The sequence below is a fragment of the Deltaproteobacteria bacterium genome (genome assembly GCA_015233135.1).
In the GTDB taxonomy this organism is placed as follows: domain Bacteria; phylum UBA10199; class UBA10199; order JADFYH01; family JADFYH01; genus JADFYH01.
Genome location: JADFYH010000006.1, coordinates 1 through 57,671 on the forward strand (window position 1 = coordinate 1; position 57,671 = coordinate 57,671).

General features: G+C 45.5%; 41 protein-coding genes, 1 tRNA gene and 1 other RNA gene (1 of these 43 running past the window's edge). 33 read left to right on the plus strand and 10 right to left on the minus strand.

From position 1 onward, the window contains the following. The 3 genes from HQM15_02845 to HQM15_02855 form a co-directional block, all read left to right on the plus strand. The coding region (locus tag HQM15_02845; protein ID MBF0491697.1) for a HEAT repeat domain-containing protein at window positions 1-7,531 on the plus strand (7,531 nt) is incomplete at its 5' end. A 62-nt stretch (window positions 7,532-7,593) separates the two neighbouring features. After that, complete coding sequence (locus tag HQM15_02850) at window positions 7,594-10,041, plus strand: MMPL family transporter (GenBank protein MBF0491698.1); 2,448 nt, start codon at window positions 7,594-7,596, stop codon at window positions 10,039-10,041. 3 nt (window positions 10,042-10,044) lie between these two features. Beyond that, a complete protein-coding gene (locus HQM15_02855) occupies window positions 10,045-10,596 on the plus strand; it encodes an elongation factor P (protein ID MBF0491699.1) in 552 nt (183 codons plus the stop codon). A 139-nt stretch (window positions 10,597-10,735) separates the two neighbouring features. Here the strand turns inward: HQM15_02855 and HQM15_02860 are convergent, their stop codons facing one another. Beyond that, window positions 10,736-11,533 carry a protein DA1 gene (locus HQM15_02860; protein MBF0491700.1) on the minus strand — a complete coding sequence of 266 codons (798 nt, stop codon included), beginning with the start codon at window positions 11,531-11,533 and terminating at the stop codon, window positions 10,736-10,738. 109 nt (window positions 11,534-11,642) lie between these two features. Between HQM15_02860 and HQM15_02865 the strand changes: the two genes are divergently transcribed. Both HQM15_02865 and HQM15_02870 read left to right on the plus strand, forming a co-directional pair. After that, complete coding sequence (locus HQM15_02865) at window positions 11,643-11,942, plus strand: hypothetical protein (GenBank protein ID MBF0491701.1); 300 nt, start codon at window positions 11,643-11,645, stop codon at window positions 11,940-11,942. Further along, window positions 11,939-12,226 carry a hypothetical protein gene (locus HQM15_02870; protein MBF0491702.1) on the plus strand — a complete coding sequence of 96 codons (288 nt, stop codon included), beginning with the start codon at window positions 11,939-11,941 and terminating at the stop codon, window positions 12,224-12,226. Before HQM15_02865 ends, HQM15_02870 begins: the two co-directional genes overlap by 4 nt. 10 nt (window positions 12,227-12,236) lie before the next feature. Here the strand turns inward: HQM15_02870 and kdpC are convergent, their stop codons facing one another. From kdpC to HQM15_02890, 4 genes are all read right to left on the minus strand, one after another. Then, the gene (kdpC, locus tag HQM15_02875; GenBank protein MBF0491703.1) at window positions 12,237-12,815 is read right to left on the minus strand and encodes a potassium-transporting ATPase subunit KdpC; all 579 of its coding nucleotides are present in this window, start codon (window positions 12,813-12,815) and stop codon (window positions 12,237-12,239) included. A gap of 10 nt (window positions 12,816-12,825) precedes the next feature. After that, complete coding sequence (gene kdpB, locus HQM15_02880) at window positions 12,826-14,862, minus strand: potassium-transporting ATPase subunit KdpB (GenBank protein MBF0491704.1); 2,037 nt, start codon at window positions 14,860-14,862, stop codon at window positions 12,826-12,828. A 115-nt stretch (window positions 14,863-14,977) separates the two neighbouring features. Continuing rightward, window positions 14,978-16,684 carry a potassium-transporting ATPase subunit KdpA gene (kdpA, locus tag HQM15_02885; GenBank protein ID MBF0491705.1) on the minus strand — a complete coding sequence of 569 codons (1,707 nt, stop codon included), beginning with the start codon at window positions 16,682-16,684 and terminating at the stop codon, window positions 14,978-14,980. Window positions 16,685-16,698: 14 nt separating this feature from the next. Next, window positions 16,699-16,917, minus strand: a complete 219-nt coding sequence (locus HQM15_02890; GenBank protein MBF0491706.1) for a hypothetical protein — start codon at window positions 16,915-16,917, stop codon at window positions 16,699-16,701. 280 nt (window positions 16,918-17,197) lie between these two features. Between HQM15_02890 and HQM15_02895 the strand changes: the two genes are divergently transcribed. From HQM15_02895 to HQM15_02915, 5 genes are read left to right on the plus strand one after another with little or no spacing between them, the layout of a single operon-like run. Continuing rightward, window positions 17,198-18,319 (plus strand): universal stress protein, encoded by a 1,122-nt coding sequence (locus tag HQM15_02895; GenBank protein MBF0491707.1) that lies wholly within the window; start codon window positions 17,198-17,200, stop codon window positions 18,317-18,319. Further along, window positions 18,309-20,096 carry a PAS domain S-box protein gene (locus HQM15_02900; GenBank protein ID MBF0491708.1) on the plus strand — a complete coding sequence of 596 codons (1,788 nt, stop codon included), beginning with the start codon at window positions 18,309-18,311 and terminating at the stop codon, window positions 20,094-20,096. Before HQM15_02895 ends, HQM15_02900 begins: the two co-directional genes overlap by 11 nt. A gap of 13 nt (window positions 20,097-20,109) precedes the next feature. Beyond that, window positions 20,110-21,456 carry a sigma-54-dependent Fis family transcriptional regulator gene (locus tag HQM15_02905; protein MBF0491709.1) on the plus strand — a complete coding sequence of 449 codons (1,347 nt, stop codon included), beginning with the start codon at window positions 20,110-20,112 and terminating at the stop codon, window positions 21,454-21,456. Window positions 21,457-21,509: 53 nt separating this feature from the next. Then, window positions 21,510-21,776, plus strand: coding sequence for a GIY-YIG nuclease family protein (locus HQM15_02910; protein ID MBF0491710.1), 267 nt, complete (start codon window positions 21,510-21,512; stop codon window positions 21,774-21,776). Beyond that, window positions 21,766-22,095, plus strand: coding sequence for a pentapeptide repeat-containing protein (locus HQM15_02915; protein ID MBF0491711.1), 330 nt, complete (start codon window positions 21,766-21,768; stop codon window positions 22,093-22,095). The genes HQM15_02910 and HQM15_02915 overlap by 11 nt, the downstream gene beginning before the upstream one ends. 66 nt (window positions 22,096-22,161) lie before the next feature. On the opposite strand, the gene HQM15_02920 is transcribed toward HQM15_02915, so the two are convergent. Then, window positions 22,162-22,425, minus strand: a complete 264-nt coding sequence (locus HQM15_02920; GenBank protein ID MBF0491712.1) for a hypothetical protein — start codon at window positions 22,423-22,425, stop codon at window positions 22,162-22,164. Between the two features lie 276 nt (window positions 22,426-22,701). Here HQM15_02920 and HQM15_02925 point away from each other — a divergent pair, with 276 nt between their 5' ends. The 14 genes from HQM15_02925 to HQM15_02990 all read left to right on the plus strand — a co-directional run bounded on the left by HQM15_02925 (window position 22,702) and on the right by HQM15_02990 (window position 33,897). Then, the gene (locus HQM15_02925; GenBank protein MBF0491713.1) at window positions 22,702-24,141 is read left to right on the plus strand and encodes a hypothetical protein; all 1,440 of its coding nucleotides are present in this window, start codon (window positions 22,702-22,704) and stop codon (window positions 24,139-24,141) included. A 105-nt stretch (window positions 24,142-24,246) separates the two neighbouring features. Continuing rightward, window positions 24,247-24,714, plus strand: a complete 468-nt coding sequence (locus HQM15_02930; protein ID MBF0491714.1) for a peptidylprolyl isomerase — start codon at window positions 24,247-24,249, stop codon at window positions 24,712-24,714. Between the two features lie 38 nt (window positions 24,715-24,752). Next, a complete protein-coding gene (locus tag HQM15_02935; GenBank protein ID MBF0491715.1) occupies window positions 24,753-24,956 on the plus strand; it encodes a hypothetical protein in 204 nt (67 codons plus the stop codon). 7 nt (window positions 24,957-24,963) lie between these two features. Then, on the plus strand, window positions 24,964-26,178 hold the full coding sequence (locus tag HQM15_02940) for an MFS transporter (GenBank protein ID MBF0491716.1): 1,215 nt from the start codon (window positions 24,964-24,966) through the stop codon (window positions 26,176-26,178). Further along, window positions 26,156-26,812, plus strand: coding sequence for a leucyl/phenylalanyl-tRNA--protein transferase (locus tag HQM15_02945; GenBank protein ID MBF0491717.1), 657 nt, complete (start codon window positions 26,156-26,158; stop codon window positions 26,810-26,812). The genes HQM15_02940 and HQM15_02945 overlap by 23 nt, the downstream gene beginning before the upstream one ends. A gap of 30 nt (window positions 26,813-26,842) precedes the next feature. After that, on the plus strand, window positions 26,843-27,238 hold the full coding sequence (gene hisI / locus HQM15_02950) for a phosphoribosyl-AMP cyclohydrolase (protein MBF0491718.1): 396 nt from the start codon (window positions 26,843-26,845) through the stop codon (window positions 27,236-27,238). 148 nt (window positions 27,239-27,386) lie between these two features. Continuing rightward, complete coding sequence (locus tag HQM15_02955) at window positions 27,387-27,731, plus strand: histidine triad nucleotide-binding protein (protein MBF0491719.1); 345 nt, start codon at window positions 27,387-27,389, stop codon at window positions 27,729-27,731. A 129-nt stretch (window positions 27,732-27,860) separates the two neighbouring features. After that, window positions 27,861-28,055, plus strand: coding sequence for a 30S ribosomal protein S21 (locus tag HQM15_02960; protein MBF0491720.1), 195 nt, complete (start codon window positions 27,861-27,863; stop codon window positions 28,053-28,055). A 96-nt stretch (window positions 28,056-28,151) separates the two neighbouring features. Continuing rightward, entirely contained in the window at window positions 28,152-28,457 is a 306-nt protein-coding gene (locus tag HQM15_02965; protein ID MBF0491721.1) for a hypothetical protein, read from the plus strand. Further along, on the plus strand, window positions 28,414-29,091 hold the full coding sequence (locus HQM15_02970; protein MBF0491722.1) for a nucleotidyl transferase AbiEii/AbiGii toxin family protein: 678 nt from the start codon (window positions 28,414-28,416) through the stop codon (window positions 29,089-29,091). Before HQM15_02965 ends, HQM15_02970 begins: the two co-directional genes overlap by 44 nt. Before the next feature lie 77 nt (window positions 29,092-29,168). Next, on the plus strand, window positions 29,169-30,938 hold the full coding sequence (locus HQM15_02975) for a DNA primase (protein MBF0491723.1): 1,770 nt from the start codon (window positions 29,169-29,171) through the stop codon (window positions 30,936-30,938). Between the two features lie 84 nt (window positions 30,939-31,022). Beyond that, the gene (gene rpoD / locus HQM15_02980) at window positions 31,023-32,855 is read left to right on the plus strand and encodes an RNA polymerase sigma factor RpoD (protein ID MBF0491724.1); all 1,833 of its coding nucleotides are present in this window, start codon (window positions 31,023-31,025) and stop codon (window positions 32,853-32,855) included. A 208-nt stretch (window positions 32,856-33,063) separates the two neighbouring features. Continuing rightward, a tRNA-Ile gene (locus tag HQM15_02985) sits at window positions 33,064-33,137 on the plus strand. A 34-nt stretch (window positions 33,138-33,171) separates the two neighbouring features. After that, entirely contained in the window at window positions 33,172-33,897 is a 726-nt protein-coding gene (locus HQM15_02990; protein ID MBF0491725.1) for a hypothetical protein, read from the plus strand. A gap of 39 nt (window positions 33,898-33,936) precedes the next feature. Here the strand turns inward: HQM15_02990 and rnpB are convergent. Continuing rightward, window positions 33,937-34,324, minus strand: an RNA gene (rnpB, locus tag HQM15_02995) — RNase P RNA component class A. A 44-nt stretch (window positions 34,325-34,368) separates the two neighbouring features. Then, window positions 34,369-35,052 (minus strand): hypothetical protein, encoded by a 684-nt coding sequence (locus HQM15_03000; GenBank protein ID MBF0491726.1) that lies wholly within the window; start codon window positions 35,050-35,052, stop codon window positions 34,369-34,371. A 210-nt stretch (window positions 35,053-35,262) separates the two neighbouring features. Between HQM15_03000 and mtnA the strand changes: the two genes are divergently transcribed. From mtnA to HQM15_03025, 5 genes are read left to right on the plus strand one after another with little or no spacing between them, the layout of a single operon-like run. Further along, window positions 35,263-36,303 (plus strand): S-methyl-5-thioribose-1-phosphate isomerase, encoded by a 1,041-nt coding sequence (gene mtnA, locus HQM15_03005; protein MBF0491727.1) that lies wholly within the window; start codon window positions 35,263-35,265, stop codon window positions 36,301-36,303. A 10-nt stretch (window positions 36,304-36,313) separates the two neighbouring features. Then, on the plus strand, window positions 36,314-36,517 hold the full coding sequence (locus HQM15_03010; GenBank protein MBF0491728.1) for a type II toxin-antitoxin system HicB family antitoxin: 204 nt from the start codon (window positions 36,314-36,316) through the stop codon (window positions 36,515-36,517). Further along, complete coding sequence (locus HQM15_03015; protein ID MBF0491729.1) at window positions 36,514-36,741, plus strand: type II toxin-antitoxin system HicA family toxin; 228 nt, start codon at window positions 36,514-36,516, stop codon at window positions 36,739-36,741. The genes HQM15_03010 and HQM15_03015 overlap by 4 nt, the downstream gene beginning before the upstream one ends. 25 nt (window positions 36,742-36,766) lie before the next feature. Next, window positions 36,767-37,690: a branched-chain-amino-acid transaminase gene (gene ilvE, locus HQM15_03020; protein ID MBF0491730.1), complete on the plus strand. Its 924-nt coding sequence runs from the start codon at window positions 36,767-36,769 to the stop codon at window positions 37,688-37,690. Between the two features lie 31 nt (window positions 37,691-37,721). After that, window positions 37,722-38,582 carry a 50S ribosomal protein L11 methyltransferase gene (locus tag HQM15_03025; GenBank protein ID MBF0491731.1) on the plus strand — a complete coding sequence of 287 codons (861 nt, stop codon included), beginning with the start codon at window positions 37,722-37,724 and terminating at the stop codon, window positions 38,580-38,582. Window positions 38,583-38,594: 12 nt separating this feature from the next. Here HQM15_03025 and HQM15_03030 read toward each other — a convergent pair whose 3' ends face one another. Continuing rightward, window positions 38,595-38,936 carry a hypothetical protein gene (locus tag HQM15_03030; GenBank protein MBF0491732.1) on the minus strand — a complete coding sequence of 114 codons (342 nt, stop codon included), beginning with the start codon at window positions 38,934-38,936 and terminating at the stop codon, window positions 38,595-38,597. Between the two features lie 291 nt (window positions 38,937-39,227). Here HQM15_03030 and HQM15_03035 point away from each other — a divergent pair, with 291 nt between their 5' ends. Beyond that, on the plus strand, window positions 39,228-40,559 hold the full coding sequence (locus HQM15_03035; GenBank protein MBF0491733.1) for an ATP-binding protein: 1,332 nt from the start codon (window positions 39,228-39,230) through the stop codon (window positions 40,557-40,559). On the opposite strand, the gene uvrC is transcribed toward HQM15_03035, so the two are convergent. Next, on the minus strand, window positions 40,520-42,445 hold the full coding sequence (gene uvrC, locus HQM15_03040; protein MBF0491734.1) for an excinuclease ABC subunit UvrC: 1,926 nt from the start codon (window positions 42,443-42,445) through the stop codon (window positions 40,520-40,522). The two genes, HQM15_03035 and uvrC, sit on opposite strands and share 40 nt — an antisense overlap. A 168-nt stretch (window positions 42,446-42,613) precedes the next feature. On the opposite strand from uvrC, the gene HQM15_03045 reads away from it, so the two are divergent. The 3 genes from HQM15_03045 to HQM15_03055 all read left to right on the plus strand — a co-directional run. Next, on the plus strand, window positions 42,614-44,083 hold the full coding sequence (locus tag HQM15_03045; protein ID MBF0491735.1) for an AAA family ATPase: 1,470 nt from the start codon (window positions 42,614-42,616) through the stop codon (window positions 44,081-44,083). Between the two features lie 30 nt (window positions 44,084-44,113). Continuing rightward, window positions 44,114-45,367, plus strand: coding sequence for an ATP-binding protein (locus HQM15_03050; GenBank protein MBF0491736.1), 1,254 nt, complete (start codon window positions 44,114-44,116; stop codon window positions 45,365-45,367). A 180-nt stretch (window positions 45,368-45,547) separates the two neighbouring features. Then, window positions 45,548-57,671: the 5' portion of a DUF1729 domain-containing protein gene (locus tag HQM15_03055; GenBank protein MBF0491737.1), read on the plus strand. It continues 4,835 nt past the right edge of the window; the window shows 12,124 of its 16,959 coding nt (coding positions 1-12,124); it begins with the start codon at window positions 45,548-45,550; its stop codon lies off the right edge, out of view.

Below are 57,671 nucleotides of genomic sequence, written 5' to 3' on the forward strand. Positions count from 1 at the left end.
TGCCCATCAACAGGCCCAGGCGCAAGCGGCCTTAACTGAGGCCCAGCGTCAGGCGGTGGAGGCTGCCACTCGAAATTTCCAAAATGGGCCCCTGCCCCAAGGCAAATCTAAGCATCGGCGTACAAGGGAAGCAGTAGAGCTGGACCGGATTCGCAAAATATTTACCGAAGCCATCGCTCAGGACAAAGAAGAGGTGGTACGTGTTATGGCAGGTCGTCCGATGCGGAAATTGATTGAAAAAATCATAGACACAACCGGAGTGCGAATTGGAGAAGATTTACAGCTGCTGTTGATCCAACAAATTTTAGATCACTCAAAAACCGGCCAAGAAGCCTGGGACCTGGCACAGAGATATCTGCGTTTTGCACAAGGCTTGACTACAGAAGGAAAAACAAGCTTGGCGCTGTATGCACTTGTGAACCGCCCCCACGACTCGGATCTAAGAGAACGGATTTTCCTGGAATTATTCACAGGAACAACAACGGTTCGCGAGGCTATTAAAGAAATAGCCTCGCGTGCCCCTACAGATATCGAATTTGAGGATGTCCCAACGGGAGCTGCAAAGAAGGGTGTTCGGGAAAACCGGTCGCAGCTAGATGTAGCGGCTCTCATGAAGTCTCCGAGGAGGATATGTAACATCACTTCTGATCCTTTGGAGAAAGAACCAATTGAAGTCTTGAATAAAGTCGCTAGAATTTTTCTGGCCGCGTATGAAGAGAGAGAAGGTCAATTTAGGGCTCAGGAATTGCTGGGAAGCGAGCGTTCAATAGCCGCAATGTTTTTAACTTGGCGCGGCAGAGACTTGGATGTTCAGGTGAGAAATCGCCTGGTGAAATTTGTTACCACACATGTAGATGTTTCTGACCGGGTTGCAGTTTTGCAGCATTGCAGTGACTGGCTGGATTTGCAGCAAAGGCTAGACTTAGCGAGACAGTACCTTTTAGGAGGAGCCGAAATAGGAGGATGGTTTGCATCAAGTTCGTTAAGCAACGAAAAGGTATTTGCTGCTGATTTGGTGCATGCCTTGATAGAGGGATTGGAATCTGGAAACTCGCCCTTGCCCTTGATGTTGGGATTACCTGGTCTTGAGACCGCACAACGCAGTTTATTAATTAACAAATTGTTGACGCATGGAAGGCAGGCGAAAGCTGAAGGAGTTGAATCCGAGGCATGGACAACTTTTTTGGAGCAGATGGAACTTGCCGACAAGGGAGACCTCCTCAATGAAGAGGATGTTCAAGAACTGCTGCAACTCGCGTTTGCGGAAGAACCCACCCACGTTCGAGGCGAACTAGACAAGCAAACGGCCACTGCCCGTGATGCCCAAACCGCTAGAGAAAAAGATGTGTTAGAGATGCCTGCTGCACCCAATGTGACTACGACAGTTCGGGAGGAGTCTAACGAAAGGGCTAACACCCCCGGTCCAAGAGCGCGGGTTTTTTCAAGTCGTCTAAATGACGTCGATAATCCCTTTGGCTATCAACATGAGGGTATGTTGCCGGGGCGGCTCGAAGCAGAGATGAACGGAGCTGGTGCGGCAAACCCCTTTGATCCACATCCAAGGGGAGGGTTGGTGGCTCCAAGTGATTTTGGGCTTATGGGGTTTATGGGTGAAGACAGATTCTCACAACCACCTTCTGCCCCCTCAGATAGATCTACTGTTCACAGAAAACTTCCCACTTGGGGTGACCTCAACACTGCAGCACCTACCTCAGATACACGTAACAACGTTGAGGCTCGAGAAAATTTTGTCAAGCGCTATGCTTGGGCAGTGCCTACCCAAAAGGCGATTGAAGCTATTGCAAAATTTGTAGGGAAAGAAGAGATGCTTGAGGTTGGTGCTGGAAGAGGACTTTGGGCAGCTTTACTAAAAAAACAAGATGCCCGTGTTATTGCTACCGATGGTTTTCGAACCCATGATGTTCGGCGTATTTTACCCTCTGAAAGGGCAGCGCAAACCTATACAGATGTTGAACCATTATCACATTGGAGAGCCCTGGAGACCCATCCTGAGACCAAAGTACTCCTGATGATTTGGCCCCCGAAAGATGAGATGGCATTCGAGGCATTGGGTGCTTTCCAAGTACAGGGTGGAGAGAAATTTATTTTTGTTGGGGAAGCCCAGAGGGGGGGAGCCAACGGTGACGATCGATTTTTTAAAATACTGGATGAGGACTGGGAGGTGGTTGAAGAGGTCGATATTCCTAATTGGCTGGACACACGAGACCATGTGGTTTTTTACCGCAGAAAAAGAGCCACAACTTCTGACCCTCACCCTCAAGATTTAGCCCATACGCCTGGCAAAGTGGCCTTTGCATCTTCTGACATCGCTTCTGATCCGACACTTCACCCACAGGATTCAGTAGATCCCACACCTGGCTTTCTGAATCGATTGGAAGGCCAAACAGGTTTGGCGTCGATTGATAATGGGCAAGGAGAGGGAGGCGGTAAAACTGTAGGGGCAATTCACGAATCGCCCGCACGAGAAGGCGAAAATGCGGAAACCCCGCCCCTACAAAGCAAAGAAACCACCGGACCTCACAGAGAATTAGAGGCTCCCGCCCGAATGCCCCAAATGCCCTGGATGCAAAAAAGTCTGGCCTTCTTTTACGGGCACACCCATTTTGTCACCGAATTTCTAACAAACTACGGTCCTCAATTACCCCATCTTGTCTCAAGCCTTCTGAATCTCTCAGCGGGAACGGCCTTGTCCATGGCAGCTAAGCCTCCGGGCGAGGTTGGGGGCAAAGAACCTGCATCACCCGAACATTCCGTTGAAGGGGCAGTTGATCCTAAAGTAACAGCAAATATTGCTGCCTTAAGGGAGGATAAAGATCCAGAGGTTCGCGCATCTTCAGCGCAGGCTTTGGGTAGGCTCGGAGACGCCCGTGTGGTGGAGCCTTTGATGGTTGCCTTCTTGGGGAATGAAGATTCATGGGTTCGTCGCATGGCGCGGGATGCTTTAGAAACATGCGAAAAACGGCAATTTGAAGGGCGTTTGACTCCCGATTTTTTTGCCACTGGTACTCCCCACAGGCAGATTCGTCTGGCGGTTTGGAAGGCGGTAGATGCTGCACGGGTAGAGTCAGGCGCTTTTATGGTGTTTCTGAATCCTCATACGGGAGAGGCAGTAAGCTCGGAGGACCCCTCTGCGGTTCGCTTTACCTTCGAAGTGCGGGACAAAAAGTTGTTCCTTCAAACAACTCCCACTTCTCCCTATCGGAGTAGCAGCAGCAGCTTGAGCTCTGTTGAACAAAGTGTAATGGCGCTGAACGGCGCGGACGTGGCCTGGGTGAGCTGGAGACAGCAAGCAGAGCTTGTTACTCGTGGCAGGGGGACAACAGGGACTGTGGCTGAAATGATGTCCTCTGCAGCCGCTGCGGTATTCACACCAGGACACTTTGCGCGTTTGGCGAATATCCTAAGAACCGCATGGCGTAAGGATCGCCGTGAAACCACCCACGTTCGAGTCGAACTGACCCCCTCTCCCCAACCCTCCCCCGCGAGGGGGGAGGGAGAAGGAGAAGTAGAAGCACAGTCGCCCGCAGACCCCCGCGCCGCACGCCGTGGCGGGCCGGGAGAAGGCGGCATGTTTTCTGTTCCAGGCGCCGGCCTGCTGGGTTTGGCCGTGGCCATGCACAGCCCAGTGCTTGCGGGCCTTGGTCTGTTATCATTAGTGGCAGCACCTCTGGCGATGGCGACTAGTCGTGAAGGCCCTCGCGAATTTTTTCACCACCTGGGAGAAGTGCTTTTTGGCAACTCCTACCGTGGCCCAGGGTTATTCCGGCGAGCGGCAGCAGCGATTTCAGGAAATAGGCCTCCGATGGATCACCTAAGCGCCAAAGAAGCCGAACGGAGGCGCGACGAAGCCACGCGCCTGCCGGGGAGGAAAGCGAAGGAAAACAATTCTCTACCGTTGGGGCCTGTTTATCGGCAAAGTGCTGATCCTGCCCATCAACAGGCCCAGGCGCAAACGGCCTTAACTGAGGCCCAGCGTCAGGTGCTGGAGGAATGCTTAGAGCCCGGCCATCCCTATTGGAGTGAGATCCACTACCCAATGCGTCTGGATGAGGATAGTTGCCTTATACCGTTTACTTGGACTGACGAAGAGCAGCGAAACCACTTTCGCAAAATGTTTGCTAATGCCATGGCTGAGGGAAAAGAAGAAGTGGTGCGTACAGTGGTGGATCGTCGAATGTGGCGACTGATTGATAAAATCATGATCTCAACTGGAATGACAAAGACAAAATCTGTGAAGCTGCTGTTGATCCAACAAATTTTGGATCACGCAAAAACCGGCCAAGAAGCCTTGGCACTGGCACAGAGATACTTGCTCTTTACCCAGAAGCTCAGACAAGTATGGGATGGGCACTTGCCACAAGAGGGGAGTTTGCCGCAAAACGAACTGTTGTTGCATGAAGTTTACACAGCCGTGTTTCAAAAAGGGGGCACGGTTCGTGAAACCGTGCCGGTGGTTGAACAAATACTCGAGCGTTATCGTGCCCAAAGGGCAGAAGAGAACAGACGAGCGGAAAAAAGTAATGCCCATGTTCTGGAATTCCTGCGAAAACAAACCGGGGAAAGGGCTGCCAAAGAAAGAAGAGCGAGCTTGGACTATCTTGCAGAAAAGATCCCCCGTTCGGAGACAAGCTATTTTTATTCTATTGCAATCCATCATCCTGAAGATTTTGGAACGCAGGATATTGCCAACTTGATAGGTCAAGGCAACTCGCTTGACGGTTATTCGCGCTATTGGGTGAAAAGGGTCTTGTATCCACTAGCCAATCCGGCAAAAGGGTTCCCCATCCGCCAGGAAATCGCCCGCATCTTGGGTGAAATGCCCCTCGCTGAAATGGACAAATTCTTGGAAGACCTGATGTCCTTTGGCAGGGATGATGATGTGCCACCAATCCTGATTCGTTTTTTGGAGCTCGAGGAGGAAAACAAAAAGGGTTATCTGAGTGAAGCGCTTGCACGTCATTTTTTAAAACACCAATACCCTACGGCGGTTATGGAAAATTTTTTCAAGGCCACTCAAGCCTCACAGAGTGAGGCAGGTCGGCGCTTCTTACAGCGTCTTGCTTCTTCGGCTAGCGACCTCGCGCGCACCCCTGCAGAAATTGAAGCCGCCACTTGGATTAAAAATTTTCTCCAATCACGGGGATTTGATGTAACAACACAGAATCCCGCACCTGCACAAGCAACTACCGGTGTTCGTGTTAGACTGGATGGGGAGGGAGAGGGAGAGGGAGAAGGAGAAGAAGTAGTAGAAGCACAGTCACCCGCAGCCCCCCGCGCCGCACGCCGTGGCGGGCCGGGAGGAGACGGCGTGTTTACTGTTCCGGGTGCCGGTCTGCTGGGTTTGGCCGTGGCTATGCACAGCCCGGTGCTTGCGGGCCTTGGTCTGTTGGCGTTAGTGGCAGCACCTCTGGCGATGGTGGCCATTCGTAAAGGCCCTCCTTCGGGGAGGGTTTTGGCAGCTTTCCTGCTGGGCACACACGAAAAGCTTCCCCACGATGCTGAGCTGAGAGATCGTGTGCGAGCTGAGATTAGCCACAAAGTTGCTCAACACCGTAAGGACGGAAAGGATCTGTTCTACCCGATAGATGTTGCGGGTAGACACACCGAACTAGGAAAAACACTTCGAAGCTCTTTACTCTGTCATTTTGTATCGGTAGGAGACACTCTCCAACTCTCCCCAGAAGTGATAGACGCAGTTCGTTCTTACTTGGAACAAATAGAAAAATACACTGATACAGAGACTAGGAGGAAACGCGCGGTGCTCTTGGCCGTGTTGGACATTGCAACGAATACTAATCCAGCACTTCAATCAAGAATGATTGCTCTACACAACAGTTACACCTTCCGTTTGACAGAAGCAATAATGGCTGGAGAAGCTCTCATTTTCCCCGTCCTGCTCAGCGCCTGGGCGGTTGTAGCAAGTCCAAATCGTTTTGCTCGCCTGGCAGCAGGTGTTGCACAACATTTCGGGTTGGAAGCAAATCCTCTCTTGTCGGCAATCCTGGTCCGAGGGCTTGCAAAGTACAATTTTCCTCCGCAAATGCTGCTTTGGATGTTTTCCCGTTTTGGAATTTCCCGCACACCCACTCAAATGGATCACGCTGGCGTTTACCGGACCAGCCACCCCGCTGCCCCAATGCTCGAAACAGGACTGAGTGCCCAACGCAGAAATGCCGGGCAGGCCTTTATAAAATCCCTGGCCAGGGGCAAGGACGCAATCGCCCAGGCCACGCAAAGAAATTCAATCAGTTTGAGACAAATAGTGGAAGAAGCCCTTGCAGAAGGAGAATCCAGGGGTCAGAACCTGGGACATGGCCTGCAGATGAATCGCAAGATAGCCATCCTCGATTTCCTGAAGAGCAGAGAGGGACGGCAGATGGTTGGAGAAGCTATCCCGAAAGATGACTATGATAAACAAAATTGGTTCGATGTGGAATTCAAAACATTACTGCATGCGGCACTCCGCGCCAATTCGATATCCGGGGCCAGGCGGGCTATCTTGAAATACCGCGAGCGGCGTGAACTCGTGTATCAAAAACTATCAAGAGAAACTCTGTATAGCCCGCTAGGCTGGTATGCATTCGTATCGATAATCATGGAGGCCCTTACAGCAGGGAGATTTTCCGTTGAAGATTTGGAAAAAAGAGATCGACGACTTGAGCTAGATCCCTCAATTGGACTTATTCGCATAGGCCTGCACTGTTGGCCTGGGGATGGAAAAATAGGGGGTCCCCAGCAGAACGCTTACGCTGCTCTTTATTATGCACAGAATGCACTGTCTGAAGAAACTAAGATTGCCAACACATTAAGATCGCAAGTTTCTCCTGACGCACTTCGTTCTTACCTGGCCCTTTTGGGAAATATCCCACTGGATTCTCTGTTGGACAACACCCCCTTTGTGCAGGTTCTCCTCGGAAAGCACCACGCAACTCAGTTCCCTCAAGAGTGGGCGGGACTCGTCCGAAATATCCGGAAGTGGATTGAAAAAGAAAAAAGTGAGGGCAGAGACCCTGTGCTGGCCCACAAGGTATTAAGGGTCGTCGTGGAATCCGGGGCACTGCTGCAGACTACACAAGATTCTTTCGCAGATGCGGAAGTGGCGGCCTGGCAAAATTTATTGCAGCCCCTGCTGCAAGACAAAAAATTCGGGAACTTGCACCAGGCAATTCAAAAAATATTGGATCACTTGGATGCTGATGAAGGGGCTGCCCTCAAAGAGTTTCTTAAGGCAAAAAAAATAGCCCCAGAAGCTCCGAGACGAGTAAGAATTGATACTGAAAATAACGATGGGGTTGAGGAAGAAGAAGCTGCAGGGCAATCCACTCCTGCAATTCCTACGGTTGTGAAACGGGGCAGAGGTGGATCTGCAGGAGGAGGCATTCAGACTCCGCTGGGCTTTGCTGCCGCTGGTCTGGGCATGTACCTGCACAGCCCCCTGCTCACCGCGATGGGCGTAGCCAGCGCACTGGCGCTGGGAATGGTGTTTGCCGTACGGACACGACGAACCTGAAAATTATCCCCCAGCAAAAATTTAAGGAGATTATTTTATTTTTTCTGTTATAGGGAAAATTTATGTTTAAAACCTATACCCATTTTATTTACCGCGCAAAGTGGTCTCTTGCCCTGCTTTTTATTGCCTTGTTTGTCTTTAGCTTATTGCAGGCCAGTCAGCTCAAACTCAAAAGTGATTTCAAGGAACTCCTCCCCTCCAACTTTCAGAGCATAAAAGATTTGGACAAAATTATTGAAAGGGTGGGCGGAGAAGGATCTCTGATTATTGCCATTGAATCGGACAATCCCCCAAACTCGATTCGTTTTGCAAACGACCTGGTGGCGAAGCTCAAACAATATCCGCCAGAATATGTGTATCAAATTGATTACAATGTTTCGGAAGCCAAGAAATTTTTTGAAGAAAATAAATTTCTTTATCTGAATCTGGAAGACCTTCAGGAAATTCATGATCGTCTGGACAAACGCATTCAAAGAGAAAAACTCAAAACTTCGGGCCTGTATTTAGATTTTACAGACAGCGAAGAACAGAACAGCCTTTTCTCCACCAAGGATATTGAAGATAAATACAAGGGAAAAACCAGCCAGTATGATGAGTACATCGATGGCTATTTTTTTGGTGAAAAGGGAAAATTAATGGCGGTGGTCTTAAAGCCCCCGGGCGCGGCCTCGGGAGTGGAGTTTGCCAAAAAACTTTTGGACAAGGTACAAAGCACCGTGCAGGAATTGAATCCCGGCAGTTATGATCCTTCAATAAAAGTAGATTACACAGGCAAATTTCGAAGGACCCTGTTTGAATATCAAACCCTCATCGATGACATCGTCGAAACCGCCCTCTTGTGTATTTTTTTGGTGGCCCTGGCCGTCTTTGTCTATTTCAGACGACTGCGCATGGTGGTGCTCATGGCCTGGGCCATTGCCAACGGCGTCGCCTGGACTTTTGCGATCACCCAAGGAGAGATCGGCTATTTAACGACGCAAACGGCTTTTCTGGGATCGATCATCGTGGGCAACGGAATCAATTATAGTCTCATCTTCATGGCCCGTTATCTGGAGGAACGCAAGGGCAAGAAATCTTCTTTGCAGGCACTGGAAATTTCGCTGCGCAGCACTTTCTCGGGAACCCTGGCCTCAAGCCTCAATACCGCCGTGGCCTTTGAAGCCCTTTTGATGACCCAGGTGAGAGGTTTTTCTCATTTCGGTTTCATTGGGGGATTAGGAATGTTCGCCTGCTGGGTGGCCACCTACACGGTGCTTCCTGTCTTTTTAAGTATTACTGAACAGATTTTACCGGTGGTGAAAGAAGACCATGTCCCCCGTTTTAATCTTTCACTCATGACCCCTCTGGTAAAACTTTTTCAAAAACATGCAAGGCCTGCGGTGTATGCGGGACTTGTTTTTTCAATCCTCTGTGTTCCTTTGCTTATTTATTTTATTCCGCATTCCCTGGAATACAATTTCAATAACCTGAAGGTGAAAACCAAGGGCCAGGCCATTGCGGAGCAAGACAAACTGGGAGATAGAGTGCGTGCTATTTTTGGCAGTTCCGTGAGCCCTGCAGTGCTCCTATTAGATCGGGCCGACCAGGCGCTGCCTTTGTGTAAAGAAATAATGCGAAGATCGGAGATGGATCCTCCCGAACAAAGAATGGTACAAAATTGTAAATCACTTTACTCTTATGTTCCGGAAGATCAGGAACAAAAAATAGAACTGCTCAAAAGCACAAGAAAACTGCTTGAAGACAGTTCTATGAATTTTTTAAATGAAGAACAAAAGCAGGAAGTGGAAAGGTTTAAAAAAGAATTTGTAGGAAAAACAATTGCCTTAAAAGATATCCCTGAAAATATTGTAAAAATTTTCAGGGAAAAAAATGGGGAAGTGGGAAGACTGGCCCTGGTTTATCCCAGTGACCACGCCTCCATCTGGGAGGGAAAAAACCTCATGCGCTTTGCGGATCTGATTCGGCGAAATGTTTTACCGGGTGGCGAAGTCATCACAGGATCCGGGGATGCCGTCATTTTCAGCGATCTGTTGAGGGCCGTAATTCATGATGGCCCCCGCTCCACTGCCCTGGCTTTCATCGCCGTCTGCCTGGTCGTCTCCCTTATTTTCAGGGAAAGAAGAGGCATCTTTTTTATCATCGGCACTTTATTGGTAGGGGCCCTTTGGATGGGCGGAGTGATTGCCCTCTTTGATATTAAAATCAATTTTTTCAACTTCATCGCCATCCCCACCACCTTTGGAATTGGAGTCGATTATGGAGTCAACATTTATCAGCGCTATAAACTGGAAGGCAGAGGATCCCTTACCAAAGTGATAAAAACCACCGGAGGGGCTGTGGCACTTTGTTCGCTCACCACCATCATCGGTTATTTCACTCTCATTATTGCCAAAAATCAGGCCCTGGTTTCTTTTGGCTGGATTGGAATTATTGGTGAACTCACTTGTTTAATCGCAGCGTTAGTCTTTATCCCCTGCTGTGTCATTTTACGGGAACAACGAAAGGCTTAATTTATGATCAACGCCACACAAATTCGAAGCGGAATGATTTTAAGAATCGAGAACGTACTTTATCGCGTCCTGAAAGTTCAACACATCACGCCCGGCAAGGGAAACGCACAAATTCAAACCGACATCCGAAATCTAAAAACAGGCATCAAACACAACATGCGCTTTCGTTCGGTAGAAGCGGTAGATGAGGTGGAGTTGGAGGCCAGCAACATTAATTTTCTCTATCAGGAGGGAGATACTTTTCACTTTATGGATCCCAACTCTTACGAGCAATTTGAACTCAGCAAATCTTTTTTGGAAGATGCCCTGCCCTACCTGAAACCGGAAATCCAAATCATGATTTTAAGTTTTGAGGGAGCCTATGTCAGCTACACGCTGCCCAAACGCGTGAACCTGACGGTGGTGGAATGTGACCCTCCCAGCAAAGGCATGGCAGGTGCACTCAAGACAGCCAAAGTCGAAAACGAAGCAGAATTCAAGGTGCCCCTTTTTATTAAACCCGGCGATGTAGTGGCAATTGATACGGAGACGGGGGAGTATTTGGAGAAGGGTTGAGAGTCGCGCAAAAAAATAAGTGTTACAAATCTTGAATTCCACTTGGGAATCCCCTCTCCCTTGAGGGGAGAGGGTTAGGGAGAGGGTGCATGATAGAAAAGTACAATAGGGGAGGGTGGAAACGTTGATCTAAACTGAATCAGCGACCAAATATCTTCCTCAACACCGAACTTTCATAGCCCTTTTTATTTTTCAAAAGATCGGCCATCAAACGCTTCCAACCCAAGGCTTGCAACTTGTTGAGCATGAGGCGAAAGCCGTTGCCATAAACAGGATCTTTGCTTTCACTCATTCTTTTAATTAAAAATTTTGCCAAGTCGGATGGGTCGTTCGAATAAATTAAAAAGCTCCCCAACTCGCAAAGACCTTCATTATAGAGGGGAGAGAATTTGAATTCTTTTTCATTTTGCCAGACGTGCAACAATTCATGGGCCAGCACCGCTTCAAATTCTATTTGAGGCAATCCGTACAATACCCCTATTTGATGCGTCAGCCCCACTCGCTTGTTGTTGCTAAAATGCACATGACTCAAAGTAAGGCCCGCCGTGTTTCTTTTGCGAGAATGAGAAGACAAGTCGTGTAAGCCACTCAGCACAATCTCGATATTTTTGGGGATGTCTTGAAAGCCCACCGCTTCGAGCAAAGCCAAGACTTTTCTCTTGCTACGATTCACAGCAATTGAATCGGTAATCGCGACCTTTTTACAAAGACCGCAAATGGCCCTTCCATCGCTGTATTGGTAAGAACCTGCAGAAGTATGGCGAGATATTATGCGATGACAGCTATAACAAAAAACAAGATGATGATAATCGTGGGCCGAATTGGCCCAGGCATCTTGAGCGACTCTCCCCGATAAAATTTTGAGACAAATGCAGCATTGAGAGCTTTCTATTACAGACACCGGAGGCTTTTTTTTGAAGAAGGAGAAAAGTCCCATATTTTTTCAATCATTCATTAAATTTGGTTTTTCGACAAGGGCTTTTGGTGGGATTTCCCCCTTGATAAAAATCCCTATTAGAGTAGCCTTTAGAGAGGAGGTAAAGATCATGCGAGCACTCTTACAAACAAATTTTAAAGAAGTGGCCGAGGTGAAAGCCGATTCTAAGAATCGAATTTCTTTGGGTCGTAAGATACAGTCTATTGCGAAGCATTATCGATTATACCAAGAATCTTCCACAGGAAAAATTCTTTTAGAGCCTTTGCATGTCATTCCTGTTTCCGAGCCTTGGTTGAAAAAGAATTTAAAAGCAAAAAAATCCGTAGAACGCGGTATTACTCAAGCAAAGGCTGGCCGTTTGATTAAGATTACTGAAGATTTCACCAAATATATTGAAGACCCCGAATGAACTTCAATATTCATTTTACTTCTGAAGCAGATAAACAGTACCACAATCTTTCCCCAGTAAAGCTAAAAAAAGTACGTAGAGTATTGGGATACCTCCAGACCAATCCTCGACATCCTTCTCTAAACACTCACCTCTACAGAGGGTATTTAAATCCCTTCGATCCTAGTGCTGCTATTTTTGAAGCCTATGTTGAAAATAAAACTCCAGGAGCTTATCGCATTTTTTGGTGTTATGGTCCTGATCGTGCAGACATCACGATACTTGCTATTACTGCTCATCCTTAATGAAAAAAATCTAATGTTGAATTAAATCCAACGCCAAATTCAACCTCAAAACATTCACCCTCGCCTCGCCAAAGAGCCCCCATTGAGGGCCCTGAGTTTCTTGCCCAATCAATTGATTCACTTGAGCTAATGGAATTTGACGCTGAGCGGAAATCCTTGTTGCTTGCAGATAAGCGGCCTCTGGGGAAATATGAGGATCCAGTCCACTGGCGGATGTCGTCACCAAATCGACAGGAATTTGCCTGGGCTGAACGCCCGGATTTTCTTCCAGCACTTTTTTAATATTTGCATTCAGATTATCCGCCAGCTTTTGACTGGTGGGCCCCAAATTTGTACCCGAAGAATTTGCGGCATCATAACCTTTGTCTCCCGCTGCTGAAGGGCGACCCTGAAAATATTTGGGGTCGGAAAAGTTTTGACCGAGTAATTCAGACCCGACCACTTGGTTATTTTTTAGGATTAAACTCCCTTCTGCTTTTTCTTTAAACAGGACCTTCGCCAGCAAAGTAACACTGAGTGGGTATAGGCCGCAGAGGATGAGAAGCAATACGAAGGTCATGAGTGTGGATTTGTAGAGGCTGGATAACATAAATGGCTCCTTAAATAATCCCAAAACCAGAAATAATCAGATCAATAATTTTTATCCCCACAAAGGGAATCACGATGCCACCCAGGCCATAAATGAGTAAATTTCTTTTGAGAATAGCAGCCACAGAACTGGGTCTGTATTTGACGCCCCTCAACGCCAGAGGAATCAGCAGCACAATAATGAGCGCATTAAAGATGACGGCTGAAAGGATAGCGGATTCTGGAGTAGCCAGGTTCATCACATTCAAGATCGCCAAACTCGGATAGGCGATCATAAAAATGGCCGGCAAGATGGCAAAATATTTGGCCACATCGTTGGCCACGCTGAAGGTGGTGAGAGAGCCTCGAGTAATGAGCAGTTGTTTTCCAATCTCGACAATTTCAATAATCTTGGTGGGATCTGAATCTAGATCCACCATATTGCCTGCCTCGCGCGCAGCTTGAGTACCCGTGTTCATGACCAAGCCCACATCCGCCTGAGCAAGAGCTGGAGCATCGTTGGTGCCATCGCCAGACATCCCCACCATGCGACCCTCACTTTGAAAGGCCTTGATGATACCCAATTTTTCTTCCGGTTTTGCTTCGGCCACAAAATCATCCACTCCCGCCTCTTTCGCAATCGCTTTGGCGGTGAGTTTGTTATCTCCCGTAATCATGATGCTTTTGATGCCCATGGCTCGAATACGCTCAAAGCGATCTCGAATACCGGGTTTGACAATATCTTTGAGGTGAATGACACCCAGCACTTGTCCGTCCTTGGCTACCAAGAGAGGGGTTCCTCCATCGATGGAGATTCTTTCCACAGCACGGATCGCTTCAATCGGAACTTCGCCCTTTTGTGCCTTCACCCAATTCTGCACCGCATCCACCGCTCCTTTGCGAATCGAATTCCCACCAAAATCGATACCACTCATGCGCGTCTCGGCCGTAAAAGGAACACTCTGGGCCGATTCGAGGGGCTTCATCTTGGCCCCCAGTTTGATGGCAAGATCTACTATAGAGCGGCCTTCCGGGGTTTGATCGGCATAAGAAGAGAGTAGTGCTGCCCCAGCCAGTTCTTCCAAATCAATCTTCGGAACCGGAATAAATTCCGTTGCCATACGATTACCGATGGTGATGGTCCCCGTTTTATCCAGAAGCAAGATATCAATATCGCCCGACGCCTCTACCGCGCGTCCTGACATGGCCAGCACATTACGTTGAACCAGTCTGTCCATTCCTGCTATTCCGATGGCAGAGAGCAGACCTCCAATGGTGGTAGGAATCAGGCAAACCAACAAGGAAATCAGAATGACCGCAGAGACAGTGGCCTTACTATAAATGGCAAAAGGCTGCAGGGTAACCACGGCCAGCAGAAAAATAATCGTCATCCCTGAGATCATGATACTCAGCGCAATTTCGTTGGGCGTCTTTTTTCGCACCGCCCCTTCAACCAGGGCAATCATGCGATCGAGAAAAGATTCCCCAGGATTGGTGCTGATGCAAATAATGATTTTATCCGATAACACGGTGGTGCCTCCCGTCACCGCGCTGCGATCTCCACCGGCTTCACGAATGACCGGGGCCGATTCTCCGGTGATGACCGCCTCATTGACCAGGGCTGTCCCTTCTATCACTTCCCCATCGGCAGGAATGATTTGTCCTTGCTCGACGACCACGACATCTCCTTTTCGGAGTTTCGAGGAAGAAATTTGCTCCACCTTTCCTTCTGCCGTTTGACGAAAGGCCAAGGTATCGGTTCGGGTTTTTCGGAGCGAATCGGCCTGGGCCTTGCCACGCCCTTCGGCAATGGCCTCTGCAAAATTGGCAAAGAGTACGGTGAACCATAGCCACAGTGAAATCTGCCCATTGAAATTGGCTAAATGCAGGTCATGGATGGAGAAGAGGCTATGAAAGAAGGCAATGCTGGTAAGCAGGCTACCGATCTCAACAATAAACATCACCGGATTTTTCACCATCACTCGCGGATCCAATTTCTTGAAGGCATCGAGAATGGCTTGTTGGACGAGATCAGGGTTCCACGCTTTTTGTGTTTTGGTGTGTGACATATTTTTTTCGATCTCCTCCCCTTAAGCTAAGGGGAGGTCGGGAGGGGTTATGGCCTCTTGCACGAAATTGCCATAACGCCCCCTAACCCCCTCTTAGCTTAAGAGGGGGAATACATTAAAACAAACTTCCTCTCCCCATTTCCAAATGCTCAACAATGGGACTCAAAGTGAGAACAGGAAAGAAAGTTAAGGCCCCCACTAAAATAATAATTCCAATCAAGATCGCCACAAAAAGCCAGCCATGCACTGGAAATGCGGCCTCTCCCCCGGGATGGATTTTTTTACGGACTAAAGATCCAGCCAAAGCAAGCACGGGAATCATCATCCCAAAGCGACCGATCAACATAGCGATTGCGAGCGTAACATCATAAAAAGGAGTACTGGCCGTAAGCCCCGCAAAGGCGGATCCATTATTTCCAGTCGCGGAAGCATAGGCATAGAAAATTTCTGAAAGGCCATGAGGGCCCGAGTTGTTGAGACCGGCAAGACCCAAAGGACTGATGGCCGCATAGGCGGTGAAGGACAAGATGGAGAGGGCCATGAGGATCACCGCAATCATCACGAGTTTCACTTCAGACGCTTCTATCTTCTTGCCCAGATATTCCGGGGTTCGCCCGACCATGAGGCCTGTGATAAAAATAGTGAGGAGGATGAAGAGCAGCATTCCATACAATCCGGCGCCTACTCCTCCAAAGATGATTTCCCCAAATAGAATATTGACGAGCGGGACAATCCCGCCAATGGGGGTGAAGCTGTCGTGCATCGAGTTGACCGCTCCACAAGAGGCATCGGTGGTGATGGTTGCGAACAAGGCAGAATTAAACACGCCGAAGCGAACTTCCTTGCCCTCCATATTCGCAGCAGAAGCAAGCCCTGCCTGATGAAGCACTGAGCTACCGGCATATTCCGCCTTTGCGCAAATTAAACCGCCTGCGATAAAAATAATCGCCATCGTCGCCCACACAGCCCAGGCATGCTTTTTATTTCCTGTCATTCTTCCCAGAAGATAAACGAGGGCAGAGGGAATCAAAAAGATGGAGAGCATCTGAATGAAATTGGAAAGCGGGGTAGGATTTTCAAAAGGATGAGCCGCATTGGCATTAAAGAAGCCCCCACCGTTGGTTCCCAACATCTTGATGGCCACTTGGGAAGCCACCGGACCTTGCGCAATGGTTTGTTTCAGGCCTTCGAGCGTCGTGGCCTCGGTATAGGCATAGAAATTTTGAATCATTCCCTGCGACACCAGAAAGATCGCAAAGATAAAACTGATAGGAAGCAAGATATAAAGATTAGCGCGCACCAAATCGGCCCAAAAGTTTCCAATTCCCTTGGCCTGTTTTCGGGCAATACCACGAATAAGAGCCACTGCCGCTGCCATTCCTACTGCAGCGGAAATAAAATTATGAAACGTGAGCCCCACCATCTGAGAAAAATAGCTCATCGTGCTCTCGCCGCCATAGGCTTGCCAATTGGTGTTAGTGGTAAAACTCACCGCGGTATTTAAGGCCAGATGCCAGCTGAGACCTGGCAGCCCTTGAGGATTAAGAGGAAGCTTGTGTTGAAAAAGTAGAATCAGAAAGGTCAAAAGACAGGTAAAAAAACTAAAAACCAACAAGTGCAGCGTATAGGTTTTCCAGTTTTGGTCTTCTTCAGGATCAACGCCAGCCAGCCTATAGACCAGTTTTTCCACCCCTCCAAGAAGAGGAGTAAGAAAATGTCTAGACCCCGTGTACACGCTTTCCAGGTAGATCCCCAAAGGTTTTGCACTAAGAATGAGAATACCCAGAAAAAGAAAAAGTTGAATGAAATCTCTTGAAGACATGAGGAGCTTCCTTCCTAAAATTTTTCAGGGATTAATAGAGTTAAACACAAATAAGCCAACACCGCGATGGAAAGAAAAAACAAAAGATAATCAATCATAAATCTCCACTCCTTAATTTTCACCCCTGCCATGAGGAGTAACATTCTTCTTCGTTCTAAATTTCTATAAAGATACAAAGAGACCCCCATTACAAAAACACAACAGATTCCATTAGCAATTTGATTGGGAGTCATACATCACCTCTTCCACCCGGATGGGTAGCATGTCTTGTGCCAAAATTTATACTTTCATAACCAGTGAATAAGTAAAAAAAATTAACAATGAAGAGGGGTCAGAATTTAAAAACATTAAATTATTAAAGAGCATGCTTACAATTTGTAAGCTTATCACTAGCATAGAAATAGCTAGCTGTTATGATGGAAGTCAGTAAATGCCTTGATTATCGTCAGTGATGAAATGCTATGTTTTGGTACGAAGCTTGCTTCTCAAAATAGAGGGAATGGAATCAAACTCATGAATAAATTTGAACAACTCGTCCAAAAAAAAAATAAAGGTCTTCTGACAGTTTATTTGGGCTATGCGGCTGGTGTAGGAAAAACCTATGCGATGCTGCAAAAGGGTCATCAGCTCAAAAAGGCAGGCCTGGATGTAGTCATTGGCTATTTAGAACCCCATGCGCGGCAAGACACGATGGATCAAATCAAAGATCTTGAAATTCTTCCCACTCAAACTTTAAAAATCAGCAATCAAACCTATTCGGAAATGGATGTTGAAATCATTCTGGAACGAAAACCCCAAGTCGTACTCATCGATGAACTGGCGCATACAAATATCCCAGGTTCTAAAAATGAAAAACGCTATCAGGATGTTTTGGAAATTTTAGACCAAGATATCGATGTGATCAGCACCCTCAATGTTCAACATCTCGAATCGGTTGCAGACAGAATTGAATCTGTCACAAAAGTGCCTATCCGGGAACGCTTGCCCGACTCCATTCTTCAAAAGGCCCATCAAGTGATTAATGTGGATGTGACCACCGAAGAACTTCGGGAACGTTTACGCCTGGGGAAAATTTATTCCAAGGAAATGGCTGAAAAGGCCATGCTTAATTTTTTTTCCCATCGCAATCTTTCTGTGCTTCGAGAAATTTCTTTACGGGAAGCGGCTGGAGATCAAGTGCGAAAGATTCGAGAGGGAGAACTCGTTCAGGGAGAGGATGCCGCCCTCACTCAAGAAGCTATCATGGTAGCCCTGAGTTCCAATCCCTCTAACGCAGAAGAGCTGATCCGAAAAGGCGCACGCATTGCTTCTTATCTTTCTTCAAAGCTTTATGTGGTCTATGTGCAAAACAGCAAGGAAGCCCCCACGACCATCGATTCTGGCTTGCAGCGAAAAATTCAGGAAAATTTAAAGCTTGCCTTAAGCCTGGGAGCAGAAGTGGTGACCCTCAAATCGAATACCGTCTCCCAAGCACTGGTGCAGTTTGCCCAAGAAAATAACGTGTACCACGCGGTGTTTGGAAAATCCCGTTTATCTCCCTTGCAGGAAAGACTGCGTGGCTCAGTCCTTTTAGATTTTCTCCACGATTCGGTGGGGATTGATGTGCACATTTTGAGTACGGTGAATGAAAAATAAAAAACTTATGCCCAATATTTCCACCTCTTATTACCCCCCTTTACGCCTTAGAATTTTACGCAGTTTTTTGTGGGTCATCTTCAGTTTTATTACTCTGGGTTTTATTTTAGTCTCTGCTGTTTTTGTTACCAGTGGGATGACCCCAAAATTAATTCGTGTAAATTATGATTCGATCGCCGCGGCCCAGCAAATGCGAGAAGCCTGGGTCGCGCTCAGACATCCGGAAGAATATTTACAAAAAGATCCTCAGCCCTGGAAGGATCAGTTTGAAAATGCCCTTTCCTCAGAAGAAGAAAACATTACGGAGCCTGGAGAAAAAGAAATTGCCCTGCAAATTCGATCTCTCTGGAATTCAAATAAAGAAAAAACAACCTTCACTTCTGTGGAAGATTTCCATCAAATGCTGGTTTATCTCAATCAGGTGGTTGAGGTGAATGAAAAAGGAATGTTTTCTCTGGCTTCTCAGAGTCGAATTTTGAGTCAGAAAATTTTTTACGGCTCTTTGGCATTTTTCTTACTAACGGTCTTACTCACTATTTATTGGGCAGATCAACTTTCGTTTCGACTTGCCCAGCCCATTAAAAACATTGCTGAAATTTTGCGAAGCAAACCCAGTCTGGTCAAGCCCTTGAAACTTCCTGAAGCCAATACCCTGGAACTTTCAATTTTAAACAAACAACTCCTCGACCTCTGGGATCAACTCAGCCAGTTGAATAAACTCAATCTCCAGCAACTGGTAGCCCAGAGGAATCAGCTGGAAACCATTCTCTCTTCCGTGGAAGATGGTATCCTGGTGCTTAACAATGAAGAAAAAGTGGTGCTTTGCAACGAAGGTTTTGCCCTGCTCTTCGGAATGGAAAGTGAAAGCATTATCTACAATTCCTGGAGGGATTTACCGAGTCTTCACGAAAATTATCTTCGTCTTCGAAATTTTTTGAGCCCCGAACTTACTACTCAAAATTCTATCGAACTCAATATCGAGGGAATCAAAATAGTTTTTGCAGCGCGATTTCGTAAAATTTATGACGATCAAAATCACCCTATTGGTTCTCTTTATTTGCTTCACGATGTCACTCAAAAACTGGGGATGCAGCGTTTGAAGGAAGAATTTATTTCTGTGCTTTCTCACGAAATCAAAACTCCTCTTCAATCTTTGGGCATGGCAGGAGAACTGCTGATGAATCGCAAAGAAAAGCTGGATGCAGATTCTCAAACGCTGGTTGAGACCATGAATGAAGACATCTCTCGAATTCGGGCCATTGCCAATGATTTTATTCAAGTGGGACAACGAGAGACTTCTTACCTCAAATTAAATTTGGAAAATCTCTGCCTCAATGAAGCGCTGCAAGAGTGGATCAAGCCCTTTCGTGTTTTAGCAAAGGATAAAAACATCCAGCTTCAATTATTAGAAGCCACAGAAAAAATCTGGGTGAATGTCGATAAAATAAAATTTCCCTGGGGCATATCCAATTTACTCTCCAATGCCATTCGTGTTTCGGATAGCGGAACCACGATACAAGTTTCCCTTTCCCTGAAAAATCAAAAGGTTTGCCTGGAAGTAGCCGATGAAGGCCCTGGCATCTCCGCTCAAGCCGAAAAAAATATTTTTGAACCTTATTATCAGGATTCTAAAAACAAACAGAATACGCGCGGCTTTTTGGGAATTGGTTTAACCATTGCCAAAGAAGTGGTAGAGGCCCATGGAGGAAAAATCGAATATCAGAACAGACAACCTACAGGGGCAATTTTTAGGATAGAACTTCCAGTTTTGGGTTAGAGAAAATAAATTTATGAGCAATTCTTACTCCGTCCTCCTCGTAGACGATGACAAAAATATCCGCCAAACCTTAAGCCTCAGTCTGAAAGAAAATGGCTTTGAGGTGAGCAGTGCTGCCTCTGTCGATGAAGCGATTCAACTGCTTAAGACTCAGACTTTCGATTGGATGCTCACTGACTTTCGCTTGGGAGAAAAAACAGGCCTGGATTTAATCCAAAAAGCAAAAATACTTACGCCGGCTTTACTCATGGTAGTGATGACGGCCTATTCCTCCATTGAAAATGCGATCACGGTCATCAAAGAAGGGGCCTTTGATTATCTTCCCAAGCCCTTCACCCAAGCACATTTGCAGCATCTTACGCAAAAAATACGCAGCTTTCTGGAACTCAAAAAAGAAAACGAAAGCCTCAAACAAGAAAGCCTCAAAAGAGATTATTTTTCTGGTTTTACTTCTCCCGCCAGTACTCGACTCGAAGAGTTCATTCGCAAACTTGCCCCCAGCGATTGTACCATTCTTCTGTTGGGAGAAAGTGGAACGGGGAAAAGTGAGCTCGCCAAATTGATCCATCATTATTCTCCTCGAGCCCATAAACCTTTTGTGACAGTTTATTGCACCACTTTGACCGAGTCTCTCGTAGAGTCTGAACTTTTTGGTCACAAAAAAGGTTCTTTCACAGGAGCCCTTCAAGATAAAAAAGGGAAATTTGAAATCGCCAGCGAAGGCACTTTGTTTCTGGATGAAATTGGCGATCTGTCTCCCAACGCGCAAGCCAAACTCCTTCGCTTTCTGCAGGATAAAGTCTTTGAAGCGGTAGGAAGTAACGAGGAAATCAAGGTCGACACGCGTGTGCTCGTCGCGACTAACAAGGACTTAGCAGAAGAAGTCTCCCAAGGTAAATTTCGAGAAGATCTCTATTATCGACTGAATATTTTTGAATCTCATTTGGTTCCCCTTCGATATCGCATGGAAGACCTGCCGGTTTTTATCGAACACTTTTTTGAGGAGTTTAAAAAACGCGGGATTTTAAAAGACAAACCCCTTCTCTCCGCAGAAATCCTGAAGGCCTTTCAGGATTATTCCTGGCCTGGAAATATTCGCGAACTGCACAATGTTTTGGAACGCCTGGTGATCTTATCTGCCCAGCGAAAAATTAAAATGGAAGATCTGCCGGATGCCCTGCTCAAGAAAAAAGTGGAAAACAAAAAACAGGAGCATGGCCTCATCAGCTTGGAACAGCTGGATCGCAGACACATTGAATATATTTTATCCCAGGAAAGTAATTTGGAAAAAGCCGCTGAGATTTTAGGGATTACTCCGGTGACGCTGTGGAGAAAACGGAAGGAATATGGGTTGAATTAAAGCCTTGCTTGACTTCCCTAGCCATTCTTCTAAAATTTGCCACTGGCTTGACCATGCAAAATCATTTCGTCTACATTTTGGAAACTGCCAAAGGCCCCTATTACATAGGTTACACGACGGACATTGAGAAAAGAATGAGGGCCCATCGGAGTGGTAAAGGGTCAAAATTTGTACGCGCTTTCAAGTTTGGACAATTGTTGTATCAGGAAAGGCATCTCACAAAATCAGGGGCTTTAAAGCGAGAAGCTGAGATAAAAAAATGGGATCGAAGTCAAAAAGAAACGCTTATTTTTGGAAAGGAGGAGGGTTATGGCCGATGAAATTGCATTAAATTTATTGATAGATGATAAGTTTATTGAACTGAACAACTTAATTGATTCTCGAGGGGGTGAAGTAGATCTTTCAAATGCAAATATTCGGGCTCGAGATTTGAGAGGTTGCCATTTTAAAAAAGCAAACTTGAGAAATACTTACCTCCGCTTGAGCGATCTGAGGGGGCTGGATCTTTCACAAGCAGACCTGGAGGGTGCCAGTATGCGTGATGCGAAAGTCAGCGGGGTTTATTTTCCAAAAAATATTGATCCACAAGAAATCTATTTGAGTCTGCGTTTCGGAACCCGAATGCGCATAAGGGCCTAAACAAACGGATGTCATCCTCCCTGCTTTTCTAAGATGACATCCATGAGATTAGTTTCGAAGTCAAACCTACCATCTTGTGTGAAAACGTTCATGCCAATAACGAGGATGCTTCTCTTCTCTTTCCCATCGATGTCTCCTGTACTCGTGTCTTGCATAATGGGGATGATATTCTGGCTGTTCCTCGACATACCTTGGTTCCGCATAGGCATAAACTGGTGCGGGAAAACCCAGGCTGAAAGAAAATGAAGCATGAGCTTCTGAGTTTTTGGAGGGGATACTCACCAAGAGTAAGGCCGCCAAAGCAAATGTACTGAGTATTAAGCGTTTCATTTTATTCTCCTTTTCTAGGTTTGCATTGCATACTCTCTGACTAAGCAAGGTAGCATATTCCCTGCCAAACCTAGATCTGAAAACAAGCTAATGAAATGAAACGATTATTTGGATAGGACAGAACTTGTGAAAAAAATAAGGTGGGGAAAAACGCTATAAGATGCGTATTTTTTCTACAGGCTTTGATACTTTTTTACTTAATCTTACAAAATATATTCCGTTAGGTCATTCAGTAGGTGGCGTCTGACGAAGATTTAAAACCTTCAGGAGCATGAAATGAAATTTAATAAGAAGAGTAACGTCGCGATCTTTCTCTCTTTCTGTTTCATGCTTTCTTTTTCAGCCTATCTTGCCTGCAGCGGTTCCAATTCAACAAATAGTGACAGCCGCAACCAAACAACCGACAGCACTGGCAACAGCAGTGGGGGCTCAAACGGCAGTGGGGGTTCAGTCAATGGAGAAGGCAGTGGCGGATCAGGAACGACTCAGGGAAATTTAAGTTCGGTTGCAAGCTCCTGGAGCAATGGTGCCCCACCCGATTTGGGAGCTTATCACCCCTTTCTTTCGAGCAATGACTGGTATACCAACATATCAAACGCTTCTGTAGATGCAGATTCCGATAATATTATCGCGGATGTGACTGCAGATAACGGGGGCACTTTAAATCTTCAACCCGATTTCGGTTCAAGCCTTTTTCTGGGAAACCCCATAGGAATTCCCTACGACGTTGTTTCTAGTTCATCGACTTCCATGACAAACATCACTATTGGTGAAAATGGATATCCAGAGGAGAGTGATCCTGGTCCCAACAATTCCACCGATAGAATCCCCATTCCAGCTCCCCTTCCCAGCAGCACTCACATTGAGGGAGGAAATGATCACCATGTCCTACTAATTGATAAAGACAACTATTGGCTTTATGAAATTTATCATGCTGTAAACAATAGGTCGTCCTGGACTGCAGATCAAGTAACGCTTTGGGATCTGCAAGACAATACCAAAAGGCCCTGGACTTGGACCTCAGCGGATCAGGCCGGTCTTTCGGTTTTTGCAGGATTAGTGCGTTACGATGAAGTACAAAATGCCATCGCCTCTAACGGAGATATGGGGCATGCCATTCGGGTCACTGTCAGTAGAACTTTAGAGGCCTTTATTCCCCCCGCCTCTCATCCCGGCGGTGGAAATGATCCCACTGCGCATTCAGCAAAAATGGGAATGCGTTTTCGATTGAAATCGAGCTATCTACAAAGTCATTTGTCCGATTTCAGCCCTCAAAATCAGGTCATCCTGAGAACCCTTGCTAAATATGGAATGATTGTTGCTGATACAGGAAGTGATTTCCTGATTTCTGGAACCCAAGACGCACGTTGGATTGAAGAGGAGTCCTTAGGGGGAATTGCACAACTCTTAAATGTCCCAGGATCTGCTTTTGAAGTGGTAGCACACAGCACAGAATACACTCGTGCAAATGCACCAACCGGAAATGCCCCAATCCTCAACTCTTTTTCAGCCAACCCCGCAAGCATCGTGAGGGGAGCTAGCGTTACCTTGAACTGGAATGTCTCAAATGCATCCACAGCCATTATCACTCCCGATATCGGCCCCGTTCGGGGTTCTTCGATAAGCATCCATCCAAGCTCATCGGCTACCTACACCCTTTATGTCACTAATGAGTTTGGGAGATCCTCAGGGACAGTCAATGTGAATGTAGAATAGCAAGAAGGACATTTCTTTACTGTGCCGCAATCCAAACAATTCCCCTTGATCAATTTTGGAAAAAAAGCTTTAGCAGCCCGACTTAATCTCTAAGAAAGGCTTTGTATGTCTAAACGTGTTATTTCCTTCCACTATCAACTCACCAATAACGACGGAGAAGTATTGGATTCCTCAAAGGGACATAGCCCTTTGGCCTTTATCGAGGGCTCCCAGCAGATTATTCCAGGTCTGGAAAAAGAGCTTCTTTCATTGCAGACAGGAGATAAAAAGAAGGTGTTGGTAAAAGCCGCCGAGGCCTATGGCGAAAGAGACAACAAATTCGTCATCAGTGTTCCTCGAGACAAATTTCCTCCAGATGTAGTGGTGGGGGATGAATTTCAAAACAGTGAAGATGAGCACAGCATGCCTTTCAAAGTGATCTCGGTAAATGAAGGCTATGTAGAGCTGGATGCGAATCATCCCTTGGCAGGTGTGGATTTGACCTTTGATGTGGAACTTATCGATATTCGACCTGCAAGTCAGGAGGAATTGACCCATGGCCATGTACATGGTGAAGGGGGACATCCTCATTAGGACTGTTCATAGGGAAGAATTTCGCTTAGAATGGGGAAATGAACTTAAGTCTGGGCTCCGTTTTCATCAGCCTCATTTTTAGTATCGTCGGAATTTCCGCCTGGCGTTATGGCAAGGCAAAGGCCAGTGGTCGGCACATGTTGTTGGGGGTAGCACTGATGGCCTACAGCTATTTTGTTCCCAATGAATGGGCGAGCCTGGCGGTGGGATTGGGTTTGAGCCTTTTCCTGTTTTTCCTTTGAATCTGCCATGAAAAATAGCCTCTTTCAATCCCCCTCCTTCCTCTATTATCTCTCTGCTCGTTTCCTGGCTCTATGTGGAAACCAGATGATTGCCGTCGCCTTGGGTCAGTATTTGTATGAAAGAACTCACAATCCTCTCCATTTGGGATATCTGGGGCTTTCACTTTTTTTGCCAAAGATTCTTTTTACCCTCCTGGCAGGGCATGTGGCTGATCAGTACAATCGTCGAGATATCATTGTCATTTGTCGCCTGCTGCAGTTTCTGATTATGGGGCTCATTTATGTTTTTTATCTTCAAGGTTTTAGTCCTCTTTCATTCATCTACATCCTTCTATTTATAATGGGGGCAGCCAGTACTTTTGATGGACCTTCCGGGCAATCTTTACTGACTCAGCTGATTCCCGAACAAAGCTTCGCCCAGGCAGTCACCTGGAATGCCTGGGCCATGCAAATGGCCTTCATCCTTTCTCCAGTAGCCGCAGGATTTTTATACGCGACCACTTATAGTCCCCGACTTTGTTTTCAAGCAATTTTAGTTTTAAGACTACTCTCCTTTTTACTCGCGATAGGAGTGAAGGCAAAAAAGCTCGATACCGCAAAAGAAAAACTTTCCTGGTCTACTGTTTTTGCGGGCTTACATTTTATCTGGCAGAAAAAGATTTTACTCGGCATTCTCAGCCTGGATTTGTTCGCCGTTCTGCTCGGTGGTGCCGTGGCTTTAATTCCCATTTTTGCAAACGATATTTTAAAGATTGGCCCCCAGGGTTTGGGTTTCCTCCGCGCAGCACCGGCATTGGGAGCGGCCTCGATGTCTCTTTTTTTGGCCTTTAGAGAGCCTATTCAAAAAGCGGGAAAGAGTTTATTTGTGGCGGTCGGATTGTTTGGATTTTTTACGATTCTGTTTGCCCTCTCCACCCATTTTTATTTATCCCTTTTTTGTCTTTTTTCTTTGGGTGCCTCAGATATGATCAGCGTAGTCATTCGGGGTGTACTGGTACAAACCGAAACCCCTGCCCAAATGAGGGGAAGAGTGAGCGCCGTAAATTTGATTTTTATTAATGCCTCCAATGAGCTCGGAGAATTTGAATCCGGCGCAACCGCTGCCTGGTTTGGGGTGATCCCCTCCGTACTATTAGGCGGAATTGGAACTCTTGCGGTAGTCGCTTTATGGTCTAAATTTTTTCCTGAAATGAAAAACTATGGAGCCCTCCAAAAAAATTGAATTTCCCCCTGTGGAATGGGCTGCCCGAGATGGTTTGCTGGCCATGGGAGGAAACCTTGAACTGGAAACTCTACTGAGTGCTTATCAGCATGGGATTTTCCCCTGGCCCAGCAGCGACGGATTTTTGCTCTGGTTTTCGCCCCCCAAGCGTGCCATTTTGGAGTTCAGTGAATTTCATTTCCCCAAACGCTTAAAACAATATCTGAAAAAAACCGCTTTCGAATTTCGCGTGAATACCAATTTTAAAGCAGTCGTCGAGGCCTGTGCCCGAAGTAAAAATCGTAAAAAGGGAGAAGGCACCTGGATACTTCCCGAAATGGTGGAGGCCTACTCCAAACTTCATGAGGCGGGATACGCCATCAGCTTTGAGGCCTACAATGCAGCAGACAAGCTGGTGGGCGGCTTATATGGTGTAAAAATAGCGAACTATTTTGCGGGTGAAAGCATGTTTTATCGGGAATCGTTTGCTTCCCAATTTGTAATGTTACAAACGGTAAACTATCTTGCTTCTCTTGGCTTCACCTGGATGGACGTTCAAGTGCTCAATCCACATCTGCAGAAATTTGGAGTGAAAGAGATTAAGAGGGCTTTGTTTTTGGAAAAGCTGAATTTAATATTGCGAGAAATAAAGTGACGTGGCAGTCCCCGACAACGGAGCGTATTTATGTCTTTTAAAGAAATTATCCAGCAACTCAAGTTCGACGACAAAGGCCTTATTCCCGCCATCATGCAAGATGCAGAAAATGGCGAGATATTGATGTTCGCCTTCATGAACTCTGAAGCGGTAGAAAAAACCCTCACTTCCGGCTTGGCCAATTTTTATTCCAGATCCCGAAATAAAATGTGGGTAAAAGGCGAAAGCTCGGGCCACACTCAGGAAGTCAAAGAAGTCTATTTTGATTGCGACAAGGATGTCCTGCTCGTCAAAATCAAACAAAATGTGGCTGCCTGTCACACCGGATATCGAAGCTGTTTCTTTAGTAGAATTGATCTGCAAAAAGAGAGCGTAGAAACCGTGGGTGAAAAAGTGTTTGAGGAAGAAAAGGTATATAAGAAGTAATTTTCCAAAACTCCTCCTCTTAAGCTAAGAGGAGGGTGGGAGGAGTTATGGTCCAATTGGATGCAACTGCCATAACGCCCCCGAAATTGTTCTCACAATTTCCCCGTCTTAGCTTAAGAGGGGGAAATAAAGGATTGGGTTTTATCTTATGCCCTGCATCTTCTGCAAAATTATCCAAAAAGAAATCCCCTGCAAACTCGCCTACGAAGACGAGGAAATCCTCGCCTTTCACGATATTTCCCCCCAGGCGCCTATCCATATCTTGGTGATTCCCAAACAGCATTGCCCGACTCTGAATAGCGTGGAAAAAGATAATCTTGGCTTGATCTCCAAAATGTACGGCGTGGTTCAAAAAATAGTGAAGGAACAAAAAATTGACCAAAGCGGTTACCGCTGTGTCATCAACACCAACGCCCAAGGCGGCCAAACCGTGTTTCATCTACATCTGCATATTTTGGGGGGGAAGCAGTTGGGTGGGGGAATGGTGGGTTAAACCCTTTCCTTGACACTCTCTGCTAAAATGAGTTTTAACAGCGCTTCAAAATTTTTACTGACTTTGGTGGCAGCCTAAGTAGGAATCAATGCCCCCACTTCAATTGCACCCGAGAGGAGTTGATTTTAAATGCCAGGAATACGAATTAAAGAAGGCGAGTCGTTTGAAGCAGCGGTTCGTCGATTCAAAAAACAGTGTGAGAAAGCGGGGATTGTTTCGGAACTTCGCAAACGCGAACACTACGAAAAACCCAGCGTGAAGAAAAAGAAAAAAGAAGCCGCCGCACGCAAACGCTCCATGAAGAAAGTAAGGCGCGATTATTAGCGCAAAAAGGCCTCCTGAAAAGGAGGCTTTTTTTGTTCACTTCACGCGAAATCCAACTAGACAGCCCCTCCTATTTAAAATACCCTTTCGGCATCTATGGTATTTTTAGGAATAAAAAACACTCTTTTACGATTTGATTTCAAGGCACGGGGTTTGTTTTGGGATCATCCCAACATGACCAATGAAATATTTGCTTCGATACTCCAAGATCCTCAGGATACAGAATATACTTGGGCCATTTCACGTTTGTTTGAGAGGTTATCTTCTGTAGAAATACTCTCTTTATTTCGCTGGCCTCAAGTGGAACAAATGTTAAAACAGGCAAAATTACGCCCTGTCATTCTCAAACCTTGGGAGCATGCCCTTGAATATTTCCATCAAAAATCATCACGTGCTCGATAAAGATCTGCAGGCTTGTATTGAAGATTTTTTTGGGGAACGAAATTGGAAGGGTCTTTATCTTACAGGAGGAACCTGTATTGCCGAATATTATTTTGGCCATCGAACGTCCATTGATATGGATATTTTTACACCAGACCCCGAACTCTTTAGGGATGCTCGACGCCTTTTGATGCGTGAAGATTTTTTTCCTTTTGGGAAACTGAGTACACGAAGAAGTTTACCCGATTTTTCAGAATTTCTTCTCACCCGAGAAAATAAAGCTCCCATTAAAATAGATTTGGTTTTGGATATTCCTATCAGTTTGGGAGAAAAAATCCAATTCGGGTCCGTATGGCTCGATAGCCTTCCTGACTTGGTGGCCAATAAATTGGGCTGTTTGATTCAGAGAAATGAAATCAAAGATTATCTGGATCTTTATTACCTTTTACCCGCAATCAATTTATCTCCTGCTCAACTGATGGAACTTGGGCAAAAAAAAGATGCGGGATTAGACCCCCTGATTCTTGCTCATCAAATCCAATATATTCAAAGCATTCCGAAGGCCCCCTCCATCTTTTTACCGAACTTGGCTTGGGAACAAGTTCAAGATTTTTTTGTAAAATTTCATGATGAACTTTTAGAGGGGCTGCATTAAAAAATCGGATGGGATGACATCCTTTGCGACTTTAAGCCCCTTGCCAGCCTTCCCGCTTCATGATTTAAGCCTATTTCGTGAAAAACTTTTCTTCCACCCATCTTGAATCCATTAAAAATCAGCTCGACATTGTGGATCTTATCTCTCAATATCTGCCTCTCAAAAAGGCCGGGGCCAATTACAAGGGGGCCTGCCTTTTTCATTCTGAAAAAACAGCCTCTTTTATAGTGAGCCCCGCCAAGCAGATTTTTCACTGTTTTGGTTGTCATGAGGGAGGAGATATTTTTGGTTTTCTGATGAAAACCGAGCATCTGAATTTTCCGGAGGCCGTCGAAAAATTAGCCGAAAGAGCGGGAATTAACTTAGAAGATAAAGATCCCCATCAAAAAGCTAAGCCTTTTGAAAACAAGGAACACCTTTACCAGGCCAATCGCCTGGCGGCCTGGCATTATCATCAGCAGCTGCTTAAATCACCTGAGGCAGAAAAGGCGCGGGCTTATTTAAGCGATCGGGGAGTGGAGCAAAAGCAGATTGAAAATTTTCGTCTGGGCTATTGTGGGGATCAAACCAAAGAATTGTTGCAGCTTTACGAGAGCAAAAATATCCCTTTAGAAGCAGCATGTAAAGTGGGTATTTTAAAAGAAGGCCATCATGGTCTCTACGAGGCCTTTCGACATCGGGTGATCTTTCCCATTTTTAATAGCGATCAAAAGGCCATTGGTCTGGGGGGGCGTATTCTTCCTGGAGATACCAGTCCAGCCAAGTACATTAACAGCTCTGAATCCCCCATCTACGATAAAAGCGCCAATTTATTCGGGCTGCAGCTCGCCAAAGAGGCCATCCGCAAAAACAAACGGGTAATTGTTGTAGAAGGATATTTAGATGTGCTCACCCTGCACCAATTTGGTTTTCAAGAAAGTGTAGCCCCTTTGGGAACCGCGCTTACTTCGAGGCAGGTGAATTTAATCAAACGCCATAGCGAAGAAATTATCTTACTTTTTGATGGCGATACCGCCGGTTGGAAGGCTGCTGAAAGAAGCCTGGGGCTTTGTCTGGATCAGGGGCTTTCTCCCAAGGTAGTTCTTTTGCCAGAAGGAGAAGATCCGGACAGTTTTTTGCGCAAACAAGGTGCAGAAGCCTTTCAAGCCCGCCTCAGAGATTTGAAGAATTTATTGCGCGTGGTGATCGACAAGACGCTCTTTAAAGTGGGCAGCAATAGCCCGGAAGGAAAGGCCAGGGCTCTAAAAGAGTTGGGCCCTTATCTTCAAAAATTAAAAAGTTCCATCGAACGCAATCTGCACATTCAATATTTGTCCGAAAAATGGGCCTTACCCCAAGATTGGATCTTCGAAGAGCTGGGCCTCAAAAAGATCAGCGTTGTCAAAGCAATCAAAGGCAGCCAGCTCTTATCTTCTAAAATAAGTGTGGAACAAACTTTTTTCGAAATCTATCTCAATTTTGTCACCCTGCGAAATAGCTTAAAGCGGCTGATTCAAGTGGAGTGCTTCGAAGAAGGCCTCTACCGGCAATTGGCAGATTTTTTATGGAAGGATGCAACGTTAGATAATCTGTCTGCCGATCAGCTTTTAGAACGTTGCAGCGACGAAAACCTGAAAAAACTGATTCAAGGCTTGAGTGTTTTACAAAGTGAACAGGTAGCAGATACGGCCTCTCAGGTAGCCCTGGATTGTATCTATAAAATGAAAAAAAGCCGACTCAAAGAAAAACTCACCTTTATTTCGCAACAGATCCAGGAAGCCGAGCTGAATCAACACTTTGAAGATTTGCCAAACTTGGTAAATAACAAGCAACTTATTTTGAAAGCAATCGATGATATCAAAGCCTGATTAAAGGATATAAAACACAAATTTTACTTGCACCTACTCGCGTTCTCCCTTAGCAGGGAGAATTCATTTTCTGCCGGAGTTCCTATGCAAAGAGAAAAACCAAAAGAAGTTCAGCAACTTATTGATATTGCGAAAGAGAAAGGCTTTGTCACCTATGAAGAAGTGAACGACCTCCTTCCTGAAGACCTCACAAATGCCAACGAAATTGACGATGTGCTTTCGATGTTTGACGATTTAGACATCGAAGTGGTGGAAAGCGAAGAAGATGTAAAGCCCAAGAGCAACGTCAAAAAGAAGGGCTCTCCCTCGCTGCCCCCCACAGAGGCGGAAACCGCTGCCAATAAAGAGCAACAAGAAGAAGAGGCCGAGGCAGAAGAAGAAGCCGCTGCGGCTGCCGTAGCCGCTGCCACTGAAGCTTACTCTAAATCGACCGATCCCGTTCGCATGTATCTGCGTAAAATGGGAGCAGTGCCTTTGCTAACTCGTGAAGGTGAAGTAGAAATCGCCAAAAAAATTGAAGTGCATGAGGATGCCGTTTTAGACAAACTGCTCACTTCCCCCATCGGCATCAAGGAAATCATAGACCTGGCCGAACAAATTAAAAAAGGCAAAATCCACCTTACCGAAATTATCAAAGATTTGGAAGACGTGAACACCAGCGAAGAGGAATTTGATGAAACCGTTCATCGCGTTCGCATTCTGAAATTGCTGCAAAAGTTCAAACTCCTTTCTCAAAATCACCAAAAATTTGCCAAAAAAGTGGCGGCTCTCAAAGAAGGCGGAAAAGCCCTCGACAAAAATCGGGAGGCCCTGAAAAAATCGCAAGGGGCCATGCTGGAGTGCATCAAAGAAATTCGCTTAAATCGACGCAGCCTTGATAAAATCACAGAAAAGCTGAAAGAAGTGGTAGAACTGATCGCCGCCGAAGAAAGAATTATTCACAACTATGCACATCAGCTTAAAATCAAACCCGAAGAAATTCGTGAAAAAATGAAGGTGGTGAAACGCAGTGAATATGCCTTTAAAAAGTTGATGCGCGAATCCAAGATCTCCAAAGAGAGCATCAATGACACTCTAAAAAATATCGCCGCCAGCGATAAAAAAATTAAAACGCTGGAGAGCGAATACGGACATTCGGCACTTTCCCTGGGCAACGTTTATAAAGAGATCAAGAAGGAAGAATTTCTCGCGGACATTGCAAAATCCGAGCTGGTGGAAGCCAACCTGCGCCTGGTGGTAAGCATTGCAAAGAAATATACCAACCGCGGGCTTCAATTTTTGGACCTTATCCAGGAAGGGAATATTGGCCTCATGAAGGCCGTCGACAAATTTGAATATCAGCGCGGCTACAAATTTTCGACTTATGCCACCTGGTGGATTCGCCAGGCCATTACCCGCGCTATTGCCGATCAGGCCCGCACGATTCGTATTCCCGTGCACATGATCGAAACGATCAACAAACTGGTGCGCACCTCGCGTTACCTGGTGCAGGAACTCGGGCGCGAGCCTTCTCCGGAAGAAATTGCAGAGAAGATGGAAATGCCGCTGGAGAAGGTGCGTAAGGTCTTAAAAATTGCCAAAGAACCCATTTCCTTGGAAACCCCCATTGGTGAAGAAGAAGATTCTCATTTAGGGGATTTCATCGAAGACAAATCGATCTTAAATCCGTCGGATGCTGTGGTAAATATGAGCCTGGCCGACACTACCGCCGGTGTGCTTTCTACCCTAACCCCGCGCGAAGAAAAAGTACTGCGCATGCGCTTTGGCATTGGAGAACGCTCCGATCACACCTTAGAAGAAGTGGGCCGCGATTTTCAGGTCACCCGTGAACGTATTCGTCAGATTGAAGCGAAGGCTTTAAGAAAACTGAGACATCCTTCACGAGCGAAGAAGTTGAAAACTTTTGTAGATTGGTAGAAAAGGAAAGCCGACACTTTGCGCCGCGTTGTAGAAATTTTCTTTAGGCAATTAGGTTCATAGTATTAAGCAATTATTAAAGGAGGCTTTTCAAAAAAGCTCAGCTGCAAGACGGACCGCAGTGAGCGACCGGAGCGTAGCAGACGCTACGTGAGGATCGCGATCGAGGACCAACGCAGCAGATGACTTTTTTGGGAAGCCGACACTGGCGCCTATAGCTCAGCTGGTTAGAGCTCCCGGCTCATAACCGGGCTGTCCCAGGTTCAAATCCTGGTGGGCGCATTGTAAATTTAGATGAAAAAATCAGAGGACTTTTATGAGCGACAACACTCTTTCCTTAAGGGAAAGTTTACTAAAACTTGCAGGTTTTTCTGATCTAGAATCCAGAATTTTCCAGCTCAAAGATCTGATTGAATCCCCCCCTGATGAACTGACCCAGAAAACTCAGTTGCTAGGAACACTGCAAAAAAAATTCGAGCAAAAAAAACAAAATTTTCAAGAACTGGAATCCAAAAACAACGAACTGGGCCGCCTTTTTCAAGAGGATCAAGAAAAAATAAAAATTAAAGAAACTCGCATCTTCGAAATTAAAACCACCAAAGAATATCAAGCTGCCAGCAAAGAGATCTCCGATGGAAAACGCACGAACATCGAGCGCGAAAAGCAGAGACTGCTGCTGATGGAAGAAATCGAAAAACTAAAGCAGGAACTCGCCCCTCTTGAAGCAGAGCTGACTGAGTTGAGTAGTGGTGTTAAAAACATGAGTAGCCGATTGGAAGAGGAACGCGTTTCACATCGCAAGGAACTGGAAGAAGCAGAAAACACAAAAAAACAACTATTGAATGCAGTGGAGAGGCCACTCATCGAACGCTATGAACGCGTACTCTCTCGCAGACGCCCTGCAGTGGCTCCTGTAAGGGCCGGTACTTGCGAAGAATGCAACGTCCATTTACCTCCGCAAATGTATATTGAACTTCAGAAATGCTTGGAAATTATCAACTGCCCTTCCTGTATGAGAATTTTGTATGTCCCCCTGGAATAAATCCTTACTGGCAGCTGACAACTGTCCACTAGCAACTTCCACTAAGCTGGGCCGATAAGCCGGATTCTGTCCTTGTTTGCAAGGGAAGATCATTTCTCTAGGCCTTGAATTACTCCAAGGCTCAAGCGACCTACCCTCCACGCAAACTCCATGAGGCTATAGCTTTTCATGGAATTCACTCCGCGGGTAGCGAAGTACTCTCGACTAGTCGGGAGACTCGTGGACTACTTGGTCTTGCACCCGATGGGGTTTACCGGATTTCACTACGCATTCCGATTTTGCAATCGGAACCATACATACTTTCTGTTGCACTTTCCGTCGCCTCACAACGCCAGGTCGTTAACCTGCATCGTACCCTTTGGTGTCCGGACTTTCCTCACCCAGAAATCCTGCCAGGATTTCTGGACGCGATCTTCTGGCCCAGCTTAATGGGAGTTGCCAGCAGTCAGCAACGTTCGTCAATTGAGCACTTCAGGCAATCAAATTCAAGAGCGATTTTTTTTGTTCATTAGTCCTCTGCAATACCTTTAGGACCAAGGCTCTATTTACTTGCAGCGTCATATTATTGGATGCTTCGGATGCAAATTCAGTATCTTGAATCGACGAACGCGCTTGAGATAGATTTTCCTGCGCCGTCTGATTGGCTCGAGAATCTGCTTCCAGAGCTTGGGATTCCGATCCAGACGCCGCAAGTTGTGAGGCAATATGCTCAATGGCCAAATCCAGAGAGCCAATCGAGTTTTTTGCTTCTGTGCTCGAGCTGAGATCGATTGAAGGAGCCGCCGATCCCATGGCTGCCAAATTGTCATTGGCTTGCCCCACGATCACTTGTCTGGAACCTGAATCCACAGAGCTATCCGAAGCCTGAACCGCAAGATCCCTTAAATTCTGAAGCTGTTCCAAATTTTGAAACAAGCCTCCTTCGGATACCCCCAAGGCCCCTTGAGCCTGCTCATTCATACTTTGATTGATCTGAGATTCATTGATAGAAGAAGTTAAACTTTCTGCCCTGAGCAAACCCACCACATCGTCATAGGCCTGGTTAATACGGTTTCCGCTAGAAAGTTTTTCATTGCTCTTCTCTAGCTTTTTACCGATTTGCCCCAACTGTCCGAGCGACCGAAGTGCATCGTTGCTATTTATGCCTATTCCCATATTTTCCCCCTTTCTTGTGGTTTTACAGCCCGGCATACTAAAGAACGGAAGATCAAAAAAATACTTGAGGATTTTTTTTCAATTTTTTTTGTATGGAAGTATTAAGAAAAGTAAAACCAAGTGAAAAATAATGCCTAAAAATCATGATAAAAGCATTGCGCAAAAGCGGTGATGTGATTTATCAAAAAAATAAATCCAATTAGGAGTCCCATGAATTTCAAAACCATCGCCTGGAAAAACGACAAGGTAGTTCTCATCGACCAACGCAAACTTCCCCGTGAAGAAATTTATATGGAGTATTCCGACTACAAAGCCTTGGCCTCCGCCATTAAAAACATGGTGGTACGCGGTGCGCCGGCTATTGGTGTTGCCGGAGCCATGGGGGTGGCCCTGGGAGCCTTGGGGGTGGATGCCAAAACTCAGGAAGACTTCATTATCAAAATGAATAAAATCTGCAACATTCTCATCTCCACCCGGCCCACAGCGGTGAATCTGGCCTGGGGCGTAAAGCGCATGCAGCAGATTTATCTGAATGCCAAAGATTTCAATCAGGAAAAAGTAAAACAAGTTCTGGTTCAAGAAGCCTTGAATATTTTTGAAGAAGACGTCTCGCTTTGTAAAAAAATCGGTGAACAGGGAGAAAAACTTTTTGAGGATGGAGATACGGTGCTTACTCACTGCAACGCAGGCGCTCTGGCAACGGCGGGACAAGGCACTGCCCTCTCGCCCATCTACGAAGCGTATCGAAGAGGAAAAAAAATCAGGATGTTTGCGGATGAAACGCGCCCCTTTCTTCAAGGCGCAAGACTGACTGCTTGGGAGCTGATGAAGAACAATGTGGAGGTGACTTTGATTCCCGATGTGGCTGCAGCCTCTCTGATGCGTCAGGGCTTGATTCAGAAAGTCATCGTGGGAGCCGATCGTATTGTAGCCAATGGCGATTTTGCCAATAAAATTGGGACTTATTCGGTGGCGCTTGCGGCTAAAACCCACCACATCCCTTTTTATGTCGCTGCACCTTTCTCAACCCTTGATTGGGAAATGCAGAGCGGCGCCGAAATTCCTATTGAAGAAAGACCTGCGGATGAAGTAACAAATTTTTTTGAGCAACGCACAGCACCCGAAAATGTTAAAGTGAGAAATCCAGCTTTTGATGTGACTCCAAATGATTTAGTCACCGGAATCATTACAGAGCGTGGAGTGGTGAGCGCACCTTTTAAAGAAAATTTAAAGAAACTTTACGAGAGATAAGGATGTACTTATGAAATTAAAAATTGTTTTAGAACCTAGCGACGAAGGGGGCTTCACTATTTGGGTCCCTGCTTTACCTGGATGTATCAGTGAAGGAAATAGTCGGGAGGAAGCCTTAAAAAATATTCAGGAGGCTATATCCCTATATTTAGAAGAAGTAGAAGATGATGCAGTTTATAGTCAAAAAGTAGAATATCTTGAGATCGCTGTATGAGTAAAGTTCCCAGCTTGAATTTTGATAAAGTAATCAATGCATTCAAACGTGACTCTTGGGTTGTCGTTCGTCAAAAAGGAAGTCATATTCGCTTGCAAAAACATCATCAAGACGAAACGCTTAAACTTACTGTCCCTGCACATCGCCCTATTAAGCGTTCTACGTTATCGCATATACTTAAACAGGCAAAAACCGATTTAGAATATTTTCTAAAATTATTATAAATGAGATTTCTTGGAGTTATTATTTATGCCCCCCGTACAAAAACAATCCAAAATCTGGCTCGATGGGAAAATGATCAATTGGGACGAGGCAAATGTTCATGTCCTCACCCATACCTTGCATTATGGCATGGGCGTCTTTGAAGGTATTCGTTGTTATGAAACGGACGACGGGAAATCGGCCATTTTCAAATTGGAAGAACACATCGACCGGCTTTACGACTCTGCCCACATCTTATTGATGAAAATTCCTTTTCCAAAAAGTGAAGTGCTAGAGGCCTGCAAAGAAATTTTCAGAGTCAACAAACTCAAGGCAGGTTATTTGCGTCCTCTGGTTTTTTTGGGAGATGGAGAAATGGGTCTTTATGCGACAGGAAACACAGTGCGAATCGCCATCATCGCCTGGCCTTGGGGGGCCTATCTGGGAGATGAGGGCATGAAGAATGGAATTTCTACCAAGATCTCCAGCTATACTCGTCACCATATCAATGTGACCATGACCAAATCAAAGGCCGTCGCCAACTATGTGAATTCTATTTTGGCCAAGCGTGAGGCCGTGCTGGCGGGTTATGAAGAAACCATCATGCTGGACCCTCAGGGTTTTGTCTCCGAAGCCAGCGGTGAAAATATTTTTGTGGTGAAAAATGGAAAGATTAAAACCCCGCCCACAACCAACGCCCTCAACGGGATTACTCGAAACAGCTTGATTCAATTATTGGCAGAAGAAGGAATTGAGGTCAAAGAGGCCTGGATGACTCGCGATGAACTCTACATTGCCGATGAACTGTTCCTGACGGGGACTGCGGCAGAAATCACCCCTGTACGCGAGGTGGATCATCGTCAGGTGGGGCCAGGAAAACCGGGCCCTATCACTCAAAAAGTTCAGAAAATTTATTTTGAACTCGTGAAGGGTAAAAACAATAGGGACAAAGACTGGTTGGCTTATTTGTAAAGCTTGGTAACTGAGTGGTTACAAAATTTGTATGAAACCAGACAAAACCCTAGAAACCCTTATTTCCAAAACCAATCTTGACCTGGCCCTGGGGAAACTCTACCAGGAAAACATTTTCACCCTGCAACAAAAAAATCTGCGTGGAAAGATTTTCTGTCATGCAGAACTGCCCCCAAATATTAATATCAAATCATTGATCTCCCGCCTGCGGACACAAAAAGATTTAAAAGGAAAAATACTTTTTCAAGCATTAAAAATCAAAACATCCAAAGACAGATCCTGGGAAAAGGCCTATCAGAAGCATCTCAATCCCTTTGTTTTTTTAAAAAAGGATGTGCAACCTTTACTTTGGATTGATCCTCAAGAGAAAAAAAATCGTCCCATTCAAGAAAACACGCTCTACCTGAAGGCTGGCCTGGCCTTTGGAACAGGCGGGCATCCGACCACACAGTTGGCAGCGGAATTATTATGGAAAGTCATTTCAAAGGAGAGGGAACTCTTAGATATGGGCTGTGGCAGTAGTTTGCTGGCTATGACTGCTGCAAAGCTGGGAGTGAAGAATATCTGGGCCATTGATAATGATCCTGTTGCACTGGAAGTTTCGCAAGAAAACTGCACACTCAATGGCATCAAGAATATTCAATTCGCCCTCTCTCTTTCGAAAACCAAAGGGAAGAAATTTGATATCGTTGTTGCCAATATCCTCCTGCCTGTATTGATTGCCCTGAAAATGGACCTTGCGAAACACCTCAAGAAAAATGGACAACTGATTGTCAGCGGCCTGCTTTATAGAGACTGTGCGCCTCTCTTGAAGGCCTATGCTCCCGACTGGAAACTCATAGAGAGAAGGAATAGAAAAGGCTGGTCGGCTTTGCTGCTGGAAGAAAAGTGATTCGTGTGGAGTTCACTGCGGACAATCCCTCACATATTTTTTCACCAAAATGCTAGAACCTATCTCGATAGGTTCTTCTTCTGAATCTTCTGATGAGGAAGAAACTGGATTTTGTAAGTCTTCGTAGAAGGACCAATTCTTTAAAATTTTGGATTTTGAAAAATGGGTGGGCAAGGTCAAAATTTGCGTGCTGTTTTTCAAGGGAAGACTTTCATACTGAGCCGGCAAGTTCATCCCCCCGCAACTCATTAACTCACTCGATTGAGCTAAAGTCTGCAAGTCATTCGCAGCGGAATATAAGTCTTCGAATTGAAGACAGACGTAATCTTGTTCTTGGCTTTTTTTGGTGAGCATACATAAAAATAAAAGCAAGAGGGGTGCCATTTTTTTAAAAAAATTGCATTTTATAAATTTACAATATATTTTAGTAAGATATAAAATTTAGTTTAATAATAACAGGATCTATCTTTCCTAACAAATCCTAACAAATACTCAAAAAAGACGAACTTTTGACCCTCACAACAGGTAAAAAATTACCCTCTTAAAAAGTTTCATACTTTAATTCAGTCAAAGACTTACTTAAAAAATGCAATTTTTAAGAAAAATTCTTCTTGAAATATGTTTTTTTTAAGTAAAAGTAAAAGGATGAATCCCCATTTCGATCGCCTTCTGGAAAATAAAATTCGTCTTTTTCTAAACGAAAAAGAAGAGCAGCAATCTGTTCTCATTCTTGCGGGAGCCAGGCAAGTTGGAAAAACTACGCTATTAAAAACCGTCCTCCAAGACATTCCCCACCTCTATCTCAATCTGGAACGCAGTCCTTCGGATACCCTTAAAATAGACCTCTGCAAAGACTTTGATGATTTTCAGGATTACCTGCGCGACATTCATCAATTTAATCCTGCTGAAAAAGTTCTGGTCATCGATGAAGCGCAAAGCAGTCAAAAACTTGGAGCTTGGGTGAGATTCATGAAAGAAGAATGGAAATATGCCCATGTCATTCTTACGGGGTCCCTCATTTCGGAAATGCATCAAAGTGAAAGAAGCCCAGTGGGGAGGGAAACCTATCTTGAACTTTGGCCTCTTTGTTTCAAAGAATTTTTAATGGCGCAAAAACAAGAATCTTTGGTGGAAACACTTTCTCATTTTCAATTGGGAGATTCAATTTCGGAATCGAAGCACCAGCGTTTTTTGGAAACCTATGATCAATACTTAAAAGTAGGAGGCTTACCAGAAGTCGTTCGTTTTTATTTGGAGAAAAAAGATTATGAAACCAGAAAGTGGGATATTTATAAAAGTTACGAGGACGACTTTGTGCGCTATTTTTCCTTGGAAGAAGTAAATTTATTCAAACGATGCATGGAGGCCGTCGCGGCGAATGTGGGTTCTCCAAGCAAAGATAGCCAGGCCATTCGTTTGGATGCACCGGGCTACAAAAAAATAGCGGGAATTTTTTCGAGATTAGAGAAATGGAAACTGGTGTTAAAATGTGAGCAACTTGGAAAGCAGCCCGAAAAAAATAAATTTCATCCCAAACGTTATCTTTACGATTTGGGAATTTTGCAAGGCCTGCGCTTCAAAGGCTTGCCCAGTATAGGCATTCAGGAAATGGAAGAAGCCCATCTAAAAACTCCCATCGGAGGGATTATTGAAAATGCCGTGGCACTTTCGCTCAAAAACCAATTTTCTGATCAGATGTTCGGATTAAAATTGAGCAGTCAAACTGAAATCGATTTTGGAATAAAGATAAAAAATAAAATGGTCGCTATAGAATGTAAAACCAGTTTAAAAATGAAAAGAAATTTTTTAAAGCCCCTTCAGGATTTTCTTTCTTCTTATTCAAAAAATTCCCAAGCCCTTATCCTGTATGGTGGACCTCCTCTGGGGGAGTTGAGCGACAGGATACACGCGCTTCCTTATTATCTGGCGGATGAGTTTTATCGACTTTTTGAAAATGGGCCCTCCGATAGAACTTGAAAAAGTTTTTCCAGAATTTCTTTTGGAATCTTCGTCTCCTGCTGCACCGTTTCCAGCCCCTTCAAAAAAATATTTTTGGGGCTTTGATATTTTGTCAGCAGAAGTTTTTTTCGTTTTTCTCCCAGTCCTTCCACCGCATCCAGCAAAGAAGTGATACTCTTTTTCCCTCTCAATTGGCGGTGGTAAGTAATTCCAAAACGATGGGCCTCGTCTCGAATTTGGACTAAAAGTTTGCATTCTTCACTTTGTGGATGCGGGACGATGGGATCTTTGCGGCCTATAAGATAAACACGTTCGGGTTTGTCCCCTTCCCCTCTCCCTTGAGGGGAGAGGGTTTGGGTGAGGGTGACATCGGGTGCACTCGGGATCACCCTCACCCTGCCCTCTCCCCTCAAGGGAGAGGGGAAAGATTTCTCCTTCGCCAATCCTACTATATCGACACCCGTTACCCCCGCATCCTGCAACGCCGCATAGGCCGAGCTAAGCTGCCCCTTTCCTCCATCGATAATCATTAAATCCGGAAACTCCCATTCGGGATGACTCAGCCGTCGCTTCATCATTTCATAATGCATGGCAAAATCGTTGGGGCCTTGCGTGTATTGGATTTTAAAACGACGATACGATTTTTTATCCGGCCTTCCCTCCACGAAACACACACAGGAACCCACGGCCGCATCGGCACCCAAGTTGGAAATGTCGTAACATTCCATGCGGCGAGGCAAGTTTTTGAGGTTCAATAGCCGCTTCAATTTTTCCAAGATTTCTTTTCTGTTTTCCTGCTCACCCAAAACCTGCTTTAATTTTTCTTTGGCATTTTGATCGGCCAAGGCCAGCCTGGCTTTTTTATCTCCCCGCTCGGGCACTTGCAGCAGTACTTTGGCCTGTTTCATCTCGCTCAAAAGTTCAGACAAGGCCTGCTGATTTGAAAAGGTGAAAGGCAATAAGATTTCCGGGCAAATCCAGGCGGGTTCTTTGTAATATTGGAACAAAAAACTGGAAAAACTCTCTTCGTCTTCCTGAAAAATCGAAGTGGCTTGCACCCATTCTTTTTTATCCATCAGACTTCCGTGACGCACCTGTAGCAAGACCAACACCATTTTTTCGGCAGACTTGGCAAGGCCCCAGACATCCATCGAGGTACCCTCGTGCTTCAGTACCTGCTGTTTTTCCAGAAGATCTTTTACCGAATGAATCAGATCTCGATAGTAAGCCGCAGATTCATAGTCGAGTTTTTCGGCAGCCTCGTTCATCCGTTTTTCCAGCAAGTGCTCCAACTCCTGATTTCGTCCCTCCAAAAACAAACGAATCTCTTTGACCGTCTCCGCATAAATTTCTTTGCTGACATAAGCCACGCAAGGCGCATCACAGCGTTTGATCTGATATTGCAGGCAGGGCCGCGAGCGATTGGCAAAATCGTGATCGCTGCAGGTCCGCAACCTGAAATTATTTTGGATAAAATTCAAAATTTCATACAGGCGAAAGGCAGAGGTGTAAGGGCCATAATACAGGGCCCCATCTTTCACCACGTTACGGGTGGCAAAGAGGCGCGGGAAATCATGATTCACGGTAATTTTGAGGGAGGGATAACTTTTGTCGTCTTTCAAAAAGACGTTGTAGCGTGGCTTGTGCTTTTTAATGAGGGTGTTTTCTAGCAGTAAAGCTTCTTTTTCATTTTGAGTAAGTATCGCTTCAATTTGGCTCACTTTTTTCATTAAGAAACGAATCTGATAACGCCCATCCCCCTCCCCTTCTGAGCGAAAATAAGAAAGCACCCGGGCCCGCAGATTCTTGGCCTTGCCCACATACAAGACCTCCCCCTTGGTGTTTTTCATCAGATAAACACCGGGTGAAGTGGAAAATTCACGAATTTTTTCCTGGAGCTGCATGGGATAGGCGTAATGCGACGGAGGAAAGAGGTAAAGGGAAAACTCACTCTCATTCTCACGGAGACCGTGGGAATGAGTTGACTCATATCCGCTAAAAAAATTAAAAAATCAGCGGATAGGGTGTTTTAATATTGCGTATCCGCTACAATCTATGTATTTTCAGCGGATATGGATATTAAGACAAAAAGACAAGAAACTCAATTTCTGGGAAGACAAAGAGAGATCACTCTTCTTCACGAGAAAAATTGGAGAAACCATGCTCAACTGATAGTCGTCTATGGTCGTCGCCGTGTGGGGAAAACAGCACTCATCGAATACGCCTACCGAAACCAGGTTTTTTGGAAATTTGAAGGTCTGGAAGGGGAATCCACTAAAAAACAAATCCAGAATTTTATTTCCCGACTTGCCACTTATACTCAAAAACCACAGCTCAAAGAAAATATTTACCGGAATTGGGATGAAGTACTAGAGATTTTTGCTCAAGAACTGAAAGATAAAAAGCTGGAGGTTTTCTTCGACGAGTTTCAGTGGCTGGCAGAGATGGGAACGGGTTTTGTTTCTCTGTTCAAGTCTTATTGGGACAACCATTTCAAAAAAAATAGGCATCTTCGCTTCATCCTTTGCGGGTCCATTTCCTCCTTCATGGTCAAAAAAGTGCTAAAATCGAAGGCCTTGTATGGTCGCGTGGATACTGAAATTAATTTAAAACCTCTGTCGCTGGCAGATTGCCAAAAACTTCTGGATGCCCAGGCTTCCACTACAAAGCGAAAACCGGAGGAAATCCTTCAAATCAACATGATCTTCGGAGGCATCCCTCAATATCTTGAAGAATTGAACCCCAAGATGAGTTTGATGCAAAATTTAAATGAATATGCCCTCAAAGCTCAGGGTTATTTTTTTCAGGAGTATGGTCGTCTTTTCATTAGTCATTTTTCGGACAATCCCCTCTACGAAAAAATTCTTTTGTCTCTTTCTCAAAAAACAAATACCAGCGAAGACCTTGCAAAAGCTTGTGAGATAAAGACGGGAGGCGCTTTGAGTGAAAAGCTTTTAGATCTTGAACTCGCAGGTTTTATCAAAAGAGAGAGTCCGATTCACAAAGGGTTAAAGTCTAAAATTGTAAGATACCGATTGGATGACGAATACCTTCATTTTTATTATCAATTCATTTTACCCAACGCCAAAGCCATCCTCGCCGGGAAAATGACCATGACCTCTTTAATTGCAGGACAAGCCTACTCACAATGGCAAGGATATGCATTCGAGCGTCTTTGTATTAAACACGCCGAATACATCGCCACTCATCTTCAATTTGGAGGCATCGATTATACATATGGCTCCTGGTTTGGACGAGGTTCCGAAAATAAAAAAGGAACTCAAATCGATCTCTTGTTTGAAAGAATGGATAAAGTCCTCACTCTTTGCGAAATGAAATATGTGGGTCAACTGAATGCCAAAAAAATCATAGAAGACTTTGAAAAAAAAATAAGCGTCATTTCGAAAGAATATCCCTCTTACGGAATACAAAAAATTCTTGTCTCAGGAAAAAAAATCAAAACTTCTCCTTCACTCCAAAAATATTTTGACCATATTCTTTTTGCGGAGGATATTTTTTTTAACATTCTAACTTTGCATTGACACTGCAAATTTAGCAGCTATATTTGCATAATGATTGCAAGACAATTAGAACAGTGGCTCCATCAAGTTTCAGAAAAACCCCAGATTATTCACATCAGCGGGCTCCGACAAACCGGCAAAACCACACTGATGGAACTGTTTCTAAAGAAATATCCCCATGCGGTCTACTACCCGCTGTACGATTTGGTACAACTCCGAAAATACGACCGCCACCCTGAACAATGGGTGTTGGAAATCGAAGAAAAACTTAAAAAAAGCAGCCTCCCCTTACCTGTATTTATTGATGAGATTCAAAAAATTCCAGACCTGTTCCAGGCCTTGCAGGGCCTGTATCAAAGCCACAAGGGAAAGATAAAATTCTGGATCTGGGGTTCCTCGGCACGACCCCTCAAACGTCAGAAAGCCGAAACTTTGGCTGGAAGAATTTTAGCCAAAACACTCTGGCCGCTTTCCTGGCAAGAGATCACAGACAACGAAAGTGCCATCCCTTTTATTTTCGATTCAAAAAATCTGCAAAAAAAACTTAATTTTGAAAAACCACGCCATTATTCTTCAACGCTCTCAAGGGCTTTGACCCAAACCTTGCTTCCCGAAGCCTATCTGATGGACACCCAAGCAGATGCGATGGAACTGCTTCAATCTTACCAGGCCACTTATCTTGAAAACGAAATCCGACGAGAAAATTTGGTAACGGATATCGGTTTATTTGAACAATTTCTTAACTTGGCAGCCCACGAGAATAGCCAAATTATCAACCACAATGCCAAAGCTTCCGTGTTGGGCATTAGCCCCCACACCGTCAAAAATTATTACGGTATTTTAGAAGACACCTTTGTGTGTCGCTTACTTCCCACTTACAGCAAATCGTTTCGTGTTCAGGTCAGCAAAAGTCCCAAGGTTTATTTTACTGATACAGGCTTGGCTTCATTTATTGCAGGCTACAGACAAGAAGAACCTCCCCAAAGCAATCGTTTTGGGCAAGTGTTTGAAAGCTTTGTGTTGGGCGAATTTTTTAAACAAATTGAATATCATTCTCTTCCTTGGAAACTCTCCTATTTTCGTACTAAAACCGGGTTTGAGGTCGATTTGATAGTCACGAATGCCTCCGAAAAAATTGCCATCGAAATAAAAACCACCTCTAAAATCAATTCAAACGATTGCAAAGGATTACGACAACTCATGGAGATGGATTCCAGCATTCGTTATGGAATTTTAATCACCCAACAAGCGGCCCCCTTTGAAATTGAAAAAAACATCTATAATTTTCCGGCTTGGAATCTCTGAAACATTCCACCCCATCCCCATTAAAAAAATATTTGCTCCACTAAGCCACTATTTTTAAACAATTTTTAATTTTTTTAAGAAAAAATAAAAATTCTTAGCAACTTTTTCAGCAAAGCTCCGAAGAGAGTGTGATTCATAAAAATTTGTGCCTTTTTTCCACTACCATTTTAGAGGAGCTCTATGACCATTCTCAGTCGTCTTCCTGTCACTTCCGTCGTCCAAAATCCAGTTTCTAGCCCAGTTTCTGGCATCGACTCTCCCACTCCCAGTTTGGAGGCAGCGGATTTTAACAGCCTGGCCTTTCAATTCGAACATTTTAATTCAAGAGAACTTTCGGATGCGGCCAGGCTACTCGAACGCGGAACTCAAGAGGCCCATGCCCTTTTGGCACAGCCTTCCGCGCAAGGCCAGGCAGAAGAGCTGCTCAAGCTGGAACACCTTTACCGCGCCGTACTTCATTATGCCCATGCGCAAGGATCTGCCAGTCAGCTAAACACCCATGAAATTGAAGCTCAACTTCAGGCCCTGGAAACGCGTTTGGGTGAAATTGCCACCTCACTTCGAAGTGAATTACAAAACGCCAGCAGCAATGGAACTCATCTGGCAAACGCAGCCCTGCTGGTACAAATATCCGATGCCTTGCTCAAGAGCGCCAGTGCCCAAAGCCAGGATCATCATGAATTAAATAACGACAGCGAAGCCAGGGAAAGAGCCAATCATCTGCTGGAAGCTTTGAGCCTAAGATCAAATCTGCTGCAGACTTCTGAGCTCAGCCATACGGTTCGCACCGATCAATTGGGAGAAATCACCCAACAACTTTTGAGTTTAAAGGATTTGGTTTCTGCGCATTCGGGCGTCTGGTCCTACACGGGAAATCAACGCGTCGAGTTTTTTGCGCAAATCTACACACAAATACAGGCAAGTGCAGCGGCTTTTGCGGCTGGATCCGAACATGCAGAATCGGCGGGACGTTTAGTGGCAGCCATCACCCAGCATAATCAACGCAATCTACGTCACCTGCTTTCTAGCGAAGGCCTAGATCAATTTCATAGTGCCTTGCATGAGATTCAAGAACAACTCCGTGCAGCGCAAAATGCAGACCCTGAAAACAAACAACGCATTTTACTGGGCGCTTTGGCAGATGCCGCCACGCTGCAAGATGAAGCCTCTCTGGAACAAGTAGTAAACTTGCTGAATGAAAGCGTGGGAGAAAATCGTCAGAACAAACTCGACTTGCAATACGCCATTATACAGCGTTTGCATGGTTCAAACAGCCCCGTTTTAACTCAAGCAAGCAGTAGTGCAGAAACTTTGATTCAGGATATTTTGGAACATCCCGCTGCAGAGCTTGTCACCCAAGGAAAAGAACTGGTGTTAGCCCATCTGATTTCTGAGAATGCCCCAATTCCTGCGGAACTTTCCGAAAGAGTTTTTGCTAACCTTTTGGGTTTGCAAGAACGTATTTCTCAGGCCCTGGAACGCGCACAGGGGACAGAAGCCGCTTCACTCGCCTATGCAGCCGTTGAAATTGACCGAACGCTTTCGGCCAGTCGCGAACGCGTGATTACCCATCAACTGGCTCAAACCGATAGCCTGACGCTAGAAGAAAGCCCTCAGGCAACGGCGGAACAAGGATGGAAGCTAAATCTTATTCGCGACAATGCACTTCGTTTGGCGGGCTGGGCTCGCAATCATATTCGACCTGAAGAAATTCAACAGCAACGGGCTCAGCTCGAACACAATTTGGAGCACGAACAGCTCATTCACATTCAGGCCTTGTCTCAGGCCTTACAAAACACCGAGCTCTCTTTGCACGATCGTTTTCTCTACACTCAAGCCTTGGCCATTGCGGTACGACATTTGCCAGAAGCTTCACGCACCCCTCTACAAGCAGGCTTGCAAGAGACCTTTCGAACTTTGGCCTTATCGCGCTTACAAGATGCGAGTGTTCAAACTCAACTCTCAACTCACAGCAGCAGAAACACCGAAGCCTTGCAGGAAGCCTGTCTCACAAACTTGAACGAATGTTTGAATGGGGAGCAAGGCGCCGAATGGGCTGCCCGACTCACGGTCGAAAAATTGGATGAATTTTTAGTGGGCTCTTTCAAGGCTCAGCAACAAATTGCACGCTACACTCACAACGGTGTGTTTCAAATTCCTTCTCACTTGAATGCAAATCAATTTAACGCACTTCATCAAGCACTGAGTCATTTTTCTTCAAACCATCTAAAAAATCAGGCCCTGCAAATAGGCGAAGCGCTTCAAAATTTTGTGGATGCCCAAAATGATCCTTTGCGTTCCGCCCGCTTTGCCCGCGAAGTAGCAGGCCTGTACCAACAAGCCGGTCTTCGACAAGAAGCTCGAGCGGCCTTGAATCGCATTCCTGTTTTGGCAAACAGGTTAGACAACAATTCGCGCGTTTCAGCCGAAGCCGCCCGCGAAATTCGTGAGCTGGCTGAAATTGTTCCTGCCCTGGGGCATTTGGGCTTAGAAGGTGAAAATGAAGCACAGGGAATGGAATCTGCCCGCGGAAGCCTAGTGAGACTGCTGACGCATCGACCCGATAATCATTTGGCACAAGCGCTACTCTCGCAAACGGAACAAAGTTTATTAATCGCCCGCGGAGCTGCCTCTACCCAAGTGTTGCGCGCCTTGCTTTCAAACTGGATGAATCAGCAACTGATGGAAAATCCGGATATCAATGGTTCCACACTAGGTCACGAAATGGAGACCTTCTTGGAAGAAATACAGACAAGCATCGCCAGCGGCCGCTTTGACAATGTGGAAGCCGCGCTTCGTTTTGTGTTGCAAGATTCTCCTCGCGCTGCCGAGAGATTCTCGAACATGCAAAGGTTCTTCGTAGGGGCGGGGGTCTCCCGCCCTCAATTTGATAATCCAGGAATGGGCGGGAGAACCCCGCCCCTACAAGATCGCCTGATGGCTTTTTCAGAAGGCGATGGGGCTTGGAACAGCTTACTCGGCGCCTGGAATGGAAGACCTTCTACGATAGACAACGCCAATACCCCAGGAGAACTCGCCTTACGTTTTATTCATCTCAATGGCGGCATCAATACTTCTCAAGCTCAATTCAACACCCATAGCCTTGGCCTTTGCACTAGCCTTGCGGCTCACCGTTTTGGCTACACCCAAGCGGCCACTCAAATTGCAAGAAGCCTGCAAAGCCATGCTGAAACCGCTGCTGCGGCTCAAAGTTTTTTAACCGAACTTCCTGAAGTAGAACAACTCAATCGTCTCTTCAGCACCGTAGAAGAATTTATTCATCCTAAAACTTTTGAAGCGGCCTTTAAAACCTACGGCATGTTTTTACTTCCTTTCGGTGTCGCTCGTTTGGGAGCCGTGAGTACCGAAGCGCTTTGGCTTTCTCGAGTTTGCTTGAGAGGATCTTTCGTCGTTCGAAATATTGCAGAAGCCGCTGTATTCACCGGAATGAATGCCGGCGTTGGGGGAGCTTTTGCTGCTTATGAAAGTTTCTTCTCCAGTCATCGTCATGCGGGCGCCCTGGCGCGTTTTGCAGAAAACACCAGTGCTAAAAGTTTGTTTAGAGAATGGGCCAGCATGTTCACCACTTTTGTCAGCTGTCACGGGGCAGGTGTCATTGTTCGCGGAGCCACAGGCTATAGCCGTTTGGGAATGCTGCGCGCCCTCGATCATTTTGCCACGCCCCTCTGGTTTAAGCGAGCCACCCTCGCTTCTACAAATGTGCTTTTGGGAAGCACCAATTATCTGTTGGGAGATTTAGGGAGCTTCTACGCAGGGGATCTCACCAACGAATTTTTAGGACTACGCCCCCACGAAGAAGAAGCCAATTGGAGACTGGGTGTAGTGAGCAAAGCGTGGGAGCAACAAAAAATGCATTGGGGCGGCAAGAGTTTTCATGTCATTGCCCCGATGAATACTTATCTCACCCACACCGAACAACATTCGGCGGTCCTAAAACGCGTTCCTGAATTCTCCGCCGCTTTTCAGGCCATGGGTTATGAACCAGACAGCGAAGCTGCACTCAGTATGGTTCAGCCTTTGATTGCTTTTGAAAGAGGCACGGTTCCAGGATGGGTCAGCAACCCTCAAGCTTTGGATATTCCTGCGCAGCTTTCTACCCAAGAAGTAACCAGACGAGTAAGAGAACTGGTTCGAGGACGAGCCGGAAACAACAACTCCGTTTCATACCGTAGTGCTGCTGATCCAGGTTGGGAAGGCTTAGACGCAGTGATGCGCCAATATTATCGGATTGACCCTTCTACTCAGCAACCCGGAACTCGCGGACATTTAGATCAGGACTTGGCCCGCGCCCGCCTCATTGCTTTGGGATTACAATATGCTTCTGAAGGGCATTCCGTCGAAGACTTGGTGCGCCAAGTGAAAACTTTAAATGGTGCTCAAGGGTTCGAAGGCGTGTTGCTCCGTTATGCCATGGAACGCCATTTGTCGCCCGATGAACTGGCATCGCAATTTGCTGAAAGGGGTCGTGAATTTTTAGAAGAATTGCGTGAGCGTTGTGCGGAATGGACCAACCCTGAATTTGCCAGGAGTGAACAAAGCACGCGTTGGATGCAACAGCAGTTGGAACAAGTGTTCAGTTTACGCAACGTGAATTTTGCAGATCTACACACAAATTTAGTAGCGGCTCGAGAAACCCTCCACACCTTTCTCAGCGCCGCTGCCTTCGAAGGAAATATTTTAGAGCGCGCTCAACTTTTGCAACACCTGCTTCCCAATTTCTTGATGAACGAAGGCCAAAATTCTCTTTCTGTCGTCGCTCAAAATTTAAGAAAACTCTATCTAGCTCAGGAAAAACAATTCGGCCCCATGAAGCAAGGAGCAAGACTTTCCTTCATGCATGAAGTGCTGGCCCGAATTTCTCCTTTAGACAATTCCACTCTTGAAACTAATTTGCACGATCTGGCAGAAGCCATTGAGAGACGTGAAGTGCGTTTGCAAGAACATGGTGAAGGACAGAATTTGCAAGTGACTGTGGGACCCGCTGTCCTCTCAAGTGAAACTGGAGAGCTGGGAAATACAGTTGAAACGCCCACTGGATCTCTCACTAAGGTTCGAGATGACAGCGCTGTAGAAACGCCTTCACAGGACGAAAACAGTGTTGAACAAAGAGAAGCATCACGCCTTCGCGAGAATGATACAGACGATGGCAACCCAAATTTAATTCAAGATCCATCCGACATACCCAACAACCCACTCACCGTCGCACGTTCTCGTATCGCTGCCGCAAACGACGATGGCCGTATTACTCCTCTTGAACCCAACACTCAAGTGCTGCAAGCCACTGGAACCGACGGTGCTGCGAATCCAGGAGTTCTCCGACAAGCCGCTGCAGGCCAAGTGTTGTCTTTGCATGCCGATCGACCTCGTGCCTCAACAAACACTGAGGAAGGAACACCCACAGTGACTCCATCCCAAGGGGATTCTAAGGGGTCGGGCGGAAATAATGGGGGACAGCCAGAGGGTGGAAAGGATGAAGCTCCACGCAGTAGTTTTGGAGTTCACTTTGTTGAAATTAAAGCAGGAGGCAAAGCTTTTGGAATTCCTGTTAGAAACTGGCCTGCGGCCGTAGAAGTAAGAAATGTTTTTACTAAGTCTGGCAAAACGCGATTTGAATCAGCCAGTGAATTTCTCATTGCCGCACACAATCTCCCCATTAACGACAACTTCAGTAACAGCGACAAACTCAGTGTCTTGGAAGATACTTATAAACATATCGTAAAAGATTATCTCAAAAATAATAGCATCGATATCTACGTCGCCACGCGAGGTTTGGATCGTCAGGCAGAAATCATCACCCATTTCAAACAAGTTGAAAATGAACTTATTGCCAAAGAAATTATTAAAGCCCCCATTCGTAAAAAAGGAGCTTTAATTTTAAAAACCGAAAAAGGTGAAGCAGGTCTTTTTGTTCAATTCGGCGGACAAGCCAATGCGTATTTCAAAGAATTACAATACACCCACGATGCTCGCCAACGTGAGGTAGGTACCCTCTTAGAGAGAGCAGGAACAGTTTTGGCAGAAGATGTACGTTCAGCAGAAGCACAAGCTTCTGGCTTGTTTTTAGAAGGCTTTGATTTAAAAGCTTGGCTCAGCGGCAAAAAGAAAGTGCAAGAGAGTTACTTGAGTAGTTCTGCGGTCAGCCAACCCCTCATCTTTTTGACTCAAATGGCGAACTTGTTGTCTTTCATGAGAGACCAAGGTTTTGAAAGCCCCGCTGAATTCAGAAAATTGGTCAAAGGCGTTACCGGTCACAGCCAAGGGATAATGGCTGCGGACGTATTGGCCCGCTCTGCGACCTACGAAGAGTTTATTGAAAATACCATCAAGAATGCCCGCTATCTTTTATGGCAGGGCATCAGCATGGCTGAATCCTTCCCCGAACGGGATCTGCCCTATGACATGGTGAAACATTCGATTGCTACCAAGCAAAATGAACCCACCGCCATGTTAGGCGCTTTGAAAATCAAAGAAGGAAGTGCTGAAGAGAAAAAAACTTTAGCTGCTCTTGTAGAAAACTTTAATCAAGAAATGAGAGAGCAAGGAAAACTCGACCGACTTTGTCACATCTCTCTTCGAAATTCTCCTCGCAATAACGTAGTTTCTGGTCACCCCGAAAGTATCTTCCTTTTACGTGAACGTTTACTGAAAGAAAAATTTGTAAAAGCAGAAGGAGCCATTGATCAAAGTCTCATTCCTTTTGATCAGCGTAAACTGGAATTCACTTTGGTCGCATTCCCTGTAGCCGCTCCTTTCCACACGCCAGACTCCATGGCAAAAGCGGCTGAAATGCTTTCGGTTCATCTGGAAAGACTGGGGATTAGTTTTGATCCAGCAGGATTAGCGACACCCACTTATTCGACAGCCGATGGTAGCAACTTACAACAGTCAAAAAATCTGACTCAAGATTATGTAAACATGCAAAGCATTGAGCCAGTGATGTGGTGGGATGAAGCCACCCAGGAAGCTACTGCCGAGAATGGCGTTTCACACATCCTTTGCTTCGGGCCTGGAGACGGCATTGCCAATGTAAGCGCGCGTAACAAACAAGGCTCAGGAGTTAAAGTAATTGCTGCCGCAGCCTTAAAGTCTCGTGATGCAGCGTTGATGCTCGATTATACGCATTTGGTAGATCACGACCCCAGCAATGTGCCCTTTGAAGCAAACTGGAAAAAAGAATATTCGCCCACTCTAGTTCGTTTGCCGGATGGTTCCAAAACCATCTCCAGTAAGTTTACACGTTTTGTTGGACGTCCTCCTATAGTCGATGGCGGCAAAACCCCTACCACAGCCCCTGTGGGCTACATGTCGGCTGCAGTCAATTCAGGTTACCATATTGAGTGGGCAGGCGGTGGACAACCTACCGAAAAAATCTTCCGTGAACGTCTGGGAAAAATCGTAGAAAATCTAGAGGAAGAAGGTTCGGCCTTTACGCTCAATACCCTTTTGATCGATCCTTATCTTTGGGGTCTGCATTATCCCCTGGTGCAAGTCGTAGCTAGAGAAGGTGCGCCCATTGAGGGTCTTGCGATTGGTGCAGGTGTGCCCTCACTCGAAGAAGGCACTAAAATTATCAAGGCACTGCGTGAGGCGGGCATTCAACATATTTCCTTCAAACCCGGTAGAACCGATCACATTCTCAAGATCATAGAAATCGCCAAAGCCAACCCCGACATGCAAATCATGATGCAATGGACCGGTGGTTTAGGCGGCGGACATCATAGCTTTGAAGATAAGTACGAACCTATTTTGGAGACCTACGCAAAAATCAGGGAATGCGATAACCTGATTTTAGTAGGGGGTTCAGGCGTGGGAGATGCAAAATCCGCTATGCATTTGATGAGTGGTCGCTGGAGTGAAGAAGTGGGCTTTGCCGCGATGCCCTTTGATGCCGTGCTGTTAGGTTCGCGCACAATGGTGGCAGAAGAATCCACCACAGCCCCTGAAGTAAAGGCTGCCATCATTGCCGCTCAGGGAGTGGATGAATCAAAATGGACAGAAACTTATAAAAAGCCCACCGGAGGAGTAGTGAGTGTTCAAACTCCAATAGAAGGCTCCGATGCTGAGATTCATGCGCTTGCTACACGAGGCGCACGCATGCTGAAAGATTTTGACAGAGATTATTTCAGATTAAAAGCCCCTGTCAAAGCAGGCGAAAAACCAGACCCTGCGGCAAATGACAAATTAAGAGAAGAAGCCATCTTGAGAGATAAAGCCAAAATTATCGCCCGCATTAATGCCGATTTTCAACGTCCCTACTTCGGAAGAAATGCCAGGGGAGAGACGGTTGATCTAGATCAAATGAACTTTGAAGAAGTGGCAAGTCGAATGATTGCCATTATGTTCAACGACCGAGCAGGGGCCAGAAGACCAGGTTGGATTGATGTCACTTACCGCAACCGCTTGGCTTCCTGGCTTTGGCACATCGAGGCTAAGTTTGCCAAAGATCGAAAAAAGGCATTCCTTACCCAACTTCAACGCCCTGAAGATTTGGAAAAAGATCCCCGTGCATTTTTGAGATCTTTCTTTGAAAAATATTCTTCAGCCAGAGAAAGTGTTCTCGATTCTTCGGATGTAAATGAGTTTCTAAAAATTTGTATGGAGCCCGGCAAGCCCGTCAATTTTGTTCCCGTGATCGATAAGAATTTAAAAAGATGGTTAAAAAGTGATTCTCTGGAATATTCGGAAGATCTCAGTTTGATCCATGGCCAAGAAGGCGAAAGTGCTGCAAGCCTTGCGGACAGGGCCTTTGTTCTCCACGGACCCGTTGCTGCTCGCTATTCAACAGACGTAGAACCCATTGCCAAAATTTTTGGAGATATCCATCAAGGCATGATTGATGAGTTAAACAAAAATTATAAGTCGGATAATGAAATCCCTGAAGTAGAATACCTGGGTGGTCCACCTATTCGACGAATAGATCCTTCCAAACAATTGAAGGGCATTACCATTGTTGAACAGACGGATACCCGAATGACAGAAATCCGCATTCCGGGCGATATTGAAAAATTACCACAAGTTCAAGACTGGATCCAATATTTGGCAGGCACTGAAGCCAGCTGGATTCGCGCCGCTTTAATGAGCCCTCAAGCCGTGAGAGGAAAAGGAAGAACAGAAAATAAAATTCCTCTCTTCTTTAAACCTCGCGCAGGCCAAACTTTACGTATTCATCGCAATGAGGCCGGAAAAGTCACTTCACTGGAGCTTTTTGATCCTTCCGATTTAGTCATCAATCCAGAAAATAAAAATCCTTCGGTCGTACTGAGACTCGAGGGTGAAAAAATTCTGGTTACCCGAAATCACGTTCGACCCAGCACCCAAGAAAAGGCTTCGCGTGTCATCGCTTTAAACCTGGAATATCGTTACAATCCCAAACACGGTTTTGCTCCCTTGCACGAAGACATGCCCGATCTCAATCAGCGCATCAAAGATTTTTATGCCCAACTCTGGTTTGATGACAGTATTCGGGATTTATCGGTCAACTCTCGATTTAAGCACAAGATCACCCTCACCCGAGATCAAATCAAATTATTCAATTTGGCCATTCGTAATCGCAATGAACAATTTTTTGATTGGGGTAAAGGGGCCAACTTGGTGGGTGCACCCGACATCATAATTTTGGCGGCCTGGGAATCGATGATCAAAACACTGTTCCCTCCTGAAATTAATGGCAACATCTTCCATCTGGTGCATCAGTGGAATGAATTTGTGAAACTCGATACCTTGAAAGAAGGTGACGAAATTGAAGTCGACTTTGGCATTTCCCAGGTGATGAATAACGAAGCAGGAAAAGATATCACCGTCGAAGGAATGTTGCGAGTCAACGGAGGCGAAAAAGAACTTCCGCTCAATTCCAGTTTCCTCATTCGCGATCGCTTTACCGATTTTGAAAACACCTTCAGCAATAAAAAGTTAACAAGAGAAGTGCAGCTCAACAAAAGTACCGATGTTGAAATTTTGACTTCAAAAAAATGGATACACTGGGAAGAAGGCTACAGACCTAAACTGGAAGACCGTTTGGTATTTGATTTAAGAATGGAATCTCGCTTTAAAGACAACAAAGGCGCTCTTGCCACCACAAACGCCCAGGGAGTGATTCGTCTGGGAGATCGCATTGTAGGGCGTGTTAAATTTGACGATAAGGATGTGAAAGAGAATGCAGTTCAATCCTACTTATTAGCCCACGGGCACTCTCTGGAAATTCCTGAAGTACTCTTTGAAAATGGAGGCTACAATCTTATTCAAACGGACAAAAAGCATGGTTTGGATGAGATGACCGTTCCAGCAGACAATATTTTATATGCCCAGGCCTCACGGGATTTAAATCCAATTCACGTGGATCCTTTAATGGCTCAATATGCCAAACTTCCTTCTACCATCACGCACGGTCTCTTCACCTCTGCGAATGGACGTCGTGTTTTAGAGCATTACGCAGCAAACGGAGATGCAAAACGCGTCAAAAGCTACACCGCTACCTTTGTCGGCATGGTAGAATCCGGGGATCGCTTATTCAGTCAGCTGAAACACATCGGGATGAAAGATGGATTGCAGATTGTCGAAATAGAGACCCGCAATCAACAGGGTAAATTGGTATTGAAAGGTCGAGGTCTTGTAGAGCCTCCTTTGGAATTCATAGGCTTTACCGGACAAGGCAATGCGGCCGCCATCCCTCAAGTCGTGCCAGAACTTTATAACAAATCTCCTGTGGCCAAGGCCATTTGGAACCGGGCCGACAAGCATTTCCAAACGAATTTTGGTTTTTCACTGCTGCAGATTGCAAAGGAAAATCCAAAACAAGTGCGTGTCAATTTCAACACCGAACAAGGTCGTAAAATTCGTGAGTTTTACAAAAAACATATTCCTGGCATCACAGACGAAACCGATTACTATGTATTCCAACATCCTGAGGGGCTTATCAACTCGACCCAGTTCACTCAGGCCATTATTCTCATCCATGAAAAGGCCCTCTTCGAATATCGGCGTTCTCGCGGCTTGGTAAATAGAAATGCCTTTGTCGCCGGTCATAGCTTGGGCGAATATGGTGCGTTAGCAGCCGTATTAGGTGAAAATTATGCGCGCTTCTTAGAAACTGGCACTTCCGATAGCGGCATTCTTTCTTTGGAAGCCATTGCCGAGACCACCTTCTTGCGCGGTCTCACCATGCAAAATGCGGTACCTCGCGATGCGAAAGGCCGTTCCCCTTATTGCATGGTGGCTCTCAATCCCTTTAATTTACGCAAAGGTTTTTCAGAAAAAGATCTCACAGCCATCTTAGGCGCGCTTCAAGGCAAGGCCAGAGAACGCTTTGTTGCAGGGAGATATCCTATCTCCAAACAGGAGCAATTTAAGGGAGTGGAACCTTTACTCGAAGCTGTAAATTATAATATCCAGGATGCACAGTATGTATTAGCGGGAGATAGAACTACCTTAAAGGCCTTTGAATATTTGTGTGAGAAGTTACACAAGCTGGAAATTCCTGAGCGTCTTCAAAAACCAGCGGATCAAAAAGCATTCCTCACCGAAGCCTTGATTGGCCTGCTGGATGCGTCTTTAGATTTTGCCTTGGAAGAACAAGCCAAGCTGGAAGACGGATATTTCAAGACCGAAGAAATCAAGGTAGAAGGAAAATTCTGGACCGGCTTAACGGTGGATATTCCCTTCCATTCTTTGGCCTTGCGCGGTGGAGTGGAGGTCTTCCGTAAAGTGCTTCAAGAACGCTTCCCCAAGAGAATCAATCCTGCTCTTCTGGTGGGAAAATATATTCCCAATTTGAACGGTAAAGTTTTCTCTCTGGAAAGAAGCTACATCGAAGACATTGTAAAAAATTATGCAGACTCTCCTCTTCTAAAAGAAGTCTTATCAAATTGGGAGAATTACCAAGCCGAAGAACTCTGCAGCATTTTAGTCATCGAACTCTTGTCTTATCAGTTTGCCTCGCCTGTCCGATTTATTGAGACGATGGATCATCTCTTTAAAAACGGTGTAGAACGTATGCTGGAAATTGGCCATCAGCCTACTTTAAAAGGCTTTCTCGAAAATACCCGTAAAGCAATCTACAAAAATGCCTTTAGAGAAGGAAGAGAGATTGGTTTTGTCACAGACGAAAAAATAGCTGATTACCAACGAGAAAATGTGGGACCGATTTTATCAGAAGATCTCATCCTGCAATTCATCGAATCTGAAAAACCAAAAGAAGAAAAAGAAGAAGCGAGTGTTTCTTCCGAAACTACTCCCACTGCCACATCCCCTGCCCCTGCCGCAGCGGCAACTGAGAAAAAAGTGGTCA

What these genes read in the sequence shown, in the direction of transcription:
- HQM15_02850 (MBF0491698.1), top strand. Translation starts at nt 7,594, where the DNA reads ATGTTTAAAACCTATACCCATTTTATTTACCGCGCAAAGTGGTCTCTT.
- HQM15_02855 (MBF0491699.1), top strand. Translation starts at nt 10,045, where the DNA reads ATGATCAACGCCACACAAATTCGAAGCGGAATGATTTTAAGAATCGAG.
- HQM15_02860 (MBF0491700.1), bottom strand. Translation starts at nt 11,533, where the DNA reads ATGGGACTTTTCTCCTTCTTCAAAAAAAAGCCTCCGGTGTCTGTAATA.
- HQM15_02865 (MBF0491701.1), top strand. Translation starts at nt 11,643, where the DNA reads ATGCGAGCACTCTTACAAACAAATTTTAAAGAAGTGGCCGAGGTGAAA.
- HQM15_02870 (MBF0491702.1), top strand. Translation starts at nt 11,939, where the DNA reads ATGAACTTCAATATTCATTTTACTTCTGAAGCAGATAAACAGTACCAC.
- kdpC (MBF0491703.1), bottom strand. Translation starts at nt 12,815, where the DNA reads ATGTTATCCAGCCTCTACAAATCCACACTCATGACCTTCGTATTGCTT.
- kdpB (MBF0491704.1), bottom strand. Translation starts at nt 14,862, where the DNA reads ATGTCACACACCAAAACACAAAAAGCGTGGAACCCTGATCTCGTCCAA.
- kdpA (MBF0491705.1), bottom strand. Translation starts at nt 16,684, where the DNA reads ATGTCTTCAAGAGATTTCATTCAACTTTTTCTTTTTCTGGGTATTCTC.
- HQM15_02890 (MBF0491706.1), bottom strand. Translation starts at nt 16,917, where the DNA reads ATGACTCCCAATCAAATTGCTAATGGAATCTGTTGTGTTTTTGTAATG.
- HQM15_02895 (MBF0491707.1), top strand. Translation starts at nt 17,198, where the DNA reads ATGAATAAATTTGAACAACTCGTCCAAAAAAAAAATAAAGGTCTTCTG.
- HQM15_02900 (MBF0491708.1), top strand. Translation starts at nt 18,309, where the DNA reads ATGAAAAATAAAAAACTTATGCCCAATATTTCCACCTCTTATTACCCC.
- HQM15_02905 (MBF0491709.1), top strand. Translation starts at nt 20,110, where the DNA reads ATGAGCAATTCTTACTCCGTCCTCCTCGTAGACGATGACAAAAATATC.
- HQM15_02910 (MBF0491710.1), top strand. Translation starts at nt 21,510, where the DNA reads ATGCAAAATCATTTCGTCTACATTTTGGAAACTGCCAAAGGCCCCTAT.
- HQM15_02915 (MBF0491711.1), top strand. Translation starts at nt 21,766, where the DNA reads ATGGCCGATGAAATTGCATTAAATTTATTGATAGATGATAAGTTTATT.
- HQM15_02920 (MBF0491712.1), bottom strand. Translation starts at nt 22,425, where the DNA reads ATGAAACGCTTAATACTCAGTACATTTGCTTTGGCGGCCTTACTCTTG.
- HQM15_02925 (MBF0491713.1), top strand. Translation starts at nt 22,702, where the DNA reads ATGAAATTTAATAAGAAGAGTAACGTCGCGATCTTTCTCTCTTTCTGT.
- HQM15_02930 (MBF0491714.1), top strand. Translation starts at nt 24,247, where the DNA reads ATGTCTAAACGTGTTATTTCCTTCCACTATCAACTCACCAATAACGAC.
- HQM15_02935 (MBF0491715.1), top strand. Translation starts at nt 24,753, where the DNA reads ATGAACTTAAGTCTGGGCTCCGTTTTCATCAGCCTCATTTTTAGTATC.
- HQM15_02940 (MBF0491716.1), top strand. Translation starts at nt 24,964, where the DNA reads ATGAAAAATAGCCTCTTTCAATCCCCCTCCTTCCTCTATTATCTCTCT.
- HQM15_02945 (MBF0491717.1), top strand. Translation starts at nt 26,156, where the DNA reads ATGGAGCCCTCCAAAAAAATTGAATTTCCCCCTGTGGAATGGGCTGCC.
- hisI (MBF0491718.1), top strand. Translation starts at nt 26,843, where the DNA reads ATGTCTTTTAAAGAAATTATCCAGCAACTCAAGTTCGACGACAAAGGC.
- HQM15_02955 (MBF0491719.1), top strand. Translation starts at nt 27,387, where the DNA reads ATGCCCTGCATCTTCTGCAAAATTATCCAAAAAGAAATCCCCTGCAAA.
- HQM15_02960 (MBF0491720.1), top strand. Translation starts at nt 27,861, where the DNA reads ATGCCAGGAATACGAATTAAAGAAGGCGAGTCGTTTGAAGCAGCGGTT.
- HQM15_02965 (MBF0491721.1), top strand. Translation starts at nt 28,152, where the DNA reads ATGGTATTTTTAGGAATAAAAAACACTCTTTTACGATTTGATTTCAAG.
- HQM15_02970 (MBF0491722.1), top strand. Translation starts at nt 28,414, where the DNA reads ATGCCCTTGAATATTTCCATCAAAAATCATCACGTGCTCGATAAAGAT.
- rpoD (MBF0491724.1), top strand. Translation starts at nt 31,023, where the DNA reads ATGCAAAGAGAAAAACCAAAAGAAGTTCAGCAACTTATTGATATTGCG.
- HQM15_02990 (MBF0491725.1), top strand. Translation starts at nt 33,172, where the DNA reads ATGAGCGACAACACTCTTTCCTTAAGGGAAAGTTTACTAAAACTTGCA.
- HQM15_03000 (MBF0491726.1), bottom strand. Translation starts at nt 35,052, where the DNA reads ATGGGAATAGGCATAAATAGCAACGATGCACTTCGGTCGCTCGGACAG.
- mtnA (MBF0491727.1), top strand. Translation starts at nt 35,263, where the DNA reads ATGAATTTCAAAACCATCGCCTGGAAAAACGACAAGGTAGTTCTCATC.
- HQM15_03010 (MBF0491728.1), top strand. Translation starts at nt 36,314, where the DNA reads ATGAAATTAAAAATTGTTTTAGAACCTAGCGACGAAGGGGGCTTCACT.
- HQM15_03015 (MBF0491729.1), top strand. Translation starts at nt 36,514, where the DNA reads ATGAGTAAAGTTCCCAGCTTGAATTTTGATAAAGTAATCAATGCATTC.
- ilvE (MBF0491730.1), top strand. Translation starts at nt 36,767, where the DNA reads ATGCCCCCCGTACAAAAACAATCCAAAATCTGGCTCGATGGGAAAATG.
- HQM15_03025 (MBF0491731.1), top strand. Translation starts at nt 37,722, where the DNA reads ATGAAACCAGACAAAACCCTAGAAACCCTTATTTCCAAAACCAATCTT.
- HQM15_03030 (MBF0491732.1), bottom strand. Translation starts at nt 38,936, where the DNA reads ATGCTCACCAAAAAAAGCCAAGAACAAGATTACGTCTGTCTTCAATTC.
- HQM15_03035 (MBF0491733.1), top strand. Translation starts at nt 39,228, where the DNA reads ATGAATCCCCATTTCGATCGCCTTCTGGAAAATAAAATTCGTCTTTTT.
- uvrC (MBF0491734.1), bottom strand. Translation starts at nt 42,445, where the DNA reads ATGCAGCTCCAGGAAAAAATTCGTGAATTTTCCACTTCACCCGGTGTT.
- HQM15_03045 (MBF0491735.1), top strand. Translation starts at nt 42,614, where the DNA reads ATGGATATTAAGACAAAAAGACAAGAAACTCAATTTCTGGGAAGACAA.
- HQM15_03050 (MBF0491736.1), top strand. Translation starts at nt 44,114, where the DNA reads ATGATTGCAAGACAATTAGAACAGTGGCTCCATCAAGTTTCAGAAAAA.